Below are 57,671 nucleotides of genomic sequence, written 5' to 3'. Positions count from 1 at the left end.
TCGACGAAGCCGGATGGCCGGCAAGCACCTGTGCCCGTGCCCCGGGTGCAGGAAGCGCCGGCGGCCTCGGATTCGCCGCAATGCTGCTGGGCGCACGCATGGTCTCCGGCGCAGACTTCTTCCTTGACCTGCTCGACTTCGAGACGGCCCTTCAGGGCTGCGACCTCGTCATCACCGGCGAAGGCAAGCTCGACGAACAAACCCTGTCCGGTAAACTCCCCGTGGTGGTGGCCCGCCGCGCCGCCCCGGTCCCGGTCATTGCAGTGGTAGGCCACAACGCCCTGGGCGTCGACTCGCTCCCCGAGAACCGCATCTCCGCCATCCACTCGTTGAGCTCGATGACCGCCCTGGATAGTTCTCGTGATCCCGAGCTTTCGGAGGCGCTACTGACTGAGCTCGGAAAACAAATATCCGCCACCCTTACCCCGCACAAGGACAGCATTCACTCATGAGACGCGCCAAGATCGTTGCCACGTTCGGTCCCGCCATCGGCAGCTACGCTGCCACACTCGCCGTCCTGGAAGCGGGCGTCAATATTGCCCGGTTGAACATGAGCCACGGAGAGCACGACGTGCACGAGCAGACATACCTCAATGTGCGCAAGGCCGCAGAAGAATTGAACCGGCCCGTTGGGATCTTCGCCGACCTCCAGGGACCGAAGATCCGGCTCGGGCGGTTCGCCAAGGGACCACACCACCTCGTCGCGGGTCAGCGGTTCACCATCACCATTGACGAGATCGAAGGTACCGCCCAGATCTGTTCCACCACCTTCAAGGGATTACCCGGCGATGTGAGTCCCGGCGACATCCTGTTGGTTGACGACGGGAAGGTCGCTTTGCGCGCCCTCTCGGTCACCGACACCGAGGTGGTAACCGAGGTCGTGGTGGCGGGAACCGTCTCCAACAACAAGGGGATCAACCTTCCCGGCGTGGCCGTGAGCATCCCCGCCCTCACCCCCAAGGACGAAGAGGATCTGCGTTGGGCGCTGCGCACCGGCGTCGACATGGTCGCCCTATCCTTCGTTCGGGATGCGGCCGACATCCGCCGGGTCCACGAAATCATGGACGAGGAAGGTAGGCGCACCCCCGTCATAGCCAAGATCGAAAAGCCCCAGGCCGTGGACGCTCTGGAGGAAATCATTGACGCCTTCGACGCCATCATGGTTGCCCGCGGCGACCTTGGAGTGGAGCTACCACTGGAGGAAGTGCCCCTGGTGCAAAAACGCGCCATCGAGCTGGCACGGCGACGGGCCAAACCGGTCATCGTCGCCACCCAAGTGCTCGAGTCCATGATCGAGGCCCCCACGCCCACCCGGGCCGAGGCCTCGGACTGCGCCAACGCCGTGCTGGACGGTGCGGACGCAGTCATGCTTTCGGGTGAAACCAGCGTGGGTAAGTATCCGATCGAAACAATCCGCACCATGGCCAAAATCATTGAATCCACGGAGGACCACGGGCTCGAGCGCGTGCCCGCCCTTGGCACTATTCCGAAGACCCAAGGCGGTTCCATCACGCGGGCGGCGGTCGAGATCGCGAACCAGCTGGGCGCCACCTGCATTGCCACCTTCACCCAGACCGGCGATTCAGCACGCCGCCTCTCACGGTTGCGCCCCTCCAAGCCGGTATATGCGTTCACCCCCTCTTCCTCCACCATGAACACCATGACACTTACCTGGGGGATCCAACCGCGAAAGGTCCCGTTCGTGGAACACACCGACGACATGGTCGACCAAGTGGACCGGATGCTCCGCGAAAGCGGCCTGGCCAGGCCAGGGGACCTGGTCGTCATCGCCGCCGGATCGCCCGCAGGCACCGCCGGCTCCACCAACATGCTCAAGCTCCACCGCCTCGTCGACAGGAATGACTGACGGATCAGTCCCAGGGGAGCGCCGACTTCAACGCGGCACCCAAAAACCCAGCCAGCGGCCTGCACGCGGGCTGAGCACCGGATCTCGTTGACGCCCACCGAACTTCTTCGATGGCATCGGTCTTATCGCGGTGGCACCCTGTCGGAAGCGCGTTGTTCGAGCCATGGAATGAGCTAAGGACGACGATGCAAAGACAATAACGGCCTTGCCTCGGGCATGTTTAGCCGCCGGCTATCTGGTGGGGGAGTGTCGCGGTGAGCCATCGTTCATTGAGAACCCCGGTGGAGCCCATCAGCGCTAGAACTAGATTTGACGATCAATGCCTGTCCAAACCGATTGATCGTTCAAGAATGAGAGATGCTGGGCTGCCCCAATAGCTGCGGGACCCCTGAATAGCTACCCATTTCCAGTAGCCTGGCCATATGGATATTGCTGGAGCAAATAATCAGGTCGACTTGGGCGAAGGGATTTTTGAGCGCCTGCTGACCGACCAGCTGGCCAACCGACTGGAATCACTGGCCGGCTACAAACGATCGGTTGTGGACGTGGGGGCTGAGAACGCACCGAGCGAGCTGGCACGGTTCGTCGGCCAAGCCGTCGAGTTACGGTTGAGTGGCTTGGAACCAGAACAAATGATTACGTTGACTAACCGGCTTCTCAACATAGTTGGGCACACCGACGATGTGCTTCCAGGACCCCAGAAACTTATGGAGTTGCAACGGGACAGCGGCATTCGTCGAAGAAGATTCAAACGGCCCCAAACGTCTTTGAGTGCGGCAGCCCTGCTTACTAACAGCCGCGAAGACCCGCAGCTTGCAGCCGAATTGAGGGCAGAAATCTCGTCAGCGGATCGGGTCGATTTGTTGTGTGCATTCATAAAGTGGGAGGGCCTACGCCTACTTTCCGACTCGCTGCAAGCACTCAAGGATCAGGACATCCCGGTACGGGTCATCACAACAACCTATATGGGCGCCACTCAACGCCAAGCCATCGATGAACTGGTTCGGCGCTTCGGCGCCGAAGTCCGCATCAACTACGAGACTAATGCGACCAGGCTTCATGCAAAGGCCTGGATGTTTCACCGAAATTCAGGGTTTGATACTGCATACGTTGGAAGCTCTAACCTCAGCAGGCCTGCATTGCTTGACGGGCTCGAATGGAATGTCCGGCTCTCCGGTGTGGCAACTCCAGGTCTCCTGCAAAAGTTTTCGATGACCTTTGACAGTTATTGGGAGGACAACGCCTTCGTTCCCTACAATCCCGACACCGATGCCGAGCGCCTGGACGCGGCGTTGAAACGCGCAGGCGGCACAACTGCGGAGCGGATGCTTGGCTCCACCGGGTTGGAAGTGCTTCCGTTGTTGCACCAGAAGGAAATGCTGGAAGAACTCGATGCTGCCCGTACCAACCGTGACGAGCATCGAAATCTGGTGGTCGCCGCAACGGGTACCGGGAAGACGGTACTTGCGGCGCTGGACTACAAGCGATTGTGTGAAGCTGCGGGGAGGGAGCTCACGCTTTTGTTCGTGGCACACCGCAAGGAAATCCTTGAGCAGTCCCTCAAAACCTATCGCAAGGTCCTGGGGAAGGGGTCCTTCGGCGAGATGTTCGTGGACGGACAAAAACCGGAGGCCTGGAAGCACGTTTTCGCAAGCGTCCAGTCTCTGTCTGCCCTAGGACTCGACAAGATCGGCTCAAAGGCTTTTGACATTGTGGTGATCGACGAGTTCCACCATGCTGAGGCATCCTCATACCGCCGGCTTATCGAGCATCTGAAACCCATCGAGCTTCTCGGACTCACGGCAACGCCCGAACGCGGCGACGGCATCAATGTTGCCGACACCTACTTTGACGGCAGGATCGCCTCGGAGCTGCGTCTATGGGATGCCTTGGACGCAGACCTGCTGGTTCCCTTCCACTACTTCGGGGTGTCGGACGACGTTGACCTCACCGCAATCGAGTGGAAACGAGGGTCCTACGACCTGGAGCAGCTCAGCAACTTGTACACCGGCAACGACATGCGTGCCCTGAAGATCATCAACGAACTTCGCGACAAGGTACTGAATCCCACCCTGATGCGAGCGCTGGGATTCTGTGTCTCGGTCCAACACGCGCACTACATGGCCAAGGTCTTCAACGAGGCGGGAATCCCTTCGGTGGCGGTGTCGGGAAATTCCAGCACCGAGGAACGCGAGGGAGCGCTGGCCAAGCTGCGCGCCCGCGAACTGAACTGCATCTTTGCCGTCGACCTCTTCAACGAGGGCCTCGACGTACCGGAGATCGACACCATCCTCCTGTTGCGTCCCACACAGAGCTCGACGATCTTCCTCCAGCAACTCGGACGCGGACTGCGTCGTGCCGACGACAAGGCAGTGCTTACCGTGCTGGACTTCATCGGCCAGCAACGCAGGGAGTTCCGCTTCGATGTCAAGTACCGAGCCTTGCTGGACGTGCCGCGCAAGAAACTGGAACGCATCATCGATGAAGGTGCGCCCGGGTTGCCCTCGGGCTGCCAGCTCATGCTTGATCGAGTGGCACGCGCCATCGTGCTGGAGAACATCCGATCCCAACTCAAGCTCAACAAGCCTGCACTTGTTCGTGAAATCAAGTCCCACGGGTTGCTTGGGTTGGACGACTATCTCGAAGAATCCGGCCGAGACGTCAAAGACATCTACCGAAAAACGGGAGATTCCTGGACGGATCTGATCCGCCGGGCAGGATTGATCTCTTCGCGTTCTCCCTGGGAAGATGGCCTTGTTGCCTTCGAGGCTACCCAACAGGACGAGGAACGCGAGCTGCTCAAGCGGGTCACTCGATTTCTCCAAATTGATGATGCGGAGCGCGCCGACGCCTATTCCGAGCTGCTTTCCAAGGATGCCCCGCCCTATGCTGAGCTGGGGCAACGGAACCAGACGTTCGCCCGCATGCTGTTCTACACGTTCTGGGACAACGGCGGAGGCTACGGGTCCTACGATGCCGGGCTGGACCGCATTCGTGCAAACGGGTACCTGGTTGAGGAACTACGCGCTGCGTTTGCGCGGGGCGTGGCTCGCAGCGCGCGAGCGCCGAAGGGACTGCCGCTCGGTTTGCAACAGACTCCGCTGTACTCGCATGCCACCTACTGGCGGTCCGAAGTCCTTGCGGCACTTGACTACGGTTCCTTGGAACAAGGCAAGGGCGTAAACCATCGTGAGGGAGTGGCCTGGTGTCCGCAGGCAAACACCGATGCGCTCTTCGTGACGCTGGACAAGGATGAGACGGTCCACAACCCGAACACACTGTATAAGGACTATGCGATCAGTCCACGGCTTTTCCACTGGGAATCGCAGAACGCAACCGGCCCAACCAGCCCGACCGGGCAGCGCTACTTGAATCGGAAGGATCACGAATCCCACATCCTGCTCTTTACTCGTGATGCTGCGAAGGACGTTGACGGGTTGGTTATGCCGTTCACGTGTCTGGGCACGGTCGACTACATGAAACATGACGGATCAAAGCCGATCGCCATCACTTGGAAATTGCAACGAGATATGCCGGTTAGCGTTTTCACGTCGGCGAATGCCGTCGCCAGATGAAGCGCACGCTGAACGCTGCAAGTTTTCCACGAGTGCACCTTGCTAGGCCGACCGCTGAGAATTGCAGAAAAGATTCCAGGTACTTCGACTACCAGCGTCGGCATTGAGCCAGTGGAATGGGCGCTCGAGCAGAAATGCAGACATGTCCAAGGCGAAAGCGAGAAGCGACCGCGTGGCGGACATGGCTCCGGCCCGCCATCGCAAACGCGAAGACGGGCCGGGAACAAGTGTCAAATTGTTAGATGTCTGTCAGCTCGCGCTTCCGGCCCTCCGGTGCCATAAGCACCGCAATGGCGCAGATGGCAAGGACCGTGATCCAGCCGGCTCCCAGGATCACGCCGCCGGCGGTGACAGCCATAATGCCTGCGGCAATCATGGGCGTGAAGCCTGCACCGATGGTCGAAGAAGCCTGGTAGGCAATCGATGAACCGGTGTAACGGACCCGGGTAGGGAACATTTCGGCTATGAATGCTGCCAATGGGCCGAACATGAACCCCTGGATTCCCTGGCCCAGGATCACCGCCGTTGCGTAGCCGCCCACGGTGCCGGATTCAACCAGGTTCAAGATCGGGAAAGCCGCGGCCATGCCTGCAACGATGCCGATGAGCAGGATGTTCTTGCGGCCGAAGCGGTCGCAGAGCCGTGCGCTGATAATGGTGGCCAGCAGCATTGCAACTGCGGCAAGTGCCTTGGCGTTGAGCACGCCGGTCTTGTCCGCGCCGTTGGCCACGGCCTCGCTGACGGCCCACACGGTGACCATGCCGGCCATGGTGAATTGTGCGACGCCGGCCAAGATGCCCAGGGTCAGCTGGCGGGGGTGGCGGGTGAACACCTCGAGGATCGGCATGCGCCGGCGGTCGGCTTCGCGTTCCAGGTTCTGGAAGAGCGGGCTCTCGGAGACCTTGAGGCGGATGACCAGAGCCAGGGCGACCAACGCCGCGCTGAGCAGGAACGGGATGCGCCAGCCCCACGCAAGGAACTGCTCATCGGGCAACAACGTCGCCGCCGACATGGCCAGGGTTGCCAGCGCGGCCCCTGCAGGGGCACCCATGTTGGCAAAGCTAGCCGCGAAGCCGCGCTTTCCCTTCGGCGCCTGCTCCAGGGCGATCAGCATGGCACCGCCCCATTCGCCGCCCACGGCGATGCCCTGGATGACACGCAGGGTGATCAGCAGGACCGGTGCCATCACTCCGATGGTGGCGGTGGTGGGCAGCAGGCCCATGGCAGTGGTGGCGAGGCCCATCATCACCATGGAGAGGATCAACATTTTCTTGCGTCCCAGGCGGTCGCCGTAGTGACCGAAGATGGCCCCGCCGATCGGGCGGGCTGCATAGCCGGCGGCCAGGGTGCCGAAGGAAGCGAAGGTGGCCCAGCCCGCGTCAAGGTCGACGAAAAAGACCTTGTTGAAGACCACGGCGGCGGCCGTGGCGTAGAGCAGGAAGTCGTAGTACTCGACCGCGCTGCCGACGAAGCTGGAAGCGAGGATTCGCCGCATGTGCGGCGTGTTCAGCGAGGTCTCGGTAACGGCCGGAACGGTGGTGGTGTCGTGTGCCATGATTCCTAATCCTTCTGGGTACTGGTGGCGGAAGCAAGCGCGTCGTTGCGCGCGTGGGCAAAACTGATGGTCTCGAGGTCGTCCGGGACAAAAACCGGCCCGGCGAAGATCTCCTCGGCGGCCCGCCAGACGGCGGGTTCGGCGTTGCCCGGCACCAGGTGGTGCAGGGCAAGTGCTCGGGCTCCTGCGGCGGCGGCGAGTTCTCCGGCCTGCCTTGGGGTGGTGTGCGACTTGCGGTGGTGCTCGATGGTCGCGGTGCGTGTGGCTTCGTCAACGTCGGCGTAGGAGTTGGCGGCCCAATCCATGTCGATGGCCTCGTGCAGGAGCAGGTCTGTGTCCTGTGCGAGACGCACGAGGTTGGCGCAGGGGGCGGTGTCCCCGGAGATGGTGACCGAGCCTTCAGCGGTGTCGAAACGGAAAGCGAAGGCCGGTGCCACCGGGGGATGGGCCACGAGCGTGGCCGTGACGGTGACCAGTTCGTCCGCGTAGATGGTGAACGGTTCCATGCCCTCTGGAGTTGCGTTCTCGTTCGGGTGGTAGCCGGTCTCCGAGGGGATCGCGATGTCGCTGGCCTCGAACACCGTGTACGGCGAGGGACGCAGAGAGTCGAGCATCCGGTCGGTCAGGTCTGCCGAATAGGCGCGGAAGAGATGCTCGACCATGTCCTTGGTGCCGGCGGTCGGGGTGTCGGCGAAGAGCGGCTGGATGTCGCCGTCCGCGTGCTGGTTCACCGGGGGAAGCATGCCGCGGTCGCCCGGGCCCACGATGCGCACCGGGGCACCCTGGCGCTGGCCGGTCATCATCCAGCCGAAGAGCAGCATGCCGGCCATGTCCACGGTGTGGTCCGAGTGCAGGTGGGTCAGGAAGATTCCGCGCAACTGGTTCGGGTCCAGCCCGGCCTCGGCGAACTGGCCGCTGGCCCCGCGGCCGCAGTCGACAAGATAGATGGCCTTGCCGACGACGACAGCGGTGGCAATGCCGTTGCGCCGCCTGCCGGCAGAAGGGGCGCCCCACCAGCGGGGGCCGCCGGCGGTGCCAAGGGTGATGACGCGGGGAGAGAGGTCCATGAATGCTCCTGAAAGGGGAAGGTCTTGGGATCAACTATGACCCAGAACATATACTGTGAAAATCGAAACTAATGATCGATCTTGTTTGAAGGAGTCAACTTTGCTTGCTGTGACCCTGCGCCAGCTGGAGATCTTCCTTGTCGTGGCGGAAGAAGGCACCTTGGCTGCTGCCGCGCAACGCCTGCACATGACTGCAGGCTCGCTGTCGGTGGCCCTCAGCACGCTGGAAAAAACGCTCGGGGTCCAGCTGCTGGTTCGCCGGCGGGCCAAGGGTGCCGCACTCACCGTGGCCGGGCGCGAGCTGGTTGAGAATGCCAGGCAGGTGCTTGCGTCCGCCCACGCGCTCGAAGCCTCTGCCGGAGCCATCCGGGGTGAGCTCGTCGGCACCTTGACGATCGGCTGTTTCGACACCCTGTCCCCGTGGCTGGTGCCGCCGGTGCTTGAGTACTTCGCGGAGCATCACCCGCAGGTCGAGGTCCTCGTGTCCGAGGCCTCCTCCGACGAGCTCCAGCGCCGGCTGCAGCAAGGCGAACTGGATGCGGCCTTCATGTACCAGTTGCACGTGGACACGGACCTGGAACGCGCATTGGTCGCGGCAGTGCGCCTGCAGCTGGTGCTGCCGGCCAACCACCGGCTGGCCGATCGCGACGAGGTCCACTTTGCGGAGCTTGGGGACGAGCCGGCCGTGCTGCTGGGTCTGAAACCGGCGCCGGACCTGATCATGGCCATGACGGAGGCAGCGGGCTTCAAGCCCAATGTCCGGTGGCGCCTGCGCAACGTCGAGACGATCCGCTCGGTGGTGGGCCGCGGCCTGGGATACACCGTGATCATGGGACGCCCGAGCGGGGACAAGACCTACGACGGGCATAAATTGGTCTACAAACGCATCGCGGACAAGCTGCCGGAGAATGCCGTCCAGCTCGTATTCCAGTCCGGGTCGCTCGGCAACGCCAAGATCCGCGCGCTGCGCGACTTCGCCACGTCTCAACTGGGGGACATCGCCGATCCCATGCAGCACTGGGCTTCCGACGCCTAGGCCTGCGGAGGAGCCGCGCTGATGGCTGCCTGCGCAGACGTTCATCGCCAGCTCGTCGCCTAAAAAGTGGCAATCATGCGGATCGTGATGTGCTTGTCTGTCACCTTTGGCTACATGGGTTATCGGCAAAATGTCTGTGTCGGCCGATAGGTTCGTCTCAGCTTCGAGCATCAAGTTCGAAGCCCTACGGGAGGAACAAGTTGCGCGTTTATCCGTACCACTCCATCAATGACAGCGATCCGGATGTGCACCACGTCCACAGTGACTGCCCAACTGGGCAGCAAATCCCGGAACGCAATAAGCGCTCCGGAGACGGCGGCAAGCGTCTTTGCAGCCAATGCCGGAACATGTAGCGATTTCGGCACTTTAGGCGATGTGAGGTCCGGGGTCATAGGCCCCGGACCTCACTGCTTGCGAAATGGGGCGGCCGCGTTTTCCAATCGGGCAGTTTGGCAGGGAGAAGAGTGCCAGCATTACTTGAAGATTAAACTAAATCGTGTATCGTTGAAGGTAGAAGCAAAACGTTCTCCCTGACCACCTCTGCCCAAGGAGTCGATCCCCACATGACCACCACACTGCGCGACGTACGCTCGACCGGATGGACCACCAGCGACGTTCCCGACGCGGTCGTGCTTTTCCTGCATGGCTTCGGTTCGAACGAGCAGGATCTCAGCGGTCTGGCCCCGGCCCTCGGCCTCGACCTGCCGTGGGCCTCGCTGCGCGCACCGCTCGAACTGGGCAACGGCGGGGCGGCCTGGTTTGAGATCACCACCCCCGGCGTCCCCGATGCGGCACCGGTCGAGGCGGCGACCGAGGCGATCTGGGCCTGGATCGATCAAAACGTCGGTCCGTCCACCAAGATCATTCCCGTCGGATTCTCCCAGGGCGGGCTCATGGCCAGCCAGCTGCTGCGCACGCGCCCCGAGCGCGTGATCGCTCCGGTGATCCTCGGTGGATTCGTCCTCGGTGCCACCCAGCCGGGCGACGAGGACCTGCGCGAAAATCTTCCGGCCGTGTTCTGGGGCCGCGGCTCCGAGGACCGGGTCATTGCCCCGGTGGCGATCACCCGCACCACCGAATTCCTGCCGGTCCACTCCGCCTTGGTGGAAAAGGTCTATCCGGGACTGGCCCACGGCATCAACGCAGCCGAGCTCGATGACGTCCGTGACTTCATCACCGCCCACCTCGGCGCCGAGGTGGTCTCCGGCGCATGAGTGCCGCCAACCCGTTCGAGATCGGTATCTTCACCTTCGGCGAGCTTACCCGCGACGCCGCCGGCAAGCCGATCGACGCAGCAACCCGCATGCGCGACATCCTCGAATGGGCGCGGGTGGCCGACGAGGCAGGACTCGACGTCTTTGGCGTGGGGGAGCACCACCGCGAGGACTTCGCCGTCTCCTCACCGCCGGTCGTGCTTGCTGCCGCAGCCGCGCAAACCAAGAACATCCGCCTGACCAGCACCGTCACGGTGCTCTCCAGCGCCGATCCGGTCCGCGTCTTCGAGGACTTCGCGACGCTTGATTTGATCAGCTCCGGGCGGGCCGAGCTCACCGCGGGCCGCGGTGCCTACCTCGAGTCCTTCCCGCTCTTCGGCCAGGATCTGCAGCGCTACGACGAGTACTTCGATGACCGACTTGAGCTGCTGCTGAAGATCCGCGACGAAAACCCGGTGACCTGGAGCGGCAGCACCCGCCCGTCGCTGCACGACGCGGGTGTCTTCCCACGCCCGGTGCAGGAATCCTTGCCGATTTGGGCCGCCGTGGGCGGAACCCCCGCCTCAGCGGTGCGGGCCGGAAAACTCGGCCTGCCGCTGTATCTGGCCATCCTTGGCGATCCTCCGCGCTTCGCTCCGCTGGCCGAACTGTACCGGCGGTCCGCCGTGGCAGCGGGCCGGGAGCCCGGGCGGATCGGGGTGACCTCGCACTTCTATGTCGAGGAAACTTCCCAAGGTGCTAAGGACATGTTCTTCCCGCACTACAGCTCCTACATCGGGCAGAACATGCCCCGGGCCGGGCGCCTGGACCGGGCGGCCTTCGAGTCCTGGGCGTCACCGAGCGGCGCCCTGTTCGCCGGCAGCCCGGCGGAGATCGTGGAGAAGATCCTCTGGGAGCACGAGATCCTGGGACACACCCGCTTCCTGGCCCAGGTCGGGCTCGGCGGCCTGTCGCAGGCGCAGACGCTGCGCTCCATCGAACTGCTAGCCACCGAGGTCTTGCCCGCGGTCCGGGCGGCGTTGAAGAACTAGCGATTACATAAAAAGGCTGGCCTGCGCTCACGGGCCAGCCTTTTTACGCGTGGTCACTCCACTCGGGACGTATTCATTTCGTCGGGAACGATCTCCGGGTCGGCCTCAACCGACTTCCGCGCGCCGGGCATGAAGAACAGGCTTCCCGCGGCCAGGAAGCAGAGAACCGCGGCGGTGATCCAGGCGATCAGGTAGCTGCCCGACATCTCCCGGCCGATTCCCGCAGTCAGCGCACCCACGCCAGCGCCTACCATGTGGAACGCGAAGACCCAGCCGAAGACCACAGCCGCCCGCACCGGGCCGAAGTATTGCCGGCACAGCACGACGGTGGGCGGAACGGTGGCCACCCAGTCCAGCCCGTAGAAGAGGATGAAGATCCACAAGACCGGCTCCACCGTGGGGCCGAGCAGCGAGTGGACGGTTAGCAGCGATATTCCGCGCAGGCCGTAGTAGAACACCAGCAGTAGCCACGGGCGGACCCGGTCGGTGAGCCAGCCCGAGGCGATGGTGCCGATGATGTCAAAGACGCCGATCAATGCCAGCAGCCCGGATGCGGTGGTTGCGGGCATGCCGTGGTCGTGGGATGCCGGAATGAAGTGCGTCTGGATCAGGCCGTTGGTCGACCAGCCGCAGATCCAGAAGGTGAACGCCAAGATCCAGAAGGCACGGAACCCCATGGCATGGCGGAGCACCGCCAGGGTTTCGGTCATGGCGTTGCCGGTTGGACGGGCCTTGGCCGGTGCCGTTCCGGTGCTTGCCTCATCGGTGGCTCCATAGGCCGTGGTCTTGGCTTCCGCCGGGCTGTTGGCGAACGGCCAGAACAACAGGGGAACAATGGCCAGCGCGAAGCCCGCCACCAGCAAGGACGCTATGCGCCAGCCGTGGTGGCCGGTCAGGTGCACGATGGTGGGAAGGAAGATCAGCTGTCCGCAGGCGTTGGCCGCGGAGAAGATGCCCATCACCAGGCCGCGCCGTGCGGCGAACCAGCGGTTCGCCACCACGGCGCCGAAGACCAGGGCAATGGCGCCGGTGCCGATTCCGACCAGCCCGCCCCAGAGGAGCCAGAGCTGCCACACCTGGGACACGAAGACCGCCAGCCCGGCCCCGGCCGAGACCAAGCCCAACGCCAGGGCGGCCACGAAGCGCATCGAGAACCGTTCCAGCAGCGTCGCGGCAAAGGGAGCCACCAAGCCGTAGACCACGAGGTTGATTGTCACTGCGGTCGAAAGCTGGGACCGGGTCCACCCGAACTCGGATTCCAGTGGCTCGAAGAACGCGCCTGTGGTGGAACGGAAGGCGGCGGCCGCCACGAGGGCGAGCACGGTCACCGCGGCCACGAGCCAGGCACGGTGGATGCGTCGCGTCTTGCGCGGCACCGCGTTGCGGGCGGGATCGGCGGGCGGGGAAGGCAATGTCAAGGGCTTGGCTTTCTGGAATGGGTCTACTTATGACCCACGATTCCACATTGTAAACGGAGGCCTAAGAATGTAACGGAACCCGAGCCAGCCGGGAGACCCGCAAACGACAAGGTGCTGGGATCGGGCCGAAGCCCGATCCCAGCACCCATGGGTTGGAAGTTACTTTTCGGCCTTCTCGATCGGGTCCGGGTCTCCGATGTGGCCCTCGGCGCTGGCGTCCAGGACGCGCTCGACGAACGCCGCGTACTCGCGCATGTAGTGGGCCAGGAAGTCGGCGGTTCCGCTGTCTGTGACGGTTCCGTCATCCTCAAAGAGCCCAGGCTTAAAGGCGATGTAGGCCTCGGGGGAATTCAGCTGCGGGGCGTCCAGGAAGCTGAGAACGCTGCGCATGGAGGACTGCATGACCGCTGTGCCGATGGCGCCGACGGAGGCCCCGACGATGCCCGAGGGCTTGCGGGCGAAGGAGTTGGTGCCCCAGGGGCGCGAACCCCAGTCGATGGCGTTCTTCAGCGCGCCGGGGATGGAGCGGTTGTATTCGGGGGAGACGAACAGCAACCCGTCGGCTGCCTCGATGGACTGCTTCAGCGCCGTGCCCTCGGGAGGGTAGCTGGCGTCGAAGTCGTAGTTGTACAACGGGAGGTCCTTGATGGGGATCTCGGTGAATTGAAGGTTGTCCGGGGCCAGCTTGATCAACGCCTTGGACAGGGTGCGGTTGATGGAGTTGGAGGACAGCGAACCGACGAAATAACCAATGTTGTAGTTAGTCATGGGGACAGTCCAACATGGGAAATGCCGGCACGTCCATAGCCCCGGGGGAATTTTTCAGAAGACGCAACATGCACGTATTTGAGGCCGGTCATGGCCTGACTCCGGGTGCAAGGCCCTTGCAAACCGGGACAACTACGCCGCGACCGATTCGCCCGGAAACGGGACGAAGCCCATCCGCACGGCCGCCTGACGAGGGACGGCGATGGGGCAGATGGTGTATCGATAACCGTAGACCGAAGGAACTTCCACAACCCGGTCCGAATGCGAGCGCACACGACGTTTGGGAGGACGCCATGGTGCTGTGGCATCGCCTGACTGCGAGCGTGGGGAGAAACGGTCGTTGCTGGCCGTTCTCGCCAAACGAGTGGGCGTCCCGGTACCCGGGACGCCCACTGCCAAGATTCAGTCCCTTAGGGCATGACATCGCCGCTGTTGGGGCCCAAGATCTGGCCCATGAAGAGGTTTCCTCCCGGGGATGAGGCCAGCAGCAACGCGCTGGGGGCCACTTCTTCGGCCGTGCCGAAGCGGCCCAAGGGGAGTTCTGCCTGCTTTTCCGCGCGCCACTCATCGCTCAAGTCACCCAGCAACGGGGTGACGATCGGGCCGGGGGCGATGGCATTGACCAGGACGTTGTCGGCGGCAAGCTCGCGCGCCATCGACTTGGTCAGGCCGAGCACGCCGGCCTTGGCCGCGGCGTAGTGGGCCAGCCCGTGGCCACCCTTGAGGCCGATCTGGGAGGAGATGTTGATGATCCGCCCCCACTGCTGCTTCACCATGAACGGGGCAACCCAGCGGCTGCACAAAAAGACGCTGCGCAGGTCGACTGCGATCATCTTGTCGAAGTCCGCGGGTTCCATTTCCAGGAACGGGATTTCCGTCAGGATGCCGGCGCTGTTGACCAGGATGTCGATCCTTCCGTGGAGCGCCGCGACGTCCTCGGCCAGGGCCTTCGTGGAGTGCTCGTCGGTCACGTCCACGGCGTGGGCGCTGTGCGAGCCGCCAAGGGACCCCAGTTCCCGGGCGAGTGCTTGGCCCGCTACCAGGTTCAGGTCCGCGATGGCCACCGTGGCACCCTCGCGTGCGTAGAGTTCGGCGATGGCACGGCCGATGCCGCTGGCTCCGCCCGTGACGATGGCGATCTTGCCCTCAAGCTGTCCGCTCATGGTTCCTCGTTTCAGGAGATTGGTACGTGTAATGGTTCAAAGTGCCGGGCGGGCTCCGCAGCTTCTGCCGAGGAGACCACCCGACACCATGATGTGCAAAGGGTCAGCTGGGCCAGCGAACCGTCAGGCCGCCGTCGACAATGAGCTGCTGCCCGGTGATGTAGGCGGCGTCGTCACTGGTCAGGAACCGGATGGTGCGGGCCAACTCATCCACGGTGCCAACCCGGCCCTTGGGGATGAGCTTGCCTGCGGCCTTCAGGCCTTCCGCGCCGAGGGAGTTCTTTGCGTCGAGGGACTGCGGGCTCTCGATCAGCCCCGGAATCACGGTGTTGACGCGAATGCCCCGCGGAGCCAGCTCGGTGGCCAAGGAGCGGCACAACCCCAGTAGACCGCTCTTCGAGGCGGCGTAGTGGGCGTGATCGTCCCAGCCGTAGACGCCGCCGGCAATCGATGAAACCGCGACCATGGAGCCGCCGGAATCGCCCATGTGCCGGGCGCTGGAGCGGAACAACCGCAAGACCCCGGTGAGGTCAACGGAGAGCATGTCGTCCCAGACCCGGTCGGTCATCTCGGCCAAGGGCGCGCGACGCAGGATCCCGGCGCTGGCCACGGCAATGTCCAACGAGCCGAAGCGCTGGATGGCCTGCTCGGCCAGGGCATCGACCTGCTCGGTGCTGCGCACGTCCACCGCCACCGGATGGCATTCGCCTCCGGCCGCGCGCACGGCGTCGACGGTTTCCTGGACATCATGCGGGTCGCCGGGGTAGTAGCCTGCCACGGTCTTGGCGCCGGCACGGGCGTAGGCGACGGCAAGGGCCCGCCCGATGCCGCTGCCGGCTCCGGAAATCACTGCAACCTTGCCTTCGAGGCCGTCGTCGCGGACGAGATTGTTCATGCCGATATTCCTTCGATTGCGGGTTGGCGGTGGTCGACCTTGCGGGCGCCGAGCATGACCAGTCCCGCCAGGGCGAGCGGGAGCGATCCTGCCAGCAGTGCTGCCGCGGTCATCGGCACTCCGGCCGTCAGCAGGACGGAGACCAGGGCCGAGCCGACGATGGCGCCGACGGGAGCCATCACGTGGGCAAGGTTGCTGCCGGTGCCACGGACGTGGGCAGGGAAGGACTCACCCATGTAGAACAGCATGGCGGCAAACGGACCGGTGAGGAAGAACAACGTCAATGCGTACATGGTGATGACGAAGCCCGAGCTGTTGGGACCCAGCAGCATGGCGGCGCTGGCAATGCCGCCGAGGACGAATCCGCCCAGCACCGTGTTGCGTCGGCCCAACTTGTCGCCCACCCAGCCGTGGAACAGGTATCCGGTGAAGGCAACGGCGTTGGCCAGGATCAGGATGAACAGGGCGTTGTCGAAGGAGAGGCCCTTGGCTTCGACCAGGACGGTGGTCCCGAGCACGGAGAACACCTGGATGGCCATCCAGCTGAACAGCCATGCCAGCGAAATGCTGATGGTGTGGACCCGCAGCTCGGGGGTGAAGACGCCCCGGAGGCCACTCTTGGAATCCGTGCCGGTTTCCAGCTCGTGTTCGGCAGCCAGCGCCGCGGCGCCGGCTTCGTCGCCGGCCTTGCGCCTGCGTTCGACTTCCTTCATTGCTGCAAAGGTGGGGGATTCGGGGAGCTTGGCGGCCAGCAACACCACGACCAGCGAAACGAGGGCCGCGATGACGAAGCTGCCGCGCCATCCCACGATCGGGAGGAACAGGGCCGTCATGCCGGCGGCGAGCAGGGCGCCCACCGGCCAGCCGGACTGGACCAGGCTGAACATGAAGCCGCGGCCCTTAGCCTTCTTGTAGATCTCGTTCAGGTAGACGGCGTTGACGACCTCTTCGGAGATCGCGAAGCCGGAAAAGCCGCGGATGATGACCATGGAGAGTGCACCGGCGGCTGCGCCGGTCAGGCCGGAGCTGACCGCTCCACCGATGACCAGCAGGATCAGGGCGCGCTTGCGGCCCATCTTGTCCATGATCGTTCCGACCACCAGCGAAACCAGGAAGACTCCCACGGTTGCCCAGGTGTTCACAGACATGGACTGTGCCGCAGTCCAGCCGAAGTCTTCGGCGATGACCGGCAGGAGGGTGCCAAAGAGCGTGTAGTCGTAGACGGAGGCAACCCAGGCGATGAAGCAGACCACGGATACGTAGGCCATCTTCTTGCCGGTGATGACCACGTTCCACGGTTCGATTTTTGTAGCGGCAGTCTGGGTGCGGCGTGAAGCCGATGTTGTGGAATCCATGGACTGCTCCTTTCGGGGTGAAAGTTCCACAAACCTTTGTGTAAACGGCCGAACGAGACGGGGCCGGGGCATGCGTGGAACTTGATCGAGTGTGTGAGGGCACGTACGCAAACCTTTGTGTACGTGTCAGAAAGGGACATTACACGGGAAAGGTGTTGCTTGTCACCCCCGCGATCGAGGCGCCGGAGACTTTCAGCCTGCGGTCGAGGCGCGGACGACCAGTTCAGGGGCCAGTCGTACCGACTGGACGGGTTCGCCGCGCAGCATCGCGAGCAACAGGTTCAAGCCGGCGCGCCCCATCTCATGCATCGGCGAATGGATCGTGGTCAGTGGGATTGAAAGCTCGGCGGCCAGAGGGGTGTCGTTGTAGCCGACGATCGCCACGTCGTCGGGCACCCCGATCCCGCGATCGCGCAGGACGCCCATGGCACCGATGGCGGCGAAGTCGTTGGTGGCGAAGATGGCATCTGGGCAACCGCCCTGCTCGAGTAGGCGCTCGGTGGCCTGCCGCCCGCCCGGGGCATCGAAACCTCCATGGACAATCCGCTCGGGCCGGATCCTGATGCCGGCCTCCAGGCAAGCTTGGACCACACCGGCCGTTCGATCGTTGCCGGTGGATGCGTACTGGCGGCCCGACAGGATGCCGATGTCCCTGCGGCCGGTTGCCAGGAGATGTTCGGCAACCAGTCGTCCGCCCAGGATGTCGTCGCACGTGGCAGAGATGTGGTCGCCCGATCGGCGGGACACCAGGGTGAACTTGATGCCGCGCTTGGCCAGGGTGTCAAGAAACGGGTCCCCGGCATGGGCATCACCGAAGATCAGCCCGTCAACGCGCCGCGAGAGCATGAGCTCGGTGCGAGAGGCCTGGTTTTCCGGTCGGTCGAGCGAGTTGGTGACAAAGGTGGAGATTCCCTGCTCCGTTGCGGCTTCCTCGATGCCTTCGTAGACCGTGGCCAGGACAAAGTCCTGAAGCCGGGGGACCAGCACGCCCACCAGTCCCGAGCGGCGCGTGCGCAGGCTCGCGGCGTGGGGGTTTCGCTGGTAGCCCCGGGCGGCGACCACCGTTCGGATCCGGTCGATCATCTCACTGGACGCCCACCGCCGCGCCTCCTTGTCGGAGGAATTGATGACCCGGGAAACGGTGGAAACATTGACCCCGACCTCGTCCGCAATCATGCGCAATGTAACGGGCTCTGAACCTTTGTCCATGTCTCCTCCGAAGGTGCCGCGTGCCTCAGCCGCATGCGCGACTGGTTGTGCACTCATCAATGCCCCAGCATATTTCATCGCACCAAGGTGACGTGACGCACTTGCGGCAAACGTTTGTGTAGGGCATGCTTGCGGTATTCGTTCCCGCAGCAGCAGCTGACGCGGGAGTACTCCTGCAACGGAAGGGTCCAGGCAAAGGTGCACAGCATGCCTCAGGTTTCGGTATTGGCAACGGGAGGGACCATTGCCTCAAGCGAAAACGATCGCGGAGCCTCGGTTGCAAGTCGTGGGGCGGGCGAGCTGCTGGACGGCATCGCCGCCGGCGGGCCCAACGTGTCGTCGCGGGATGTCATGCGACTCGGGTCCTACCTGTTGGGCCACCGCGACCTCCGCCTGGTCTGCGAAGCCGTGGCCGCGGAACTGGCGGATGGCGACGTGGACGGCATTGTTGTCACGCATGGAACCGACACCATGGAGGAAACGGCATATCTCCTGGACCTGGTCCATTCCTCTTCCAAGCCCGTGGTGCTGACCGGCGCCCAACGCCCTGCCGACCACCCCTGCCCTGACGGCCCGGGAAACCTGCAGGAGGCCATCGCTGTCGCGGCAAGTTCCTCGGCCCTAGGCAAGGGCGCGATGATCAGTTTCGCCGGCAACATCTATGCAGCCAGGGGCACCCGCAAGGCCCACACCATCGCGCCCTCGCCCTTCAAGACCATGGACGGCGGCCCGATCGGACAGGTTGCAAACGGGCAGGCCCGCTTCCTCTCGGCCCCGATCCGGCCCAAGGCTCTTGCCCTGCCCCCGCCGGCGTTCGATAGCACCAGGGTCGACATCGTCACCGTCCACCCGGGTTCCGACGCCACCCTTGCCAGGGCCGCCGTTGAAGCCGGAGCCCAAGGCGTCATCATCGCCGGCAGCGGGGTGGGCAACGGCAACTCGTCCATCCTGGCCTGGGCCGAGGAAGCCGTGCAGGCAGGAATCACCGTGGGGCTGGGCACCCGGGTTCCTGAAGGCCCCGTGGTCCCGTTCTACGGCAACGGGGGCGGCGCCGACCTGCTCAGGGCGGGTGCGCTGCAGCTCGGCTCGCTGCCGCTTTTCCAGGCCCGCCTGCTTTTGGCATTGATGCTCTCACAGGGGCAGAAGCCAAACCCTGAGCTGCTCGCAGCTTACATTTGAACCGATCCGCAACAAGATAAGGAATGAAGATGGCAAAAGAAATTTCCGTGGCGTTCGGCATCGACGTTGATGCCGTTGGTGGATGGCTTGGATCGTACGGGGGAGAAGACTCCCCGGATGACATCTCGCGCGGCATGTTTGCCGGCGAGGTCGGCGTCCCGCGGCTGAACGCCCTGCTGAAGAAGTACGACCTGCCGGCAACCTGGTTCTGGCCTGGCCACTCCATCGAAACCTTCCCCGAGCAGTTCGACGAAGTCGTCGCCGCGGGCCATGAAATCGGGGTGCACGGCTACAGCCACGAAAACCCCCTCGCGATGACCCGCGAGCAGGAAACGGACATCCTGGACCACTGCATCAACCTGATCGAGCAGCGCACCGGCAAGCGGCCGACCGGCTACGTGGCACCGTGGTGGGAATTCTCCAACGTCACCAACGAGCTCTTGCTCGAACGCGGCATCACCTACGACCACTCGCTCATGCACCGCGACTTCGAACCGTACTACGTGCGTGTCGGGGACAGCTGGACCAAGATCGACTACGACAAGCCCGCCAGCACCTGGATGAAGCCCCTGGTCCGTGGCGTGGAAACCGACCTCGTGGAGATCCCGGCCAACTGGTACCTCGACGACCTGCCGCCGATGATGTTCATCAAGTCCAGCCCGAACAGCCACGGTTTCGTGAACCCCCGCCACCTGGAAGAAATGTGGCGAGACCAGTTCGACTGGGTGTACCGCGAACACGACCAGGCGGTCTTCACCATGACGATCCACCCCGACGTCTCCGGCCGCCCACAGGTGTTGCTGATGCTGGAACGCCTGATCGAGCACATCAACAGCCACGAAGGCGTGAAGTGGACCGACTTCAACACCATCGCTGAAGAGTTCAAGGCGCGGAACCCGCGCCAGAAGTAGCTGGAAGGAAGTCGGCACGCACATGTGTGGAGCCTGCGCACGCGTCGCACCGGATTGGGCCGGGCCAATGGTCTCCGGCCCAATCCGGCGTGCCTCGATTGGTCGGTTCCTCACGGGTGTGTGCCGAGGGATCAAGGTCGGCACCTTCCCCGGAGGATGGACCGTTTCCAAACAAACGGGTGCGGCTCGCACCGCTTCAACCTTCGATGAACTCCTAGACATGGTTGGGCAGCACTGCTCCGCCGCCGGCTGGGAAGCCTTGGATGCGGCTCTTCTGGAATACCTGGGATCCGCAAGAGCCGAGGAATTCAGCGACTATCTGCCTCTGCCCGCCGTTGCCGGGCGCGTACCTGCCTTGGTCCTTGTTCGATCCCGTGCTGCTCCAACGCACCTCCGCCTGACCGCGTTTGGACTCGGGCTCAGGACATTGGAAGCACCTAGCGCAGCGGTGGAATTCCCGTACCGGCTGGCGCCGTTCATCATGGTTGCAGTCGATGGGGCCATTCTGGGCTCTGTTTCGCTGCCGGCTCCGGCCTCGTGAAAACGAGACTTCGCTGCTCGTTTACAGGACGCCGGATGAAGCCCTGTGGAGGCTGGCACGTCGCGTAACCCTTGGTGGTCCAGACGGGAGCTGCCGCATGTCAAGCAGTCCCGCCTTGGGGGAGCTTCGGGCTCCTCGCGACCAATCGACGGACCTGCATCCAGTCATTCCACTTCGGACGTGGCGAGGGTCGTTTCGCTGCGGGCGGCACGAAGAACCGCTCGCAGCAACCCCGGGAACCGGGCTTCGAGGTCGGCTGCTCGTAGCGTGTTGAGGATCGTGGTGCCGCTGTAGCGCTGTTCAATCAGGCCAGCCTCACGCAGGACCCTGAAGTGATACGTGGAGGTGGACTTGCTGATTGGCAGTTGGAAAGCGCTGCAAGCCTGATCGATAGATGCGTTCGCGAGTTGGCCAACAATTTGTCGTCGCACTGGGTCGGATAGCGCGGAAAGCACCGTGTCCAGCTGCATCTCTGCTTGGGTCGGGTGGGCGAGAGCGCGCATGTGTACTTGGCCTCCTCGATTGCTGAATTGACTGAGAATCTATTGTACGATATTTCTAGTACTACGAAGAGTGTCGTACTTTGAATGCGGGTAACGGCGGCAAGGGCTTGCGTGCTGAAAATGCACAGGTCGTTGTACCCCTGTCTGCTCTGCCACCCTCGTGCGGATCCATGAACCGCCAATAATGCACTGATCCATACATACTTGGTGCGGTTGGCGACTAACGCGGTCTCCGATAGACCGAACTGGAAATCCCGAAAATTCAACAAACCGAACGTAGGGCATCTTTGCCTACACAAACGTTCGGGTAACCAATATGCGCATGCTTTCCACCGGAATAGCGTCGCCCCTGAAAATCCAAGGAGACATTCATGACAAACCCCAGCCCGTTCTGGTCGAGCCTGCAGATCGGTTCCACGCAGTTGTCCAACCGCGTGGCGTTGGCACCCATGACCCGTGTTAGTGCCACCGAGGACGGATTGGTCACGGACAAGATGGTCTCCTACTACGAGGCTTTCGCCAGGGGCGGCTTCGCGCTGCTCATCACCGAGGGCATCTATCCCGACACTTCATACAGCCAGGGCTACTTGCATCAGCCTGGTCTGGCAAATGATGAACAGGCCCGGTCCTGGGCCAGGGTTGTCGACGCCGTCCACGCATCAGGGTCCGCAATATTCGCGCAGCTCATGCACGCTGGATCCCAAGCCCAGGGAAGCCGTTTTGCGGACGCCACGGTGGGTCCCTCCGAGGTTGCGCCCAAGGGAGAGCAACTGGCCTTCTATCGCGGCGAGGGAGCTTACCGGGTGCCCGCTGAAATCACTCGGGAGCAAATGCAGGAAGTTCGCGAAGGCTTCGTGGATGCCGCATTGCGCGCCAAGGAAGCTGGGTTCGATGGCGTGGAGATTCACGGCGCCAACGGCTACCTGCTGGACCAGTTCCTCACCGATTACCTCAACCTCCGCACCGACGAGTACGGAGGCTCCGCCCAGAACCGGGTGCGTTTCCCCGCGGAGATCGCTCGCGCCGTGCGTGAGGCCGTCGGGCCGGAAATGACCGTCGGTATCCGCATCTCCCAGGCCAAAGTCAGCGACCACGACCACCGGTGGGCCGGCGGAATCGATGAGGCCGAGGTCATTTTCTCCACTCTGGGTGACACCGGCGTCGACTTCATCCACACCACCGAGTACAAAGCCTATGCTCCGGCGTTTGGCGACGGGAGTCCCTCGTTGGCCGCCCTGGCCAAGCGGTATTCCGGGTTGCCGGTGATTGCCAATGGCAACCTTGACGACCCCGAGACAGCGGAAGCGCTGCTGGCCGACGGCACAGCCGATGTCATTGCCCTGGGCAAGGCGGCTCTGGGCAACAGAGACTGGCCGGAGCGGGTTCGCCACGGACGGCCCCTCGACGAGCTGGACGCGAGCCTTTTTGCCCCGTTGGCCGACGTCAAGGACTGGGAGCTTGAGTTGCTCTCCTGAGAGAAACCTCTTCATGGGGAACAACGATTCTGCGGCTTCCACATGAGACCTCCCCTTCGGTAGTGGTGGCGGTTGCTTCGCGGGCCACACCGTTGGGGGTGGCCCGCGTCAAAGCGGATGACCACGACGATTTCCGCGTTGGGATTCCTCTTCTCATTCGCTCTGCTGCAGCGAAAGCCGGGCATGCGGTCGGTGCAGCAAATGCCTGCGGAGCGGACGCGCATTCGAGGCCGACCTGTAACTTGGACATAGAACCGCCACGAGCGGACAGCTACGGTTGGTGTAGCGCTGCTGGCACATTTCCGTAAAAGATTGCCGTTGTTCTCTGGGCAAGGCTCGATGGCCTGGCTGCCTGAACCGAATAATCCGTCGCTGTGGCCGAGGGGTTTACTTAGTGCAGCGCCGGATCCTGCCTCGGAAGCAGATGCTGGACGGCCCAGCCAAGTCCCATGTCGGCAGCCTGCAAACACGGAAACCGACAAGAGATGCATCGGCGGATTCAACGTGCACGACAGCGCTGCTGTACCGCCCGAACGATTACCTCGAGCGGACAGTGTTCGGGCATTCCCACCTTGCGGGTAGGGGATCGTACGACAATGATCCTCGCAAAGGAGGAAAACAGTGACTACTGCGTGCTGAAGACCGTCCCCGACGGCGGGGGTACATGGCGGCCCGGACCTCAAGATACGTACGATGTTCTTGCGGGCACTGGTGCCCGTTCAGGATCTCGGATCTTGTCCGTCCAACGTACTAGCATGCCTTGGCTCCGGTAATTCCTCCAGGCGCCTGAACCATCTGACGTGTGCGTGCCTAGCCTATCGCCGGGACTGCTGCACGGGTTCAGGCGACAGGACCGCGTGGTGTGGTCTTCGAGGAAATCACCGGGCCAACCGGCTGTCGAAGCAGAATACACGCATATCGTCCACCAACGCATCGGCCGAGACGTTGAAGAAGATCTTGCTGGAATAACTTCACCGGAAAGCAACGAATGTCCACGGGCAACGTCATGGAAACCGATGTGCAAATCAGCCGAGGACGAAGGTAATCACCAGCGTCACCGGCAGCGCCAGCAGCGTGCTGCACAGGATCACCTCGCGGACGACGGTGGTTTCAAGCCTGAATTGCTGGGAGAAGAGCAACACGTTTTGCGCCGTGGGCAGGGCCGCCATGATCACCACCCCTAGCAGGTCCGTTTCTTCCAGCCTGAAAACGAGCGCCGCGAAGGCCCAGGCGACCACCGGCATGAAAAGCATCTTGAAGAAGGTGGCCAGGAAGACCTCTCCGCGCAACGCCTTGTCGGCCAGCGGACGCTGCCCGAAGAGCGACATGCCAAAGGCCATCAAGAGCAGCGGAATGGAGGCCTGGCCCAGCATGTCAATGGGGATGTTGATGACTTCGGGCAAGTTCAGGTCGAATGCAGCGAACAGGGCCCCAATGAATGTGGCGATGGTGACCGGGTTGGCGATGGAACGAAGGATGGTCCTGCCCAGCGGGGACCTGTTTTCCTGGTTGCCCCTGGCCCGGGCGGCCAGGGCGAAGATGCCCAGGTAAACCGGGGCGATCAGCAGCAGCTGGGCGATGAGGACCGAGACCACGGGGTTGGTGCTGCCTACGGCGTAGAGCGCCAGTGGAACACCGATGTTCCCGGCATTGACGTAGCTGGTTGACATGGCTGCGCCGGGAAGCCGGTTGGCCGGGACCTTGAAGAACAGCTTGGCGCTCAGTGCATACAGACCACCGGTCACGGCTGCAGTGATCAGCGCAATCGGGGTGTACACGCCGATCACCGAGCGCAGGTCGGTCTCCGAAAGCAGCATGAACATCAGCGCCGGATTGGTGATGTAGTAGATCAGCGGTGTCAGCCCGGTGGCAATGGACTCGCGCTTGCGCGGCAGGACCCTTGCCGTGACCAGGCCAACGCCAATCAGGATCAGCACGATCGAGAACCCCTGGAGCACTCCTTGCACACGGCCTCCCGAATAAGCGTTAGTGATCGTCGTGGCGAACCGGTGTCCGCCAAGGACGGCAAGGGACGGTGGGGAAGTTCGCTTGAACCATCCCCGCCGTCCCTTGCCTTATTTTATTGTTCCCAAGAGCCCTCTCAGCGCACCAGCGCCGGGGACTTGGCGTCGAATTCCCACCCCGGAGTCAGGTACTGCATCGAGGCGGCGTCGTCGCGTGAGCCCAGCCCGTGCTCCAGGTAGAGCTCGTGGGCCACTGAGAGGTTCCGCAGCATTGCATGGTGCGCGGCAACCGGGACGACTTAGAGGGAGCAATGGTGGGCTGGTTTGCACTCATGCTTGTTCTCCAGCAGACCTCAAGGTGCCGTCGAAGCGGCGGGTCAGCTTCCACGGGTTTGACTGCTGCAATGGTGCCGGCAGCAGGCCATCCGGCAGGTTCTGGTAGGCGACCGGGCGCAGGAAGCGCTCAATGGCTAGCGTGCCGACCGAACTGGTCCGGGTGTCCGAGGTGGCGGGGAACGGTCCGCCGTGCACCATGGCGTGGCCGACCTCGACTCCGGTGGGCCAGCCGTTGACCAGGATGCGACCGGCCTTGCGCTCCAGGATGGGCAGCACCGCGGCGACGGCCTCGTGGTCCGAGTCGTTCAGCTGCAAGGTTGCGGTGAGCTGGCCCTCGAGCTTGGACAGTGCGACGGCCAGATCGGCGGCATCCACGTAGCGGATGACCAGGGAGGCTGCGCCGAAGATTTCCTCGTGCAGCACCGGGTTGTCCAGCAGCTGCGCAACCCCGGTGGAGAAGATGGACGGGGCCGGTGCGTTCTCGGTTTCGCCCTTGGTGCCCTGGGCCAAGAGCTTCACTCCGGGCTGCTGGCCGAGGGTTTCCACGCCCTGGACCCAGGAGTTGTAGATGCCTTCGGTGAGCATGGTCTGTCCGGCGGCGGTGGCCGTCTCGGTGCGCAGGGCCGCGGCGAACTTGTCGCCTTCCCCGCCTGCCGGGACAAAGACCAGTCCCGGGGCGGTGCAGAGCTGGCCGCTGGAGCCGGTGACCGATCCCAGGTAGGCCTTGGCGTGTCCGGCGGCGTCCTCGGCCAGCGCGCCAGCGAAGAAGATGACGGGGTTGATGGAGCTCATTTCGGCGTAGACAGGAATCGGCTCCGGACGTGCGGCGGCGGTGGCCATCAGCGCGGTGCCGCCGCCGCGGGAACCGGTGAAGCCCACGGCCTTGATGCGCGGGTCCGAGACCAGAGCCTGGCCGATGCTGGCGCCCGGCCCGTAGACCAGCGAGAAGATGCCCGGGTGCAGGCTCGCATCCGAGATGGCCTGGGTGATGGCCCGGCCCACGATTTCGCTGGTGCCCGGGTGGGCGTTGTGGGCCTTGAAGACCACGGGGCAGCCAGCGGCCAGGGCCGAGGCCGTGTCACCGCCTGCGGTGGAGAATGCCAGGGGGAAGTTGGACGCACCAAACACCGCGACCGGGCCCAGCGGGATCTTGCGCTGGCGGATGTCCACCCGCGGCATCGGCGTGCGATCCGGGAGCACCGGGTCGATCCGCACCCCGTGGTGGTCGCCCTGGCGAACCACCTGCGCAAAGAGCCGCAGCTGGTTGCAGGTGCGCCCGAGCTCGCCGATGAGCCGTGCCTGGGGAAGCCCGGTCTCCGCCATGGCCCTTTGGACCAGCTCGGTTCCCACGGCCTCGATGTTCTCGGCGATGGATTCGAGGAACCTTGCGTGGGTCTCGGGGTCAAGGGACCGGAAGGACTCGAAAGCATCTTCGGCAGCATACGTTGCCAACCTCAATTGCTCGATGCCGATCAGGCTGTAGGCCGGGTCGAGCATTTGGTTTGAGGCCGGGTTGAAGCCCCGGACCTCGCCCCCATTTCCATGTGTGCCGACCCCGGCCACGATGGACTGGCCGGTGAGCTGCTGGGTATCCGTGGACATTGCTTCTCCTGCGTTGCGCGTGGGTTTATCGGTAGTGGTGCTGGTGCGTCCCCAACCGGGGCTAGACGGTCGCCGCCACAGGCATCAGTCCGGCCGCCTGGATCAGTGCGCCCAGGTCGGCCAAGTCTGACTCGGTCATGTTCTGTAGCGGTGGGCGTACCGATCCGCCATTGCGGCCAACGGCATTCAGCCCCCCCTTGACAATCGAAACTCCGTAGCCCTGGACCCTGTCGCGGATGTCTAGGTAGGGGAGCACGAAGCGCTTGAGCTTCTCGGTGACGGCATTGTGATCCTGGTTGCGTACGTCCTTGTAGAAGTCCAAGGCGAACTCCGGCACGAAGTTGTACATGGCAGATGAATAGGTGCTCATGCCCAGCTGCAGCAGCGGCAGGGCAAAGGTCTCGGCGGTTGGGAGGCCACCGAGGTAGAAGAGGCGGTCGCCGTTCTTCGAGTACACCTTCGTCAGGTGCTCTATGTTGCCTGTGGCGTCCTTGAACCCGATGAAGTTTTCGTGGGTGTCGGCCAGGCGGGCCACGGTGTCTGCCGAGTAGATGGCGTTGGCGCGGTTATAGACAATGACACCCGTGGAGGTGGCTTTGCAGACTTCGGAGGCGAATTGGAAGAGTCCTTCCTGGTCGCATTCGGTCAGGTAGGGCGGCAGCAGCAGCAGGCCCTCGGCGCCGGCGGCCTCGGAGTCCTGGGCGTTCTGGATGGCCTGCTTGGTGGAGCCTCCGGCCGAGCCGAGCACCGGAACGCGCGAGCCGGCTTCCTCGACCGCCATGCGCACCACGCGGGCGGCTTCCTCGGGGGTGAGGGTGAAACCCTCGCCGGTGCCGCCGGCGGCAAAGAGGCCGGCAACGCCGAAGCTTGACTGCCAATCCAAGTGAGCGCGGTAAGCGGCTTCGTCGATTTCAAGATTGTCGTCAAAGGCAGTGACGGGGAACGAGAGCAGTCCATCCTTGAGCTTGTTGGCAAGTTCGTCAGGGGTGTAAGTGGCCATGATGTACTCCTAGTTTTCTATGCCGTCACGATTGGGGTTGCGGCATTGGGGGATGTTCGTTGTCACCAGCCTATGGACGAGAATGATGCATGTCCAAGCCTATATTTGTATTGATTGATGCTCGAAAGGTATTGTTCAAATCTCGTTGGATTCCCCGGAAAAATCCGTTGTGGACTGGGCGCGACATACTTCATGGACGGGCAGGGAACGCCTGGATGATGCTGGTTCCAAGCTGTCCACTGCCCGACGCTGCACCGTAGCGGTGCCTTGGTCCGGGGTCCCGGGACAATAGCGGGAGAACTTCAGGGTTGCTTCAGGGTTTAGACGGGAATGGGCCACTGCCGGCGATGGAGAGCGGGCCGAACAGAGGCAAGAAGGCCTGACTTTGGGGGCGAATCCGGGCGGGGCGAGCCAACCGACGTTGAGTTGGAGGAGCCACTGTCAGCGATCGAGACGGCGTGAAGAGACGCGCCAGTCTGGGAACGGCTACCCAAATGGAGGACAACCATCTTCAAATTCGGACACGGCCCCTTTCCGGTAGCGGAAACCCGAAGGCTCCGTGGCCTCGAACCTGCCATCGTCGGGGGAATCGCGGCGGATCGAAGTCACGGAGCGGACGCAGGGTTTGACCTCAGTGATGAGGCTGCTGGGCCTTGCCCTACAGAAGTGTCAACAAGTAGGTCTTCTCCTCGCCGAGGTACCACATGTCCTCGGTCCCGATCGCGTACCCGTTGAAACGCCACGGAATCTCCGCAGCGCCCAGGGAACCTACGTGAAGTACATGATCGTAGCCGGGGCGGAGCTCATTTGCGAAGGACTCTTGCTTGCCCATGAGATGGCCGACATTGCGCTTCTTGTATTCCTTGACGAAATCAAGATCCGGGGCGAGGAGCCCTAGCTCCTCAAGCCGGGTCCGGTTGGCCGTCAGGGCCGTCATGGTGTGCTCATGGACATCGGAGCACACCACCCCTGGCCGGAGCTGCCCAACGATGTCCTCGCGCATGATCCGGGTGAGTAGGTCGTAGCCTTCCTTGCCTTCGGGTGTCAGGAGGAGCGAACGGGCCATGTCAGAGGTCGCCACGACAATGCCATCGACAGTTACCTTGACACCCGCATCCAACTGGATGCACCGGGTCTCTTCATCGAGCGGGTAATCGGTCGGGGGACCGGGGAACAGCATGCGGGACGACGAATGGAGATTGGTGAAATATGGTTCGATGCAGAACGGAATCCCGTTCTTGGCACGGAACTCCTGGATGGCTTCGAGATACGTCCGGTATACATCGTTCTCGGTCAGCGCGTTTCCGGAGCTAATCTGAGCCTGCGCGAAATCAAGTGCATTCTCGATGCAGGTGACACTGGCACGCGCGGCTATCACCTGGAACGGAAGATCCTCGTGGTCACGGATATCGCGCCAGTGTCCGAGGGCGATCGAGGCGTTCTCCGTCTCCAACCCAGCCTGGGCGATGTCCAGGCCCAAACGGGCGCTGATCCACTGCTCCTCAACGCCGATACGGCGGGTTGGCCCTTCCAATAGTCCGGCCAGCGCGTGGGCGGCCGAGTCAAAGAGACCGATTGGCTTCCCCGGTACATCCGTCTTGCCCGCGGGGGCAATGATGATGACGGCGTCGGAACCGCGGCTCCAAAGCGCCACGCTTTCTTCGTCGGCCCGGTACCCGGTGGCTTCCGAGAAGTTCGGGGGCGAGGCAAGCAGGAATCCATCGACATCCAGGTTGGAGGCCAGCCTCTCGAGACCCGTGAATCGGGTGTCGACGCCCGAAACCAAATCGGCTTCGAGACCATCCAAGTGACCGATGCCGTTGATGAGCGTCCGGGCCGTCGAGACGCCGGATTCCCGAATCAACTCGAACTTGGCCAACACGTCTGCGGTGCCGACGGCGTAGGCACGTACCTGCTGCACAGGAGCGTCGGGGAACGTCACCGCGACCCGACCCTGCAGTGCACGGTAGTGGACCAAGGGGATGCCTTCGTCGAACTCTACCGACGTGCCCTGGGCCAGGTCTTCGACCGCATCGGCGAATTTCGGGAGGACGGGAACCCCGGCCGTGATGCTTTCGTCAATGGTTACCCAGGGCTCGTAGAACTTGAGGTCCGCATGCTGAATTCCAGCGGAGAGCAAGTTGCCCATTTCCTGCTGGCGAGCCATGAGGAAGCGGCCTGACTTGGTCTCGGCGAGGAGTGGTGTCACCATTTTTCGGGAGTCAAGTCGGATGTTGGTGAAAAGAAGCTGAGCCACCGGATCAAGCCCATAAGTTTCCCGGATCGTTTCAACTTTGCTGATGAGTCGCATTCTTGTGCCTTTCGTTTCTGCTGCTCGAAAATGCCCTGAGGGTGTGGCTGTGAAGGAGTTAGCTGATCGCTCCGGGCGTGCCAATGAGTGCCTCAATTTGGCGCTCATATGCAGTGAAGTCTTCTGAGAACCTGTGCTCGCGGGTGCGCAATCGCGGAATATCAATTTTGATGTCAGCCACGATGCGCCCGGGGCGGTCTCCAACCACGATGACGCGGTCGGCAAGCCAGATTGCTTCGGGAATACTGTGCGTGACAAAGAGGACGCTCTGCCTGGTTTCGTGCCAAATGCGCTGCAATTCAAAGTTCATGGTGTCACGAGTCATCGCGTCGAGAGCGCCAAACGGCTCATCCATCAGGAGGATGTCGGGACGGGAAACCAGCGCTCGACAAATGGCAACACGCTGTTGCATTCCGCCACTTAGCTCATAGGAGTACTTTGTTGCCTGGTCGCCCAGACCGGCAATCTCCAGGAGTTCTTTGGCATACGCTCGAACCTGCGGAGTGACTGCCTTGCGGAATTCCATGGGAAGCAACACGTTATCCAAGTTGTTCCGCCAGGGAAGAAGGACCGGAGCCTGGAACACCATGGCCAATTCCCGCAGTGAATGGGCCACGTTCTTGCCCTTGAGCAGGACCTCGCCGGAAGTATTGTTGATCAGGCCTGAGATAATTCGCAGGAGCGTGGACTTGCCGCTGCCGGATTGACCGACGACCGAGACAAATTCTCCGGGCGCAACATCGAAGTTGCATCCTTCGAGCGCCGTATGCGAACGGCCGTCTCGAGTTTTGTAAGTCATGCCCACATCTTTGACTTCAATGACTGCACTGCTGCTCATCATGATTCCTCTCGAGCATCGTTGGGACTGGTGGGGGTTTCTTGTCGGATGAACGGCACTGCTACGACTGCTTGGCAGGGAGCTCGATCTTGGCGTCCTTCTTGATCGGCTCAAGGAATTCGTTGCTGTAAACGTCTTGTGGCGTGAGCTCGTCCGGGTTCTCCAGGCCGAGGTAAGTGGCGGCAGTGTCGATCGCGTTCTTGACCCCTGCATCGCTCATGGTGCCGAAGCCGGTCTTTTCGCTTTCATCGTTCCAAAGCAGGCTGCATTGGCCATCAAGCGCGTTCTTGACGGCGCTTTCCTTGAGGCCAGTGACCTCTTCCATGATGTCTACAGCTGCTTGGTCCTGGTTCTGACAGGCCCACATGAAGCCCTTGGACATGGCACGATTGAATTTCTTGACAAGTTCCGGGTCTTTGGCGATCATGCGGTCGCTGGCAACGATGCCGTTCCCGTAGAGTTCGAAGCCCAGATCTGCCCATTTCAGGACGACTGGTTCTTTTTCCAGTCCGACGAGAACTGGCCCGTCAGAAACAAACAGGGCTAGGTTCGCGTCCCATTGTCCAGCCAAAAGTCCAGGAATCTTTGCCTCACCTGCGGCGTGAACCACTTCGATGTCGGACTCGGCAAAACCAAGCTTCTCCAAAGCCAGGGGCCACATCGATGTCATGGCGCCGGCACCCTCGGTGGCAACGGTCTTGCCCTTCAAATCGTCCCAGGTCTTGATGCCACTCTCGGCAAGGGCCACAGTCGCGTACGCATCCTTAGCCTGGACGAGGTTGATTTGTTTGACCTCGGCACCCTTACCTTGGTTTAGGACAGTCACACCGAAATCGGCCCAACCGAAATCAATCTTGCCGGTGTTCACCGCAACGACGGTGTTGTTGGAACCGGATCCGGGCAAGATCTCGAGTTCGAGCCCTTCTTCCTTGAAGAAACCTTGCTTGGCTGCGGAGAAGAATGGAGCGTGCTTTGGAAGGAATGCAACATCCGTCATCATGGTCACCTTCTGCAACCCGTCTGCGCCGCTTGCGCCCGAGCTGCACCCAGCCATTCCGAGAGTCAAACCTAGTGCTGCGGCTGTGACGATTCCTTTGCCGGCGTTTTTCTTGAGATGCTGGCTGATTTTCATGATGATGGGCCTTTCCCGTGGTGGTGCGGTGTTTACGAGTGTTTTATGGACTTGCGAGCTCGAACGGTCTATTTGCCTGCGTCTCGCCAGGGTAGAAGTTTCTTGCCGAGGCGATCGATGAACAGGAATAGAAGCAGCGAAATGCTCGCGAGAACCATGAAAGCAGCGAACATTGAGGCCAGGTTTACTTGGCTATTGGCCAGCAGAACCACATGGCCCAGACCGGAAGACCCTGCGATGAATTCCCCGACGACGGCGCCACCGACGGCCATGGAAATGGAAATTTTCATCCCGGTAAACAGGTTCGGTAGGGCGTAGATGAATTCAATCTTTGTCATTTGCATAAATCGGCTGGCCTTGTTGATCTTTGCGAGTTCCCTTAGCTCCGAAGGAACGGAGGAAAGTCCGTCAAAGGTATTGATAACCAGCGGGAAGAAGGCAATCGCCATCGAGACGAATGCCTTCGACTCGAAGCCGAAGCCGAACCATACGATGAAGAGCGGCGCGAGGGCGACTTTCGGGATGGTGTCGATGGCAATGAGAGTCGGGTAGAGAAAATGCCGGATAAAAGGAATGTAGAAAAGGATCGCACCGCAAATTATTCCGAGTGCTGCACCTAACGCGAATCCTGCCAGGGCTTCCTGGATGGTGATCCAACTGTGTTCCAGATAGAACATGGGTCGTTCGGCCAGTTCGGCAAACGCCTCAAGCGGGCCCACGAGGAGATAGCGAGGCATATCAAATATGCGTACGATGCTTTCCCAAATTGCCAGCATCAGTGCCAGCCCCGTTACAGCTTTGGCCGCTGGGCTAAGCAGGATGCTTGAAGCGGATAACCGCCTCGGTTTGTGGTGTGGAGCGACAGATGGCGACCCGGGTTTCGCTACTGGGGTCACTTCCAGATCTTCAATGACGGTTGGTTGTTTCATGGCGCCCTCTCAAGCATGTTTGGTGCATTTCCGTGGCCATCGTGGCTGAGTGTCTGAGCTTCGTTGGCCGTAATATGCCGTTCGCATTGAAAATAGTATTCGCGACATAGCGATACCTGTCTAGGACCCATTTGGTATGCAGTGAAACCCAAAAGGTATCATATTTGTGAAACGGAGGAGACGTTGGCCACAAATTAGTGACTTGGCTTGAACTTGCTTGGGAAGCCACCGGCGATCGAACGGCTGCAAAGGTCAATGAACATCTCCCTTTCTGTCCGGAAAATCATGCTTTGAGCCCAAAGACCGCTTCGATCTCGACGAGTGAATTCGCGGGGAGCATACGCACTCCGAGAGCGGTGCGTGAGTGACGGCCCGCATCGCCGAGAACGTTGAGCAACAGTTTTGAAGCTCCATCGATCACCTGGGGCTGGTCGAAATAGTTCGTTTCGCTGGAGACATATCCGTTGATCTTTAGTAGCTGGTCGATCCGCTCGAGGCCGACATTTGCTTCAACTTGTGCCAGAAGATTGAGTGCGCAAATTTCTGCGGCGTGAATTCCGTCTTCAAGTGGTCTTTCGGTAGACATGCTGCCGGTGTACTCAATGGTGCCGTTGCGTCGAGGAATCTGCCCGGAGACGAACAGTAGCTTGTCCCATTGGGTGGTCGCCTCGTAGGCATACTTGGGAGCTGTTGCGACGGGAAGTTCGAGGCCAAGGTCAGCTAGGCGAGAAGAGATTATTGCCTTCATGATGATTCTCCGGTTCAAAATTGGACGGCCCGGCACGCCGATGACTCCGTGCCAAACGAGGCAGCGGGCCGGCGGGGTTCGGAAAGGAATGTGGCAAGCGCTGCGAGAAGCGGAGCGGTGCCAAAGTGACGGAGACAGCTAAACATCTAGATTGTGACTTGTCCAACACGAAAGCTGATTTCGGCCTCGGCGTCCTTGGAATATTGACCTTCGGCAGCACTTGTCGGGTTCGGCCTTTCTCGGTTGGGGTATTTGGCAGTGGCCAGCGACAGCAAGCAGGCGGCAGTTCCGATTTGTCCATCCGCGAGCAGGTCTGCGTGGCAACGAAAGCCGCAGGCTGTTGGAAATTCCCGGGCATGGTGATTCGGCCCGATGGTAGTGTTTCGCACTATGTTCTCATTGGATCAATTGCGTGCTTTTGTGGCTGTAGCCGAAGAGCTTCACTTCGGCCGAGCAGCTGAACGCCTTAATATGACGCAACCTCCGTTGAGTCGGCAGATCCAAAAGTTGGAGAAGAGCATCAAGGTGCAGCTTTTCAAGCGGGATAATCGGCATGTGGCACTTACACCTGCGGGGAAGGCCTTTCTGACGGAAGCCCGCAGTTTGTTGGCCCATGCGCAGAGCGCCCCCGAGCTAGCACGTCGCATTTCCGATGGTTCCAGTGGGCTGATCCGCATCGGTTTCACAGCAGGGTCCAGTTTTGGTCTCTTGGGCAAGCTGCTCGCGGAGATCTCAGCGGAACTCGATGGAATTTCCATCGACTTGCGGGAAATGGTGACGACCGAACAACACAGCTCCCTTGAGCTGGGTCTGATCGACATAGGCTTGGGTCGTCCGCCAGCGGATACAAGGATGTTCGACACCATGACAGTGGGACGCGAAGACCTTGTGGTTGCGGTGCCCGTAGGCCACCATTTATGTTCGCTTGGTCGGCCCATTTCTCCACAAGATGTCGCTGCAGAGCCCATGGTCATGCATTCTCCTATCAAGGCCAGATACTTCTACGACCTTTCGGTTAGGGCAGTGCCGACGAGCAGTGACAACGTGGCTCATACAGCTAGCCAGATCTTGACGATAATTGCCTTGGTTTCCGGCGGACATGGCATTGCGTTGGTTCCGGAGTCGAGCAAAGTCATGGGATACCAGGGTGTCGATTATCTTGAGTTCAAAGGCGATATCCACACGCCAGTAGAGCTCCTAGCCGTCTGGAAAAGAGGCTTTGACAACCCCGCGCTCGAACGCGTTTTGGATTTGTTGACTCGCCGGTTCAGCACAACGATCAAAGCATAATCGAGACCAGCTATCGGCTATTAGGGCTCAGTATTCCTTTGCGATCCGCGTCTTGGAAAACCGCCCGCAGGCTTTGGCCGTTAGAGCTTGCGTTTGGACCGGGGTCTCGGCGCCGGGTGTGCCTCGGCGCGCGGATCAGGTTCCGCAGCATGACGAGGCCGCTGGTCAGGGTGATCATCGTGTCAAAGACCCGGCGCCGGTGTGCGGTGCAGACCAACAGCCTCGTGGAACCGGAGGTGTTCCTGGCGTTGATCCGCTCGACCACCAATCGGGTGCCGGCCTGAAGCGGTTCGCCTTTGGTGCCGATCACCCAGTCGGACCCGAGCCCGGTGAGCAGGGTCCTGGGCTTGGAGCTATCGTAACCGGCGTTCAGGTGCGCGGTGATCAGTGGGACAGGTGGAACCCGATGGGTGAGAGTTTCCCCGGGATGGGGCACATCAGCGCGGAGTCGTTCCGGTTGGCCGGAGTGGTCACCCAGTCCAGCGGGATGCCCCTGCTGTCGGTCAGCACGGAACACTTGGTGCCGAGTTTGACACGGTCCACCATGGATTGTCCGGCCATTTTCCCGCCGCAGGAGGCATTACGGTGCACCCGTCCACGGTGAGATGCCCGGTTCCAAGCCAATGATCAGGTCGAAAGACCCCAAACGGATCCGTTCCCGGGCGGGGAAGGACACAGAGCCGGTCCATTCATCGCGCCGCCGCCGGATCGAATGTGGCCGAGCAACCGGTGTCGCCGATCTTCCCGGAGGCGTCCTCGGGGTCGAGGACCTGGACGATCTTGCCGCAGACCACGCGATCGCCGCTCCACAGCTGGTGGCAGTCCAGGGGGTGGTGCTCCTCCACCGGCGGGATCGACACCTCCGGCGGGATCGACACCTCGAATTGGCACCAGAACGGTTCGACTATGAATGATCGAACGGCATAAGGTTCTCCCGCTCAAAAGTTTTCTTGGTCGAAAACATACTTGACAGGAGCCTTACCCGCTTTGCTTCTAAACGACGCTTGGCCGGCGATTACTGGTGCTGGTAAGCGGATCAAGGGTGCTGGAGTGGGGGCCTGTTGCCGGATTTTCTCGGCCGTTTCTTGTCTATTGCCGAGTAGTGGTAAGTGTCGGTGTGCGGACGGTGTCGCTCCATCCGCGTTGCCGAGGGCGTTCACCAGCTCTTGTCTATCTCGCTGCATCCAGCAATTCATGGGAGCGGCGTTGGGCTTCCGCGTCGCGTATGCCCAGCTTGTCCACCAGATCCTGCAACTTGTCGATCTGCAGCAGGTATTCGGTGCCGAGGCGCTGGGACAGCGGACGGGCAGCGAGGTCGTCCGCCATCCGCCAGGCCACGGCCAGGGCGCGTTCAAAGATCCGCTGGTCGGCTTCCGCGCTGGTGGCCGCCGGGCCGGCGCCAAGCACCGCAACGGTGTTGAGCCGCGAGTCATCCAAGCCGAGCGCAAGGTCGTCCAACCGGCGGCGCAGCCTGCACAGAGTCTTGGCGTTGCGCCCAAAACGGCCCAGCCGCATCGAGACGGTGCCGCCGTAGGCGATGACCTGGGTGAGGGTGGTCAGCGCGAGGGCAAAGGTCAGCGTCAGCAGCCAGTAGAGCAGCGATTCGTTGAGCGGTTGTTTCGTGAACCCGTTGCCCTGCAAGCCGCGCGCGAGTTCCTCGATGCTGTTGGCGACCTTGAGCTCGGGGTAGGTCGAGACGTAGTAGCTGCCGTACTTCCATGAGGTGTCGACCAGCCTGCTGTTGCCGCCCAGGCCCACCGCGCCGGTGATCAGGACCGGTACGGTCACTGTCCCGTCGGGGAAGGTCCACACGGGGATGATGGTTTGGTCAGGGAAAAGCTCGCCGGTGGCGGGATTGACCAGGGCCGGGAGTTCGCCCTTGATTTTCCACAAGGCATCGACCAGCACTGTCGGATCGATCTTCTGCCTGGTGGCTTCGTCGTCCGTGTCCGGCTCGGGGCGTACCTGCAGGTATTCCTCAGCATCGCGCACGGCGAGGGTGACATCAACCTGCTCGGTGAACTTGTCCTCCAGGTATTTGCGGATTCCTGCTTCGGTGATCACCGCGGACTGTCCGTCAATGGCCAAGGAGCGCAGGGGCTGGGTACCCTCAAGCGTCCACGAGGGTCGCATCGTCAGCTTGTCGTTGGCCACGCCGCCGGCGATGAGCGACGCCACCATAACCACAGCACCGATGCCGATCCACGCTCCCCGGTGGCGAATGCGCGGCAGCGACAATTTCCAGCGGCGGGGCGGGGCAGCGGGCTCCTGGTATCCCATGGCTTCCGGCAACGGGCCGAACAGTGCCTTGGCCGCGGCGTTGGCGCCGTCCAAGACATGCAGCGCCCGCAGCGAACCACGGGGAGACAGCCCCATGCCCGCACGCAATGTTGACAGGTCATCGCGAACAGCGGAGGTGCCTCGGACCCGGCCTTCACGTTTGCGGCGCAGCCACCTGTTGACGATCGTTGCGCTGCGCTCCAGCGCATGTTCGGCCTTCTCCCAGGCCCGCACGGCCGCTGCGGAATTCTGCTCCTTGGCGCCGGCGGTGAGCAGCGCGGCAAGCGCGCTTTCAAGACGGCGGATACGCTTTGGGGCCACGGCGCCCGGGGGAGCGGCGTGCAAGCGTGCGAGCAATTCACGCGTGGCAAAGGCCAGCGGCGCGGCCAGCCGGTCGAGGGTTCGTCGGCTGTTGATGGACCGTCCAAGCACCGACCCCGCACCCATTAAGGCGTCCGCGGAAGCCGTGAGGCTGCGGCCGCCCGCCTCGAATTCCGCCAGGAGCGTGGCGGTGTGTGGCCTCAATGCGTCCCGGGACGCATAGACCGCCTCGACCACGGCAGCCTCGGTGCGCGCCAAGTCCAGGGAAGACGTGCGTATCTTGTTCCAGGCGGCGTTGAACCCCGCCGGGCGTATGGCCTTCTCCGTGGCCTGGTAAGTGACTTCCAGTGCCTCGAGGTCGAGCACCACGCGGGCCAGCTGGTGCTGGGCGACGGTGAGCCGGCGATAGCGCGATTCCCGGCGCATGCGCCGGGACAGGGAAAAACCGAGGCCCAAGATGGTGAGCAGGAGCCCGAACGCCGTGCCCGCCACCCAGAACACGGGGGTGCGGATGGGACCGTCGTCGAGGACCTCCGCGGCCCGCTGAGCGGTGGCGACGACCGCCATTGGGCCGTGGCCCAGCCCCAGGTTGCCCATGTAGGCCTTGTGGATTGCGAAGCGGCTGGTCGAATGCTCCTGGCGATCGGCCAGCTCGGGGTAGATGCCGGCACCCGTGAAGCCTGCGTCCGGCCCGAAGCCCCGGTAGTCGTCGATGATGGCGGTGCTCAGGATGACGTCGGCGCCCGGATCCGTTTTTCCCTGGAGCTCGTCGTAGCTCAGCAGGCGATTGGTGACCCGGATCGTCAGCGGTCGCCACGCGAGGATCGGCTCGGTGACCACCGCGTCGACGGTGGCCTGGGAGATGTTCCAGGGATGTTCGCCGTCGACGATGATTTCCACGGGTGCCGCTGGCCGCGCGGTGACGGCCTGGAGACCGGCTCCGGCGAACACGATGGTGCCGATTCCCAGCAGCATGGACAGCCACGGAAGGCCGAAGCGTGGTTTGCGTCGGGCACGGATCAACTGGTTGGTCATTGGCTCGCGTGAATCGGGAAGTGGCACATCGACCTGATTCTAACGTCTATTGACTAACAGTGTCCCGAGGCCGCATCGGCTGCCGCCGGTTTGTGTGGCTCCCGTGTAATATTGACCGCCTCTCGGTAGCTTGCCGGCGGCAGAGCACCCTGCAGGACCATAATGCAGTCATGAGCAAATCCTTCACGCTGGTGCAGCTGCGCTACTTCGGAGCGGTGGCCCGGCTGGAGAACATGACAGCAGCGGCGGCCGAATTGAACGTCACCCAGTCAACACTTTCCTCGGCCATCGCAAGGCTCGAAGAGGAATTCGGGGCATCCTTGTTCACGCGACTCTCCAGCAAGGGGCTGCGGCTGACCCCGTCGGGCAAGCGCCTGCTGCTGGGATCCCAGGCCTTCCTGGAGGAGGCCGACCTGCTCTATCAAGCGGTCCTGGACGAAGGCGAGGCGCTCGCCGGGGAGCTGGTGGTGGGCATGTACTCGCCATTGGCGCCGTTCAAGGCCCCGGTGATCCTGCAGGCGTTCGAGGCGGCGCATCCCAACGTGAAGGTCAGCTTCCACGAGGGGGACCAGGAGTCGCTGCGCCAGGCGCTGCTCGACGGGGTCTGCGAGCTGGCACTCATGTATGACCAGGGAATCGGGGCCGAGTTTGACCGGCGGGTCCTGGAACGGATTCCACCGCACGTCTTGGTCCCGGCCGACCACCCGCGGGCTGCCACACCGAATACGCCGGTCAGCCTGCGGGACTTCGCCGACGAACCGCTGATCTTGTTGGATGCAAAACACACCAGGGAATACTATCTGGACATGTTCAGCCGGCTCGGGGTCCATCCCTCCATCCGGCACGTCGTCTCCGGCTACGAGACGGTGCGCTCCTATGTGGCCCGCGGCCACGGGTATTCGCTGTTGAACCAGCGGCTGAGCAGTGACCTGACCTATGCCGGCGGTTCGGTGGTGCCGCTGGACATTATCGAGGACCTCCCGCCGATCGAGATGTCGCTGGTGCGACCCATTGGCGCCAAGCCGACACGCAAGTCGCTGGCATTCGAGCAGGTCTGCATCGGACTCTACGGGTCTGCCTCCGATCAATCGACCTCCGCCTGACCGAGCTCCAATCGATTCACTCGATGGGTTCAACCGAAATAATCCGTTAGACCCGTGTGACTGCGGTCACCACAATGGTTCCAGGGTAAACATCAAAAGCCGCCGTTTGAGCCAATGGGTCGAACGGACCGCACATTCAGGAGCATCGATGAAGACCGAGATTAAATCCCAGTTACCGCAGACAGGAACGAAACAGGACCGCAAGGCCGCCAGCGGGATGCAGAAGCGAGTGCTCGCCGGCGGCAGCATCGGGCAGTTCATCGAGTTCTACGACTTCACGCTCTACGGGCTGTCCGCAGTTGTCCTCTCCCAACTCTTCTTCCCTGGCACCAGTGCCCTGGCCGGGCTCCTGGCGACCTTCGCGACCTTCGGAGTGGCCTTCCTGGTCCGCCCTTTGGGCGGGCTGTTCTTCGGGGCTCTGGGGGACAAGATCGGGCGCCGCAAAGTCCTGTTCATCACGCTGCTTTCCATCGGCGCGGCCACCGCGACGATCGGCCTGCTGCCCACCCACGCGGCCATCGGCGCCGCAGCCCCGGTGTTGCTGGTGCTCTGCCGCATGGTGCAGGGTTTCTCCGCCGGTGGCGAATCCGTCGGGGCCCCGGCCTTCGTTTTCGAACACGCCCCGATCAATCGGCGCGGCTTCTGGCTGAACATCACCCTGGCCGCCACCGCCCTTCCCTCGGTCTTCGGCGGCACGCTGATCCTGGTGCTCTCCAGCTCCATGTCCTCCGAATCATTCATGTCCTGGGGCTGGCGCATCCCCTTCCTGCTGGCCCTGCCCATGGCCTTCTTCGGCCTGTGGATCCGCTCCAAGACCGAGGAATCCGAGGCGTTCAAGGCCGTGCTGGCCAAGGAAACGACCAAGGAATACAGCCCGTTGCGCGAGGCCTTCGCGGAAAACAAGGTCCGCATGCTGCAGGTCATCTTCGTCATGGGCCTGACCGCCATGGGCTTCTACTTCCTCTCCGGCTATTTCGTGTCCTACGTCCAGGTCACCGGAAACCTGAGCCGCGACCAATCGCTGCTGGCCAACGCCACGGCCATGCTGCTCTATGCGATCCTGCTGCCCATCGGCGGAATCATCGGTGACAAGGTGGGCCGCAAGCCGATGCTGATCGCCGGCTCCGCGGCGCTGGCCCTGCTGTCCATCCCGTGCTTCATGCTGGTCACCTCCGGCTCGCTGCCGCTGGCCATCGCCGGACAGCTGCTCTTCGTGGTCCCGATGTGCATCTACGGAGGCGGCTGCTACACCTTCTTCGTGGAAATCTTCACCACCCGCACGCGCTTCACCTCCGCCGCCATCAGCTACAACGTCGGTTACGCAATCTTCGGTGGATCGGCACCCTTCGTCGGAACCTTCCTGGTCTCCCAGACCGGGCTGAACGCGGCGCCGGGCTACTACATGGCTGCCGCCGCCGTCATCGTGTTCCTGCTGCTGACGCTGACCAAGGTCCCGGAGACCCACCACCGCGTCGGCTGACGCACTTCCCGACACCCCACGCGAACCACAGACCCACCGCAAGGAGTACCCACCCCATGAGCGATGCAACATTCCTCACCGATTTCCACCACCTCGCCGGAATCGGTGCCACCGAGAACAACGGCGTCGAGCGCCAGGCCGCCACCGCGGCGGACAAAGCCACCCGGGACTGGTTTGCCGCCTTTGCCGGGGAACGGAACTGGGAGGTGCGCGTCGACGGGATCGGGAACATGTTCGCGCTGATCGAGCTGGTCCCCGGCGCCCCGTACATCCTGCTCGGATCCCACCTGGATTCCCAGCCGCTGGGCGGGCGCTTCGACGGGGCCTACGGGGTGCTGGCGGGCCTGCACGCCGCCGAACGCGTGGCAGGATCCCTGGCCGCCACCGGCACGACCCCGGTGTTCAACCTGGCCGTGGTCAACTGGTTCAACGAGGAAGGCGGGCGCTTCGCCCCCTCCATCATGGGTTCCTCGGTCTTCGCCGGGCTCATGGACCAGGACAAGATGCTGGCGGTCAAGGACCTGGCCGGCACCACCGTCGCGCAGGCGCTGGAAGCCATCGGCTACCTGGGCAGCGACGAACGCCCGGAACTTGCCGGCTACGCGGAGATCCACATCGAGCAGGGTCGGATCCTGGAGCGCGAGGGCATCACCCTGGGCGCCGTCGACTATTCCTGGCACACCCAGAAGCTGGACATCGAGGTGCTCGGCGAACAGTCGCACACCGGTGCAACCGCCATGGCGGATCGACACGACGCGTTGGTGGCGGCCTCCAAGGTCGTGCTGCTGGTCCACGACGTCACGCAGAAGTTCTCCGAGGAGGCCCTGGTGTCATCGGTCGGGCAGCTGACCCTGGAACCGAACTCCCCGATCGTGGTGGCCCGCCGCGTGCACCTGGTCGCCGACCTGCGCTCGGCAAGCCCGGACATCGTCGCCGAGGCCCGGGCTTCCTTGCTGGCCGACATTGCGCAGATTGCCAAGGACCACGACATCCGCATCAACGTCAACGACTTCGACGTCCGCGGGATCCAGCACTACCCCGAGGCCGGGCTGGAATTGACCGAGAAGGTCGCCGCGAACCTGGGGCTCTCGGTGCGCCGGATCCGCACCATGGCCGGGCACGACTCGGTGGCCATGAACCGCATCGTCCCCACCGTGATGATGTTCATTCCCTCGGTGGACGGGGTCAGCCACTGCGAACGCGAGTTCACCACCGATGCCGACATGGTGGCCGGGGTGAAGGCACTCGAAGCGGTGGCCCGGGAGATGGTCAGCGGGGCGCTGGCCCCCAGCGACCGGGCCGAGTCCGAGCTCTCGAAGGCGGGTGCCGCGTGAGGCCGGGCGCAGCCACCGTCGTGGACTCGCTGGCGCTGCTGCCAGCAACCGATGCGCTGGCCTTGTTCCGGTCCCTGGAAATTTCGCCCGTGGAAGTCCTCGAGGCCCAGATCCAGCGGATCGAGTCGCGCAACGGGGACCGGGAGACCGGTATCAACGCCTTCACCGAGACGCTCTTCGACTCCGCCCGCGCGCAGGCACATGTCGCGGCGGATGAGTATGCGCGCCTGGCGCGTGAGGGTGGCGAGGTCCCGGCGCTGCTCGGGCTGAGCGTGGCCACCAAGGAAAAGCACGGGATCGCCGGGCTGAAGCTCGAGCAGGGACTGGCGGCCCACCGCGGACGCGTTGCCCCGGTGGACCACCCCGTGGTGGAACGGCTGAAGACCGCGGGCGGCATCATCCACGCCCGCACCACGAGCCCCGAATTCAGCTGTGCGACCACCACGCATTCACCCATGTGGGGCATCACCCGGAACCCGTGGAACACCCAGGCCTCGCCCGGCGGATCCTCCGGCGGTTCCGGGGCCGCCCTGGCTGCAGGGTTCACCACGCTGGCCACCGCCTCGGACATTGCCGGGTCCACCCGCATCCCGGCCGGGTTCACCGGAACCGTGGGCTACAAGGCACCCTATGGCCGGATCCCGGGGGCCGGGGCGCTGGCCGCGGACTGGTACCGCGGCGACGGGCCGATGGGACGCACCGTTGCAGACACCGCGCTGCTGGCCGGCGTCATGTCAGGACGCCACCGCTCGGATCACGGCTCCTGGGGCGAAAACGGCAGCAACCCGCTTGGCGGCCGGGACGTGACAGGGCTGCGCATCGGGCTGTCGCTCACGCTGGGCAACTACCCTGTGGCCCCGGAGATCGTCGAAAACACCCTCAAGGTGGCCCGGGCACTGGAAGCCGCGGGAGCCGTGGTCGTGCCGGTTGACTTGCCTTGGACCACGGCGCGGATCACCGAAACAACCTTCGCCCACTTCGGGCACATCCTGGGCCCGGCCATGGCCGCGGAGACCGCAGGCACCGAGTCCGAGCTGGCGGCCTACACGGCCCGGTTCATCAAGGACGCAGCCGCCGCCGCAAGCCGGCACACACTCGTGGAATCCCTGGCCATGGACCATGCGCTCCAGGCCGAGCTCGCCGCGGCGATGGCGGGGCTGGATGCTCTATTGTGCCCGACCTCGGCGGTGGCCTCGCTGGCCGCTGACGGGGATTACCTGGACGGGATCGAGACCTCCGAAGGGCACTTGGGCCACTATTGGGAGGCGCACCTGACCAGCCCGTTCAATGTCGCCAACCGCTGCCCGGTCATGTCGATTCCCAGCGGGCTGTCCACCGACTCGGTGCCTACCGGAGTGCAGGTCGTGGGACACCCCTTTGACGAGGCCATGGTCTTCCGCGTCGCAGCGGCGGTGGAGTCCCTCGTGCCGGGACCGGGGTTCCCGCTCCTGGGGTAGGCCTTATTCCGTGTCCGTCCTGGAGATGCCGTGAGGGTCGGGATCCTCAATGGCCTTGATACCGACCAGCCATTCGACCACGACCTTGTTCATCGCGTCGTTCTTGAATGTGTACCAGGCCTCGCGTTCGGCCGGGAAGTCTTCCAGCACGTCCCTGAAATGTCGGAACGGCTTGCTGCGGATGAGCGCCTGCTCCAGTTTCACCCGTGCCCCGCCCTCGGGAAGGCCCACGGTGAAGTCCTCCATGTGCCGGTAGGACTCATAGGATTCGAGGGGATCGACGTAGGCGTAGTTTCCCTCGACGATCTCCTCCAGGGTGATGTCTTCGTCGAGCCCCGGCACCACGACCTCCCCGGTATCGAGGTCGAGGTAATATTCGTTGCCCATGGAGCGGTCGTCCTGCATCGCCCAGGCAATTTCTTCCAGATCCAGGTCCTCGAGTTTCAGCATCATGCTTCCCTTGGCTCGCGTCGGTGCACGGTTCCCTATCAGCCTTGCGCCTGGGCCGTGCACGTGCAAGATCGGCAAGGAACATAAACCAGCCTGGTGCCGGTGCGAACCGAGGCTTCGGCGGATAGGACGCTATTGCCGACCACTCAGGGCATCGACATCCAGATGGCCCAGTCGGCCGGGATCTGCCAGGACGTCGAGGCCGGTGATCCTGCCCTCCCGAAAAGTGAACGCCATGATGGACACGACCCGTCCATGCAGCACCGCGGCCACACCCGGACGCCCATCGACCAAGATCGGCGTCGAGTGGGCGGCAAGCCGCGCGGAGAGTACCGCCTGCTCCGCGATGGCCTGCGATCCTTCGATCACGCGGTTGCTGGTTCCGTAGTCGGCGCGCAGCACCGCGGATTCGTCCAGCAGGCCCAGCAGCGCCGTGAAGTTCCCCTGCTGCGCCGCGACCAGCCAAGCGTCCAAGAGCTCGCGCGCACGCTGCGGTCCCGGCCGGGCGGGATCGGGCGCTCCGCGCAGGTGCCGGCGGGCACGGGACGCCAGCTGCCGGGAGGCCGGAACCGATTTCTCCAGCACCTCGGCGACCTGGTCGAACGGTTGCCCGAAGACATCGTGCAGGATGAAGGCCACCCGCTCGGCGGGGCCCAGGGTCTCGAGGACAACCAACAGGGCCACGCCCAGCTGGTCGCTGCGTTCGGCTTCCTCCGCCGGATCGCCGGCGGTCGCGACAGGTTCATCGATCCACGGCTCGACCTGCCAGGAATACTCGCGCATCCGGCGGGGAGCACGCAGCATGTCCAGGCTGATCCGGGAGATCACCGTCGTCAGCCAGGCCTCAAGGTTCAGAATCGCCTCGGCATCGCTGCGCTCCAGGCGCAGCCACGATTCCTGCACCGCGTCCTGGGCGTCGGCGTCCGAGGAGAGCAGCCGGTTGGCGATGGCCAGCAGCCGCGGACGGGACCGCTCGAAGCGGGCGGCGAGATTTTCTTTCCCTGTCATGTCACGTCCTTGTCCTCTTAGCCGTCATCATACCGACGAGGCACAGGGCCTCGACGTGACAAAAGAAGAAGGAACAGGATCATGAATACACCCATCCTCGTGACAGGGGGCACCGGCAACATCGGCAGCCATGTTCTCCGGCGGCTGCGCGCCGCGGGCAAGGACGTGCGCATCCTCAGCCGCCACCCGCGCGCCGACGAGCCCGGAATCGAGCATGTCCCGGGCGACACCGTCGCGGGCACCGGACTTGCCGCGGCGCTGGACGGGGTGGACACCGTGCTGCACCTGGCCGGCGGCGCCAAGGGGGACGACATCGCCGCCCGCCATCTGGCGGACGCGGCCAGGACCGGAGGAACCGGCCACCTCATCCTCATCTCGGTCGTCGGCGCGGAAGCGATGCCGATCGGTTACTTCCGGGCCAAGGCGCGGGCCGAGGAAGCCATCGCCGGCTCCGGGGTTCCCTGGACGGTGCTGCGCGCCGCGCAGCTGCCCGACTTCGTGTGGCCGGCGGTGCGGATGCTCGCCCGGATACCGTTGGTCCCAGTTCCGGGAGGCCTGCGCTTCGAGCCGGTGCACGTCGAAGAGGTCGCTGCCCGCCTGGCCGAGCTCGCCCTCGGGGAACCGGCCGGGCGCGTGGCAGATCTCGTCGGGCCCGAGGTTCTGGACGTCCAGAAATTGCTGGAAGGCTATTGGGAGGCCTTCGGCCACCGCCACCCGAGGCTGCCGATCCGGATTCCCGGGGCGATCGGCAGGGCCTACCGGAATGGAGAGAACCTCGCCGCCTCCGGTGCGCAGCGCGCGGTGCTCAGCTGGCGCCGGTTCCTCGCCGAGCCGCGCTCGGTCGCGCAGCAGGCGTCGGTTCAGGCACGGAACCGGTCCGCCTGAGGCCCGGGAGGAACCGCGGCAACCTTGTTGGAACCCTTGGGTCTCACGCCTGTTTCCAGTGCGCCATAGGCGTCGGAATCCTGCCCCTCACGTCGCCGGGTCTACTGTGCTGTCAACGGTATCTCCGGTTCTGCGCCCTGCAGTACGGCAACGAGGCTGTGGAATGGCGTGTAGTTGTACTCCCGCAGCGAGGCATCGGACCGCTAGCCCGCATAGCCACCCGCCGTTCGGAATCCACAATTGCTGGTTGCCGAATCCGGGCTGTTCTGGCTGCGTGCAGCTACCCGGTAGCGGTTGCAGTATGAGTCGTGGCAGAGGTGGGAACCGCCCCGCATGACACGGCCCGAGCCGATGCTTGGTCCTTGAGGGTTGTCGCTTGGCGAATTCTCGTAGTAGCGGGGCAGGAACCAGTCGGCGCACCATTCCCATACATTGCCCGCCATTTCGTATAGTCCAAACCCATTTGGCGCGTAGGATTTCACCGGTGCCGTTGCAGTGAAGCCATCGTCCTGGGTGTTGAGTGTCGGGAAGGTTCCCTGCCAGATGTTGCACATATGCTGGCCACCGTTCCCGAGCAACTCGTTGCCCCAGGCATAGCGTTGGCTGTCCAGCCCGCCCCGGGCTCCGTACTCCCACTCGGCCTCGGTGGGAAGCCTGCGCCCGGCCCAGCGGCAGTACGCGAGGGCGTCATTGTGGCTGACCTGCACCACCGGGTGGTCGGGGATATCCTGCCACGCTGATTGCGGGCCCGTTGGGTGGGCCCAGTCGGCTCCGCGGATATTCAGCCACCACGGGGTGCCGGCCGCGTGCCCCAGGATGTCGGCGCGTTTTGCCTGTGCGTCCAGATGAAAAACCGCCGACGACCCGTAAATCTCCGATTCGGTGCGGTATCCGGAGGCGCCGACGAAACGTGCGAACATCCGGTTGGTCACGGTGGTGACATCAAGCGAAAAAGCTTCAAGTGACACTCCGTGTACCGGTGTTTCACCGTCTGCCCGGTAGCCTTCCCCGAATGCGTCGCCCATCTGGAAATGCCCGGCAGGAATCACCGCGACCTCGTGCAGGGGCAATCCGCCGCTGGGGGGCAGGGGCGTCTTTGCTGCCGCAGAAGAGGAATATGTTGGAGCTCGCCCCGGGGTGCAGCACGATGAAGGGGTGGCCGGTTCTTTGTTGTCTGTTTCGGAAGAGATCGCTGAGTCCAATCAATTTCAGTGGCCGAGAAATCCAGGATTTCGCAGGGGGAAGGGAACGCGGATCAGTACTACGCGTCAGGTCTGCCAAGTGCGGCCAGGATGGCATGGGCCAAAGGGGCATCGATGATGAGCGTATGGAGATATCCGGCACGGGCAGCGGCAATCGTTGCTTCGGCGCGGTGCGAGCCATAGCTGGTGGCGACAATATGCGGAACGGAGCGTAATTGCTGCGCACTGATGCCGAGCACTCGTTCATCGAACTGTTCACTAACCAGGTGGCCTGAGCGGTCGAATACCCTGCCGCTGATTTCCCCCACGGCGCCGGAGGAAGCGACTTTACTCGCGAGTTCGGGCGGAACCATGGAGTAGAGCGCGGAGCCGTCCTCGCTCCAGGTGCCCACGGAGACGACCGCATGGTCAAGGTGGTCGATCTTCTTGAGACACGAGGCTATTTCTGGTTGCTGTTCGAGAATGCTTCGGGTTTTCGGGTTGTCGACAAAAATGGGAGCGTAGATCGGGTACGCGGTGCCGTGTGCGGTCTTTGCTACGTGGCGGATGACCTCGACCGAGCCCATGCGGTCCCCGGTGAAGGTCAGTGCCCCGGCAAGCTGCACCACGTTGCAGGGTCTGAGCTCGGTCAGATGTGGAACCATGAGCTCAATGGCCCTGCTCCACGTGAAACCCACGGAGTCTCCCTCTTCAATGGTTTCGTGCAGATACGCGGCGAGGGCCGCGGCGATGCCATCCAGGGAGGGTTCAAGTCCCAAATGGCGGGAGCGCCCGACTACCACCGTATGTCTAATTTTCAGGGCATCGGTGACCGAGATTGCCAGGGCCGCGTCAAGCTCCGCAGGGTCACCGACGGAGATCTTCACCAAGCCTGTCTTGCGGGCGTCCTCGAGCATGCGGGCAACCTGCCAGCGACTTAGCCCTTCTTGCTCCGCGATGGCAACCTTGGATGTGTCGTTCAAGAAGTAGGCGCGAGCAACGCGCAGGATCTGTCCAGGATCGTTCGTGTTTTTCTTGGCTTCAGTACGGATTGCCTTTGCCTGCCTTCGCCTCGGTGGGTGAACTCTCGGTTCATCTTACCGCTCGTTTGAGCAATGTGTTAAGCGCACTTGCGCGCAACTCACCCGCTTGCTAGTGTCCACTATCACAATCACTTTCGTGCGCATCCGAGTGCACATATGAGTGCATACGGATATCCAGGAAGGCCCTCAATGTCGAGTAGCAACACCGAACAAGCGGTCAATGCGGTTGACACGACCACGAAATCGTCGCCACGAAAGGCCGTGGGCGCTGCCTTCGCAGGCGCGTTCATTGAGTGGTACGACTTCTACCTCTACGGCACTGCCGCTGCATTGGTCTTCCCCAAGATCTTCTTCCCCGAAGCCGACCCGACCGTCGCGCTGCTTCAGTCGTTTGGCAGTTTCGCGGCCGGGTTCCTGATGCGCCCGCTGGGAGCCGTGGTCTTCGGGCACTTCGGTGACAAGCTGGGCCGCAAGAAGATGTTGATCATCACGGTGTTGATGATCGGCATCTGCACCTTTGGCATTGGCCTGCTGCCGGGCTACGCGCAAATCGGTGCCTGGTCCGTCGCGTTGCTGTTGCTGGCCCGCCTGATCCAAGGCTTTGGAATTGGAGGCGAATTCGGTGGCGGTTCCTTGATCGCCCTGGAAAATGCGCCGGTGGGCAAGCGCGGGCTGATGGGCAGCTTCCACCAGATGGGCACCCCGGCAGGCTTGCTGGTTTCCACCGGTGTATTCAGCCTGGTGCAGATGCTCCCCGAGGACGAATTCCTCAGCTGGGGCTGGCGCATTCCGTTCCTGCTCAGTGGGCTCTTTGTGATCGCGGCCTTTGCCATCCGGCGTGCCTTGCCAGAGACCCCCGCCTTCGAAGCAGACAAGGATGAAGTTCGGTCGGTTCCCTTCTTCGCGCTGCTGCGCGAAGGCCGCAAGAATCTTCTGCTGGGCATCGGTGCCCGCATGGCTGACGCGGTAACCTACAACATCATTAATGTGTTCGCGATTTCGTTCGTCACCACCTACCTCGGCATGCCGAGCAGCATGATCCTGGTCGGCTTCACCATTTCCGCCGCGGTCCAGATGTTCCTGCTTCCATTCTTTGGGATGTGGTCGGACAAGATCGGACGCCGTCCGGTGTACCTGACCGGCATCGCCATCTGCGGCGTCGGCGGCCTCTTCTACTTCCCGGTTCTGCAACTTGGCCAGCCAATTACCACCTGGCTCGTCATCGTGCTCGTCCACGCGCTGGGCACCGGGATGATGTTCTCCATCCAGGGGGCCTTCTTCGCCGAAATGTTCGGCACGCGCATGCGCTACACAGGACTCGGTGTTGTCTACCAGGGTTCCGCACTGCTTGGCGGGGCACCCACCCCGGCAATCGCCGTGGCCCTGGTCTCCGTATTCTCCGGTTCCTATTGGCCGGCCGTGGCCTACCTGGTATTAATGTGCGTCATCAGTGGAGTGTGTGTCTGGTTCGCCTCCGAAAACTCCAAGCTTGAACTCTCGGACACCGAAGGAATTCTGGGACAACCAGCAGAACAGGTTCGCAACTAATGTCCGCATCGGGCAACCACCGCAGTTTAGAAAGCAGTACACCGAGCATGTCGAACCAAAACACCCGGCCAAACATCGTGCTGATCATGACCGACCAACAGCGCTTCGACTCCATCTCGGCGCTGGGGCACACCCACGTGGACACCCCCAACCTGGACCGGCTGGTGAAGGAAGGCACGGCATTCACGAATACCTACGTGGCATCCCCATCTTGTGCACCGTCGCGCGCCAGCCTGTTCACCGGCCTGTACCCGCATAGCTCCGGGGTGCTGCGCAACGATGACAAATGGTCCCATTCCTGGGTGGAATTGCTGGCCGGTGCCGGGTACCGCTGCACCAGCGTGGGCAAGATGCACACCTACCCCTACGAGGCATCAGTTGGCTTCCACGAACGCCACGTGGTTGAGAACAAGGATCGTGCCCACCCGAACCTTCCGTATTTCCTGGACCAATGGGACAAAGCAATATGGATTCGCGGACACGAAAAACCCAGCCGGGTGACCTACCGCCGGCGCGAGGACTACGCCGAACGCCTTGGGGCCTTTGAATGGTCGCTGCCCGATGACCTCCACGCCGACAACTTCGTTGGCAATCTTTCACGCCATTGGCTGGATACCTATCCTGACCACGATTCCCCGTTCTTCCTTCAGATAGGTTTCCCGGGCCCCCACCCGCCGTACGATCCAACCAGCAAGCACCTCGAGCCCTACCTTGACCGGCAGATGCCTGAGGCCAAGCGCACGGCTGCAGACCTCGACTCCCAACCGACGCCCCTGCAGGCGCTGCGCAAACACCACCAGGCCAATGACCACGATGCCATCGTGCAATTGGAGAACCCCACCGAGGAGCAGCTCCAGCTGCAACGCCGGCACTACTTCGCCAATGTCTCGTTGATTGACGAACAGGTCGGAGGCATCATCGAGGCCCTCGAGCAGCGCGGGGTCCTGGACAACACGGTCATCATGTTCACCTCCGACCACGGGGACGCCTTGAACGACCACGGCCATTCGCAGAAATGGACGATGTACGAACCCAGTGTCCACGTGCCCGGAATCATCTGGGGCCCGGGACGAGTCACTGCCGACCAGCAGCTCGACGGGCTAGTCTCATTGATGGACCTGGCCCCAACCATCCTCGAACTTGCAGGGCTCACACCGCCCGAATGGATGGAAGCGGAAACGCTCATGCCTGCTCTTCGCGGCGAGGACTGGGAAGGACGTCGCTACGTCTTCTCGGAACACGCCAGGGACTTCATCCTGACCGACACGGCCTTGATGACCATGGTCAGGGACGAGCGGTTCAAGCTCGTTGACTTCATCGACTTCGACGAGGGGCAGCTCTTCGACCTCGTTGAGGACCCCCACGAAGAAACCAACCTATGGGGCGTTCCCGAATGCGCCGACGTTCGCAGCCGCCTGGAGAAGGCGATTGCCCACTGGCGAGCTTCAAGCTCGATGACCACCGCAACATGGGGCGCCCAATGGCGCTAGCAACCGGAGCACAGCAGCAAAGCAAGGAATTACGCCGCATGGAAAACCCAAAATCCGAAAACCCGATGATGCGGGTCTCGCTGCTTGACGCCGCTGGCAGCGTACGGCTGGCCGAATGTCCCATTCCCGTCCCGGGCCATGGCGAGGTGTTGGTCCGGGTTGCCGCCGTGGGGATCTGCGGCAGCGACACCCACTATTTCGAACACGGACGCATTGGTCCCTTCATTGTTGAGGAACCACTGGTGCTGGGCCATGAGGCTTCGGGCCGAATCGTCGCGGTGGGGGCGGGCGTTTCCGATCACCGGATTGGTGAACGCATTTCGATCGAGCCGCAGGCGCCCTGCCGGCGATGCCGCCAATGCAAGTCCGGCCAGTACAACCTCTGCCCAGAGATGGCCTTCTTTGCCACCCCTCCCGTGGACGGAGCCTTCGCTGAATACGTGGTCATTGGCGAAGACTTTGCCCACACCGTTCCGGAATCAATCAGCGATGCCGCAGCGGCGCTGATCGAGCCCCTGTCAGTGGGAATCTGGGCTTGCCAAAAGGGAGAAGTCCAGGCCGGTTCGCGGGTGCTCGTCACCGGAGCGGGCCCCATCGGGGTCATTGCCGCCCAGGTGGCCCGCGCATTTGGAGCCAGCGAAGTGCACATCACGGATGTGTCTGCCGAGCGACTCGACGTCGCCTTGTTACACGGGGCCACGCATGCCCACCACGCCGGCGACCGGCTAGAGGGGCTCGACGTAGATGTCTTCATCGACGCCGCCGGGGCCGAAGCCGCAATCCGCAGCGGTATCAGCGCCGTTAGGCCCGCTGGGACGGTCGTCCTGGTCGGGTTGGGAAGCGACGATGTATCGATCCCTGTGGGACTGATCAGGAACCGAGAGATCAAGATGACCGGTGTGTTCCGCTACGCGAACACCTGGCCGTTGGCGATTCGGTTGCTGGCCGAAGATCGCATTGACCTCGATTCTTTGGTCACGGACTCCTTCGGGCTTGAGGACGTGGAGAAGGCCCTGCTGAGCAGCCGTGGTGCGGGGAAGATGAAGACCATCGTGCTTCCGGGCCAGTAGGTCCCGAGGCATCGGGTCGGGTGGCCCATCGTGACCGATGGGCCACCCGACCCGATGCCGAATTCTCACCAGCACCTTCCCCGGAGCGACTCGGAATTTCCGATTGTTTCGCCCCACCCGACGCATCGACACAAGTGGGCCAAGCGCCCGAGAACCATGGATCAGCGAGGCCGCCCCCATCATGAATCACAACTTCCTGGAGCACCAAGAGTTCCACCACGACGTCCTGGTAATTGGCGAGGCACTCATCGACGTGATCGCTTCGGTTGCCGGAGCCAGCGAACATCCCGGCGGTTCACCGGCAAATGTTGCCTATGGATTGGGGAAACTTGGCATCCCCACCGCATTGTTGACCTCGATCGGCAGTGATGCGCGTGGTGCCGCCATCGAGAGGCATCTGGCTGGCGCGGGCGTCGTAGTACTTCCCGAGTCGCTTCGCTTCGGACCCACAGGAACGGCCCAAGCCACCCTCTCACCCGACGGCTCGGCGCGCTATACCTTCGATATTCATTGGGACATCCCTGAGTGGGTTCCCGAGTTTCGACCCAGGCTTGTCCACACCGGATCGATTGCCGCGTTCCTCAGCCCCGGAGCGGATGTCGTCAAATCCATGCTCGAACGGTTCGCGGGCGACTGCGTGGTTACCTTTGACCCGAACATCCGCCCGGCGCTCCTAGGCAGCCACACCCATACGCTTGCCGCGTTTGAAGAACTTGTCCCCTTGGCGGATGTGGTCAAGCTCAGCGACGAAGACGCCGAGTGGCTGTACCCGGGAGAAGAACCCCAACGAGTTGCAGGAAATATCATCGGGTTGGGTGCGAAGCTTGCCATTGTCACCTTTGGCGGTCAGGGCTCTTATCTCGCCACCAGCGAGGTGAAACTAGCAGTTCCCCCGCAGGTCACCGCCGTGGCTGACACGGTGGGAGCCGGAGATTCCTACATGGCTGCCTTGATATATGGAATCTTGGCCCACCCGGACGAAGCCTGGTCAAAGGACGACCTGTTCCGCCTGGCGCACAGGGCATCGATCGCCGCGTCGATTACGGTCGGCCGAGCCGGCGCCAACCCGCCGACCGAAGCCGAAGTCCTGTCCCACCCGGGGTGTGGCAACCTCGTGAACATACGCTCGGGAATGGGGCCAACCGTGGAGTAACCGGCTTCTCGACGAAGCACCACGGAGGCTCCTCCGTTGACCCCGGCGAAAATCTGAGGGGGTCGTTTGCGCGCAAGCTGCAGACGACCCCTCAGCTGTTTCTGGACCAGTGGTTCACCGTTCCACGCTGGACCTCAGGCTGTAGCCGCAGCCAGCCGTAGGGGCGTTTCCGGGGCCTTTCCCGCCAGCACGGCAATGACGTTGCGGGCCGGCAGGGCCATGTATTCGTGCAGCGAGGCGGTGGAGCGGTAGGCGGTGTGCGGGGTGATGATCGCCGAGGGGTGGGCCAGCAGCGTGTGGTTCGCCGGTGCCGGTTCCTGGGCCAGCACATCGAGCATGGCCCCTGCCAGGTGGCCGGAATCCAGCGCTTCGAGCAGCGCGGATTCGTCGACCAGCCCGCCGCGGGCGACATTGACCAGGTAGGAGCCTGTCGGCATGGCCTCAAGCGCCTTGGCATCGATGAGGTTTTCGGTTTCGCCGGTGAGCGGGGTGTGCAGGCTGAGCACGTTCGATCCTGCCAGCAGCTCGTCCAGCTCGACCCGGCGCACGCCGTCGGGCCAGCACTCGTCGGGGGGGAACGGGTCGTAGGCGATGACTTCCTTGAACACCGGTCCGGCAATGTTCGCCAGGAACTGGGCGATCCTCCCGAAGCCCACCAATCCCAGCGTGAGGCTTTCAAGCCGCGGGGGCACCGGCAGCCCGGCACCGGTCCAGTCGCCGGCCCGCGCCAGGGTCTGGGAACGGGGAAGCTGGCGAACCAGGGCCAGCATCCCGGCGAACGCGTGGGTTGCCACATCTGCCGTCGCGGCGGAGGGCACGGTGCACACCGTGATGCCCGCGTCGGTCGCCGCCTGCACATCGACCATGTCGAATCCCGCGGACATGGTGGCCACGACTTTCAGCTTCGGCAACGCAGAAATCATATGTGCATCCAGCGAGGCGTAGCCAAGGATAAGCCCGGCGCAACCTTGTGCGGCGGCAAGGATCTCCCCGCGGTCGCGGGAGTCCAGGTAGGTGGCTTCGATGCCCGCCTCGGCGAGCAGGTTCAGTGCGATGGTGTGGTCCAGGTCGGCGGCGTCGGTGATCAGCACGCGGGGTGTGGCTGGCAAAGGGGGATACTCCTGGTTCGGGGGAGGGGATGGTGGCCGATATGCCGGTGGGGTTGGGCAGGGACGCTGACGCGCGCCCTGCCCAACCCCACCGGATCAGGGATGTTTAGCTGAACAGCGCCATGGGCACGTGGATCAGCTGCACGCCTCCGGCATCCAGCGCCGTGCGGATGGCCGGGGCCAGCTCGGAGGAGTCGGCGAGCTTCGTTCCGGTGCCGCCGAACGCGGTGGCCAGGGCCGCCCAGTCGGGCTGCACCAGGTCCACGCCCACCGGGGTGATGGCGCGGTCCAGCTCGTTCTGCTTGATCTCGCCGTAGCCGCCGTTGTCCGCGCAGACGACCACGAGATCCAGGCGCTGTTCCACCGCGGTGGCCAGTTCCTGGATGGCGAACATCAGGGCGCCGTCGCCGATCACGCAGACCACCGGGCGCTCCGGTGCGCCGATGCGCGCCCCGATGGATGCGGGCAGGCCGTAACCGAGCGTCGCGTAGGCGGGGGTGTAGAGCAGCGAGTGCGGCGCATCCTGCGGGATGAAGCTTGCCGTGCCCAGGTAGGTGGCCTGGGAGGAGTCCCCGCCGATGATGGTGTTGGCCGGGACCGCGGAGGCAACCTGTTCTGCCAGTGCGGCGAATGCGGGGGACAGGGCCCTGGCATCGGCGCGCATCGTTGAGCGCAGGGCTTCCAGCCGCGGAGCCGCCGGTGCCTGGTGTTCGGACAGGGCTTCGAGCAGCTGCGGCACGATGGCCGTGGAGTCTCCCACCAGGCCGATGTCCGCGGCGAGGTTCTTGTTCAGCTGGGTGTCCAGGATGTCCACGCGCACCACGGTGCCCGAGGGGTTCAACGCATTGAACCAGAGCTCGGCATCTCCCACCTTGGAACCGAGCACCAGCAGCACGTCGGCGTCCTCGCAGAACTTCTGCGCAACATCCAGGCGGATGTCCGAGCCCAGGGACAGCGGATGCGATTCGGAGATCGCGCCCTTGCCGTTCAGCGTGGTCACCACCGGGGCGGCCAGCTTCTCGGCAAGCGCCAACACATCGGCGCCGGCACGCAGCGAACCGCCGCCGGCCAGGATGACCGGGTTGGTGGCGGTGCGCAGCGCCTCGGCCGCCTTTGCGAGCGCAGCAGCGTCTGCCTGCTGCGGGGCACGTTTCGCCACCGCTTCAAGCAGCTGCAAAGGCGCGTCCGAGGGGCCCTCGAGGATGTTCAGCGGGATCTCGATGTGGATCGGGCGCGGGCGGGAGTAGCGGAACAGCTCGAAGGCGTCGTGGATCGCCTGGACCGCCTCGGTGCCGGAGGCCACGCGGCGGGACCACTCGACGATGGCGCCCACGGCGCCGGTGGCGTCCTTGGTCTCGTGCAGCGAGCCGATGTCCGCGAATTCCTCGCCCACCGGCACACCGGGGGAGAGGATGACCAGCGGGCGGGACTCGCAGTAGGCCGTGCCCGCCGCGGAGAGCGCGTTGAGCAGGCCTGGCCCCGAGGTGGTGATGACAACACCGGGCAGGCCGGTTTGCTGGGCCCAGCCGTCGGCGCCGTAGCCGGCGCCCTGCTCGTGGCGGTTGGTGACCGGGCGGATGCCCAGCGGGGCCAGGTGGCGGTAGAATTCCAGGTTGTGGGTTCCGGGGATCCCGAAGATGGTGTCGATTCCGTAGTTGCGCAGCACCGTCATCACGTCCAAGCCGGCGTTGTTGGCCACGACGCCCTCGGGCAGTGCGATGGTGGAGGTGGTTTCCGGGTTAGACATGTTCGAGTTCCTTTTCCACGGAGGTTGTGCGGTCGGCGGTGAAGTGGCAGATGCCGCCCACCCAGGTTTCCAGCACACGGATTTCGGCGATCGCGCCGGCTTGGACGGCCAGCGGGTCGGCAGCCAGCACGGCGAAGTCGGCGCGCTTGCCGGCCACCAGGGAGCCCAGGTCATCCTCGCGGCCCATCGAGAAGGCCGCGTTGATGGTGTGGGCCTCCAAGGCCTGGCGTGCGGTGATGAGCAGTTCGTCGCCGCCGAGCTTGTGCCCCTGGCGGGTCACACGGGTGGTGGCGGCCTGGATGGCCTCCAACGGCAGCGGCTCGGCCACCGGGGCATCGGAGGAGATGGTCACCTTCACCCCGGCGTCGATGAATTCGCCCAGTGGGTTGAAGCGCTCGCCGGGGGTGCCGATCGCGTCGGTGACGCCCTCGCCCCAGTTGTAGTAGTGCTGCGGCTGGTTCACCGGGTGGATGCCTGCCGCGGCCATGCGGGTGATCTGCTCCGCGGTTGGGAGGCCGCAGTGCTCGATCCGGTGGCGGGCGTCGGTGTCAGGGCGTTCGGCCTGGGCGGCCTCGATCGCGGAGATGACCATTTCCAGAGCGGTGGGGGACTGGGCATGGGTGGCTGTCTGCAGGCCCAAACGGTGGGCCTTCGCGATCAGCTCGGTGTACTCGGCGGGCTCGTGGTAGAGCTGGCCGGTGCGGCAGGGGTCGCCCACGTAGCCGTCCGGGAAGTAGGCGGTCCAACCGCCCAGGGTGCCGTCGGCATAGAACTTGAAGCCGGCGAAGCTCAGCTGAGCGTTTCCGAAGGCCCCGTGCATGCCCATCTCGGAAGCCTCGTCCAACAGGTGCGAGAGCAGGTACATGCCCACGCGGATCTTGAGCTGGTTGGCGCTTGCCATGCGCAGGTACATGTCGAATTCGCGGCGGGAGACCTGGGCGTCGCCCACGGTGGTGACCCCTCCTGCCAGGAAGCCCTCCTGTGCGATCTGCAACTGGCGCAGGTGTTCCTCGGGGGCGTCTGCGAGGTGGAAGTTGGGCCCGTGGTGCCCGATCTTCACGCCTT

General features: G+C 63.2%; 47 protein-coding genes (2 of these 47 cut by a window edge). 20 read left to right on the top strand and 27 right to left on the bottom strand.

The features are described 5' to 3' along the window. The 3 genes from BLJ79_RS09090 to BLJ79_RS09080 all read left to right on the top strand — a co-directional run. A protein-coding gene (locus BLJ79_RS09090; RefSeq protein ID WP_217641856.1) for a glycerate kinase crosses the window boundary here: on the top strand, nucleotides 1-452 show its end. 700 nt of this gene lie to the left of the window's left edge; the window shows 452 of its 1,152 coding nt (coding positions 701-1,152); the start codon falls outside the window, past its left edge; its stop codon occupies nucleotides 450-452. After that, complete coding sequence (gene pyk, locus BLJ79_RS09085; protein WP_071214372.1) at nucleotides 449-1,867, top strand: pyruvate kinase; 1,419 nt, start codon at nucleotides 449-451, stop codon at nucleotides 1,865-1,867. The genes BLJ79_RS09090 and pyk overlap by 4 nt, the downstream gene beginning before the upstream one ends. A gap of 422 nt (nucleotides 1,868-2,289) precedes the next feature. Next, the gene (locus BLJ79_RS09080; RefSeq protein ID WP_071214371.1) at nucleotides 2,290-5,442 is read left to right on the top strand and encodes a DEAD/DEAH box helicase; all 3,153 of its coding nucleotides are present in this window, start codon (nucleotides 2,290-2,292) and stop codon (nucleotides 5,440-5,442) included. 238 nt (nucleotides 5,443-5,680) lie between these two features. Here the strand turns inward: BLJ79_RS09080 and BLJ79_RS09075 are convergent, their stop codons facing one another. Then, the gene (locus BLJ79_RS09075) at nucleotides 5,681-6,997 is read right to left on the bottom strand and encodes an MFS transporter (protein ID WP_071214370.1); all 1,317 of its coding nucleotides are present in this window, start codon (nucleotides 6,995-6,997) and stop codon (nucleotides 5,681-5,683) included. A gap of 5 nt (nucleotides 6,998-7,002) precedes the next feature. Further along, entirely contained in the window at nucleotides 7,003-8,064 is a 1,062-nt protein-coding gene (locus BLJ79_RS09070) for an MBL fold metallo-hydrolase (RefSeq protein WP_071214369.1), read from the bottom strand. 109 nt (nucleotides 8,065-8,173) lie between these two features. Between BLJ79_RS09070 and BLJ79_RS09065 the strand changes: the two genes are divergently transcribed. The 3 genes from BLJ79_RS09065 to BLJ79_RS09055 all read left to right on the top strand — a co-directional run bounded on the left by BLJ79_RS09065 (nucleotide 8,174) and on the right by BLJ79_RS09055 (nucleotide 11,345). Continuing rightward, complete coding sequence (locus BLJ79_RS09065) at nucleotides 8,174-9,100, top strand: LysR family transcriptional regulator (RefSeq protein ID WP_286135330.1); 927 nt, start codon at nucleotides 8,174-8,176, stop codon at nucleotides 9,098-9,100. A gap of 563 nt (nucleotides 9,101-9,663) precedes the next feature. Next, complete coding sequence (locus BLJ79_RS09060; RefSeq protein ID WP_071214367.1) at nucleotides 9,664-10,314, top strand: alpha/beta hydrolase; 651 nt, start codon at nucleotides 9,664-9,666, stop codon at nucleotides 10,312-10,314. Then, a complete protein-coding gene (locus BLJ79_RS09055) occupies nucleotides 10,311-11,345 on the top strand; it encodes an LLM class flavin-dependent oxidoreductase (RefSeq protein ID WP_071214366.1) in 1,035 nt (344 codons plus the stop codon). Before BLJ79_RS09060 ends, BLJ79_RS09055 begins: the two co-directional genes overlap by 4 nt. 53 nt (nucleotides 11,346-11,398) lie before the next feature. Here BLJ79_RS09055 and BLJ79_RS09050 read toward each other — a convergent pair whose 3' ends face one another. From BLJ79_RS09050 to BLJ79_RS09025, 6 genes are all read right to left on the bottom strand, one after another. Further along, complete coding sequence (locus BLJ79_RS09050) at nucleotides 11,399-12,763, bottom strand: MFS transporter (RefSeq protein WP_286135318.1); 1,365 nt, start codon at nucleotides 12,761-12,763, stop codon at nucleotides 11,399-11,401. Between the two features lie 159 nt (nucleotides 12,764-12,922). Beyond that, the gene (locus tag BLJ79_RS09045; RefSeq protein ID WP_071214364.1) at nucleotides 12,923-13,531 is read right to left on the bottom strand and encodes an NADPH-dependent FMN reductase; all 609 of its coding nucleotides are present in this window, start codon (nucleotides 13,529-13,531) and stop codon (nucleotides 12,923-12,925) included. A 410-nt stretch (nucleotides 13,532-13,941) separates the two neighbouring features. Further along, a complete protein-coding gene (locus tag BLJ79_RS09040; protein WP_071214363.1) occupies nucleotides 13,942-14,694 on the bottom strand; it encodes an SDR family NAD(P)-dependent oxidoreductase in 753 nt (250 codons plus the stop codon). 103 nt (nucleotides 14,695-14,797) lie between these two features. Next, a complete protein-coding gene (locus BLJ79_RS09035) occupies nucleotides 14,798-15,589 on the bottom strand; it encodes an SDR family NAD(P)-dependent oxidoreductase (protein ID WP_071214362.1) in 792 nt (263 codons plus the stop codon). Beyond that, nucleotides 15,586-16,944: an MFS transporter gene (locus tag BLJ79_RS09030; RefSeq protein ID WP_071214361.1), complete on the bottom strand. Its 1,359-nt coding sequence runs from the start codon at nucleotides 16,942-16,944 to the stop codon at nucleotides 15,586-15,588. The genes BLJ79_RS09035 and BLJ79_RS09030 overlap by 4 nt, the downstream gene beginning before the upstream one ends. Before the next feature lie 192 nt (nucleotides 16,945-17,136). Next, nucleotides 17,137-18,153, bottom strand: a complete 1,017-nt coding sequence (locus BLJ79_RS09025; protein WP_071214360.1) for a LacI family DNA-binding transcriptional regulator — start codon at nucleotides 18,151-18,153, stop codon at nucleotides 17,137-17,139. A gap of 207 nt (nucleotides 18,154-18,360) precedes the next feature. Between BLJ79_RS09025 and BLJ79_RS09020 the strand changes: the two genes are divergently transcribed. Continuing rightward, nucleotides 18,361-19,332, top strand: coding sequence for an asparaginase (locus BLJ79_RS09020; RefSeq protein WP_071214359.1), 972 nt, complete (start codon nucleotides 18,361-18,363; stop codon nucleotides 19,330-19,332). Nucleotides 19,333-19,361: 29 nt separating this feature from the next. Then, nucleotides 19,362-20,243: a polysaccharide deacetylase family protein gene (locus BLJ79_RS09015; RefSeq protein WP_071214358.1), complete on the top strand. Its 882-nt coding sequence runs from the start codon at nucleotides 19,362-19,364 to the stop codon at nucleotides 20,241-20,243. Between the two features lie 705 nt (nucleotides 20,244-20,948). Here BLJ79_RS09015 and BLJ79_RS09010 read toward each other — a convergent pair. Then, on the bottom strand, nucleotides 20,949-21,287 hold the full coding sequence (locus BLJ79_RS09010; RefSeq protein ID WP_071214357.1) for an ArsR/SmtB family transcription factor: 339 nt from the start codon (nucleotides 21,285-21,287) through the stop codon (nucleotides 20,949-20,951). A gap of 371 nt (nucleotides 21,288-21,658) precedes the next feature. Between BLJ79_RS09010 and BLJ79_RS09005 the strand changes: the two genes are divergently transcribed. Beyond that, nucleotides 21,659-22,762 carry an oxidoreductase gene (locus tag BLJ79_RS09005; RefSeq protein WP_071214356.1) on the top strand — a complete coding sequence of 368 codons (1,104 nt, stop codon included), beginning with the start codon at nucleotides 21,659-21,661 and terminating at the stop codon, nucleotides 22,760-22,762. Between the two features lie 1,025 nt (nucleotides 22,763-23,787). Here the strand turns inward: BLJ79_RS09005 and BLJ79_RS09000 are convergent. The 8 genes from BLJ79_RS09000 to BLJ79_RS08965 form a co-directional block, all read right to left on the bottom strand. Next, nucleotides 23,788-24,699 carry an AEC family transporter gene (locus BLJ79_RS09000; RefSeq protein WP_286135317.1) on the bottom strand — a complete coding sequence of 304 codons (912 nt, stop codon included), beginning with the start codon at nucleotides 24,697-24,699 and terminating at the stop codon, nucleotides 23,788-23,790. A gap of 357 nt (nucleotides 24,700-25,056) precedes the next feature. Continuing rightward, nucleotides 25,057-26,664 (bottom strand): aldehyde dehydrogenase (NADP(+)), encoded by a 1,608-nt coding sequence (locus tag BLJ79_RS08995; RefSeq protein ID WP_071214354.1) that lies wholly within the window; start codon nucleotides 26,662-26,664, stop codon nucleotides 25,057-25,059. 61 nt (nucleotides 26,665-26,725) lie between these two features. Further along, complete coding sequence (locus BLJ79_RS08990) at nucleotides 26,726-27,664, bottom strand: 5-dehydro-4-deoxyglucarate dehydratase (protein WP_071214353.1); 939 nt, start codon at nucleotides 27,662-27,664, stop codon at nucleotides 26,726-26,728. Nucleotides 27,665-28,322: 658 nt separating this feature from the next. Beyond that, nucleotides 28,323-29,975, bottom strand: coding sequence for a M24 family metallopeptidase (locus BLJ79_RS08985; protein ID WP_071214352.1), 1,653 nt, complete (start codon nucleotides 29,973-29,975; stop codon nucleotides 28,323-28,325). Between the two features lie 58 nt (nucleotides 29,976-30,033). Beyond that, nucleotides 30,034-30,816 carry an ABC transporter ATP-binding protein gene (locus BLJ79_RS08980; RefSeq protein ID WP_217641854.1) on the bottom strand — a complete coding sequence of 261 codons (783 nt, stop codon included), beginning with the start codon at nucleotides 30,814-30,816 and terminating at the stop codon, nucleotides 30,034-30,036. A gap of 58 nt (nucleotides 30,817-30,874) precedes the next feature. After that, nucleotides 30,875-31,945 (bottom strand): ABC transporter substrate-binding protein, encoded by a 1,071-nt coding sequence (locus tag BLJ79_RS08975; RefSeq protein WP_071214351.1) that lies wholly within the window; start codon nucleotides 31,943-31,945, stop codon nucleotides 30,875-30,877. A 68-nt stretch (nucleotides 31,946-32,013) separates the two neighbouring features. Continuing rightward, a complete protein-coding gene (locus BLJ79_RS08970) occupies nucleotides 32,014-32,874 on the bottom strand; it encodes an ABC transporter permease (protein ID WP_083411132.1) in 861 nt (286 codons plus the stop codon). Between the two features lie 283 nt (nucleotides 32,875-33,157). After that, nucleotides 33,158-33,622 carry a RidA family protein gene (locus tag BLJ79_RS08965; RefSeq protein ID WP_071214349.1) on the bottom strand — a complete coding sequence of 155 codons (465 nt, stop codon included), beginning with the start codon at nucleotides 33,620-33,622 and terminating at the stop codon, nucleotides 33,158-33,160. 390 nt (nucleotides 33,623-34,012) lie between these two features. Here BLJ79_RS08965 and BLJ79_RS08960 point away from each other — a divergent pair, with 390 nt between their 5' ends. Together BLJ79_RS08960 and BLJ79_RS24050 are read left to right on the top strand one after the other, a co-directional pair. Beyond that, the gene (locus BLJ79_RS08960) at nucleotides 34,013-34,912 is read left to right on the top strand and encodes a LysR family transcriptional regulator (RefSeq protein ID WP_071214531.1); all 900 of its coding nucleotides are present in this window, start codon (nucleotides 34,013-34,015) and stop codon (nucleotides 34,910-34,912) included. Nucleotides 34,913-35,061: 149 nt separating this feature from the next. After that, nucleotides 35,062-35,196: a hypothetical protein gene (locus tag BLJ79_RS24050; protein ID WP_498681210.1), complete on the top strand. Its 135-nt coding sequence runs from the start codon at nucleotides 35,062-35,064 to the stop codon at nucleotides 35,194-35,196. Between the two features lie 100 nt (nucleotides 35,197-35,296). Here the strand turns inward: BLJ79_RS24050 and BLJ79_RS24045 are convergent, their stop codons facing one another. From BLJ79_RS24045 to BLJ79_RS08950, 3 genes are all read right to left on the bottom strand, one after another. Beyond that, the gene (locus BLJ79_RS24045; protein ID WP_502686094.1) at nucleotides 35,297-35,473 is read right to left on the bottom strand and encodes a hypothetical protein; all 177 of its coding nucleotides are present in this window, start codon (nucleotides 35,471-35,473) and stop codon (nucleotides 35,297-35,299) included. Between the two features lie 128 nt (nucleotides 35,474-35,601). Further along, a complete protein-coding gene (locus BLJ79_RS24040; protein WP_071214348.1) occupies nucleotides 35,602-35,790 on the bottom strand; it encodes a hypothetical protein in 189 nt (62 codons plus the stop codon). A gap of 292 nt (nucleotides 35,791-36,082) precedes the next feature. Then, nucleotides 36,083-38,548 (bottom strand): DUF5129 domain-containing protein, encoded by a 2,466-nt coding sequence (locus BLJ79_RS08950; protein WP_071214347.1) that lies wholly within the window; start codon nucleotides 38,546-38,548, stop codon nucleotides 36,083-36,085. A 170-nt stretch (nucleotides 38,549-38,718) separates the two neighbouring features. Here BLJ79_RS08950 and BLJ79_RS08945 point away from each other — a divergent pair, with 170 nt between their 5' ends. The 4 genes from BLJ79_RS08945 to BLJ79_RS08930 all read left to right on the top strand — a co-directional run bounded on the left by BLJ79_RS08945 (nucleotide 38,719) and on the right by BLJ79_RS08930 (nucleotide 43,922). Next, nucleotides 38,719-39,651: a LysR family transcriptional regulator gene (locus BLJ79_RS08945; protein WP_071214346.1), complete on the top strand. Its 933-nt coding sequence runs from the start codon at nucleotides 38,719-38,721 to the stop codon at nucleotides 39,649-39,651. 148 nt (nucleotides 39,652-39,799) lie between these two features. After that, entirely contained in the window at nucleotides 39,800-41,131 is a 1,332-nt protein-coding gene (locus BLJ79_RS08940) for an MFS transporter (RefSeq protein WP_071214345.1), read from the top strand. Nucleotides 41,132-41,187: 56 nt separating this feature from the next. After that, nucleotides 41,188-42,465 carry a M20 family metallo-hydrolase gene (locus tag BLJ79_RS08935; protein ID WP_071214344.1) on the top strand — a complete coding sequence of 426 codons (1,278 nt, stop codon included), beginning with the start codon at nucleotides 41,188-41,190 and terminating at the stop codon, nucleotides 42,463-42,465. Next, entirely contained in the window at nucleotides 42,462-43,922 is a 1,461-nt protein-coding gene (locus tag BLJ79_RS08930; RefSeq protein WP_071214343.1) for an amidase, read from the top strand. Before BLJ79_RS08935 ends, BLJ79_RS08930 begins: the two co-directional genes overlap by 4 nt. A gap of 3 nt (nucleotides 43,923-43,925) precedes the next feature. Here BLJ79_RS08930 and BLJ79_RS08925 read toward each other — a convergent pair whose 3' ends face one another. Beyond that, nucleotides 43,926-44,375: a UPF0158 family protein gene (locus BLJ79_RS08925; RefSeq protein WP_071214342.1), complete on the bottom strand. Its 450-nt coding sequence runs from the start codon at nucleotides 44,373-44,375 to the stop codon at nucleotides 43,926-43,928. 129 nt (nucleotides 44,376-44,504) lie between these two features. Further along, nucleotides 44,505-45,380, bottom strand: a complete 876-nt coding sequence (locus tag BLJ79_RS08920) for a sigma-70 family RNA polymerase sigma factor (protein ID WP_071214341.1) — start codon at nucleotides 45,378-45,380, stop codon at nucleotides 44,505-44,507. 81 nt (nucleotides 45,381-45,461) lie between these two features. Here BLJ79_RS08920 and BLJ79_RS08915 point away from each other — a divergent pair, with 81 nt between their 5' ends. Next, nucleotides 45,462-46,265 (top strand): SDR family oxidoreductase, encoded by an 804-nt coding sequence (locus BLJ79_RS08915; RefSeq protein ID WP_071214340.1) that lies wholly within the window; start codon nucleotides 45,462-45,464, stop codon nucleotides 46,263-46,265. Nucleotides 46,266-46,468: 203 nt separating this feature from the next. Here BLJ79_RS08915 and BLJ79_RS08910 read toward each other — a convergent pair whose 3' ends face one another. Both BLJ79_RS08910 and BLJ79_RS08905 read right to left on the bottom strand, forming a co-directional pair. Then, entirely contained in the window at nucleotides 46,469-47,353 is an 885-nt protein-coding gene (locus tag BLJ79_RS08910) for a formylglycine-generating enzyme family protein (protein ID WP_502686097.1), read from the bottom strand. Nucleotides 47,354-47,526: 173 nt separating this feature from the next. Continuing rightward, nucleotides 47,527-48,363, bottom strand: coding sequence for a sugar-binding transcriptional regulator (locus BLJ79_RS08905; RefSeq protein ID WP_071214339.1), 837 nt, complete (start codon nucleotides 48,361-48,363; stop codon nucleotides 47,527-47,529). A 315-nt stretch (nucleotides 48,364-48,678) separates the two neighbouring features. Here BLJ79_RS08905 and BLJ79_RS08900 point away from each other — a divergent pair, with 315 nt between their 5' ends. The 4 genes from BLJ79_RS08900 (at nucleotide 48,679) to BLJ79_RS08885 (ending at nucleotide 53,750) form a co-directional block, all read left to right on the top strand. Further along, the gene (locus BLJ79_RS08900; RefSeq protein WP_071214338.1) at nucleotides 48,679-50,037 is read left to right on the top strand and encodes an MFS transporter; all 1,359 of its coding nucleotides are present in this window, start codon (nucleotides 48,679-48,681) and stop codon (nucleotides 50,035-50,037) included. A gap of 47 nt (nucleotides 50,038-50,084) precedes the next feature. Further along, nucleotides 50,085-51,527: a sulfatase family protein gene (locus tag BLJ79_RS08895; RefSeq protein WP_071214337.1), complete on the top strand. Its 1,443-nt coding sequence runs from the start codon at nucleotides 50,085-50,087 to the stop codon at nucleotides 51,525-51,527. Nucleotides 51,528-51,565: 38 nt separating this feature from the next. Continuing rightward, nucleotides 51,566-52,597, top strand: coding sequence for an NAD(P)-dependent alcohol dehydrogenase (locus BLJ79_RS08890; protein WP_071214336.1), 1,032 nt, complete (start codon nucleotides 51,566-51,568; stop codon nucleotides 52,595-52,597). A gap of 181 nt (nucleotides 52,598-52,778) precedes the next feature. After that, the gene (locus BLJ79_RS08885) at nucleotides 52,779-53,750 is read left to right on the top strand and encodes a carbohydrate kinase family protein (RefSeq protein WP_071214335.1); all 972 of its coding nucleotides are present in this window, start codon (nucleotides 52,779-52,781) and stop codon (nucleotides 53,748-53,750) included. Between the two features lie 134 nt (nucleotides 53,751-53,884). Here the strand turns inward: BLJ79_RS08885 and BLJ79_RS08880 are convergent, their stop codons facing one another. From BLJ79_RS08880 to BLJ79_RS08870, 3 genes are all read right to left on the bottom strand, one after another. Continuing rightward, complete coding sequence (locus BLJ79_RS08880) at nucleotides 53,885-54,859, bottom strand: C-terminal binding protein (RefSeq protein WP_139194786.1); 975 nt, start codon at nucleotides 54,857-54,859, stop codon at nucleotides 53,885-53,887. 106 nt (nucleotides 54,860-54,965) lie between these two features. Next, complete coding sequence (locus tag BLJ79_RS08875; protein WP_286135314.1) at nucleotides 54,966-56,606, bottom strand: thiamine pyrophosphate-binding protein; 1,641 nt, start codon at nucleotides 56,604-56,606, stop codon at nucleotides 54,966-54,968. Then, nucleotides 56,599-57,671: the 3' portion of an amidohydrolase gene (locus tag BLJ79_RS08870; protein ID WP_071214334.1), read on the bottom strand. 640 nt of this gene lie beyond the right edge of the window; 1,073 of the gene's 1,713 nt are visible here — the last part of the coding sequence; its start codon lies off the right edge, out of view; the stop codon is at nucleotides 56,599-56,601. The genes BLJ79_RS08875 and BLJ79_RS08870 overlap by 8 nt, the downstream gene beginning before the upstream one ends.

Source organism: Arthrobacter sp. UCD-GKA, from assembly GCF_001863355.1.
Lineage (GTDB): Bacteria > Actinomycetota > Actinomycetes > Actinomycetales > Micrococcaceae > Paeniglutamicibacter.
Note: the sequence above shows the minus strand (reverse complement) of the source record. Positions and strands in the feature narration are given on the sequence as shown.

Excerpts from the sequence above, each read along its gene's own strand:
- BLJ79_RS08920 (WP_071214341.1), bottom strand. The coding sequence starts at position 45,380 with ATGACAGGGAAAGAAAATCTCGCCGCCCGCTTCGAGCGGTCCCGTCCG.
- BLJ79_RS09035 (WP_071214362.1), bottom strand. The coding sequence starts at position 15,589 with ATGAACAATCTCGTCCGCGACGACGGCCTCGAAGGCAAGGTTGCAGTG.
- BLJ79_RS08975 (WP_071214351.1), bottom strand. The coding sequence starts at position 31,945 with ATGAAAATCAGCCAGCATCTCAAGAAAAACGCCGGCAAAGGAATCGTC.
- BLJ79_RS08875 (WP_286135314.1), bottom strand. The coding sequence starts at position 56,606 with ATGTCTAACCCGGAAACCACCTCCACCATCGCACTGCCCGAGGGCGTC.
- BLJ79_RS08960 (WP_071214531.1), top strand. The coding sequence starts at position 34,013 with ATGTTCTCATTGGATCAATTGCGTGCTTTTGTGGCTGTAGCCGAAGAG.
- BLJ79_RS09025 (WP_071214360.1), bottom strand. The coding sequence starts at position 18,153 with ATGGACAAAGGTTCAGAGCCCGTTACATTGCGCATGATTGCGGACGAG.
- BLJ79_RS09005 (WP_071214356.1), top strand. The coding sequence starts at position 21,659 with ATGACAAACCCCAGCCCGTTCTGGTCGAGCCTGCAGATCGGTTCCACG.
- BLJ79_RS08940 (WP_071214345.1), top strand. The coding sequence starts at position 39,800 with ATGAAGACCGAGATTAAATCCCAGTTACCGCAGACAGGAACGAAACAG.
- BLJ79_RS08900 (WP_071214338.1), top strand. The coding sequence starts at position 48,679 with ATGTCGAGTAGCAACACCGAACAAGCGGTCAATGCGGTTGACACGACC.
- BLJ79_RS09060 (WP_071214367.1), top strand. The coding sequence starts at position 9,664 with ATGACCACCACACTGCGCGACGTACGCTCGACCGGATGGACCACCAGC.
- BLJ79_RS09080 (WP_071214371.1), top strand. The coding sequence starts at position 2,290 with ATGGATATTGCTGGAGCAAATAATCAGGTCGACTTGGGCGAAGGGATT.
- BLJ79_RS08895 (WP_071214337.1), top strand. The coding sequence starts at position 50,085 with ATGTCGAACCAAAACACCCGGCCAAACATCGTGCTGATCATGACCGAC.
- BLJ79_RS08950 (WP_071214347.1), bottom strand. The coding sequence starts at position 38,548 with ATGACCAACCAGTTGATCCGTGCCCGACGCAAACCACGCTTCGGCCTT.
- BLJ79_RS08985 (WP_071214352.1), bottom strand. The coding sequence starts at position 29,975 with ATGCGACTCATCAGCAAAGTTGAAACGATCCGGGAAACTTATGGGCTT.
- BLJ79_RS08965 (WP_071214349.1), bottom strand. The coding sequence starts at position 33,622 with ATGAAGGCAATAATCTCTTCTCGCCTAGCTGACCTTGGCCTCGAACTT.
- BLJ79_RS09045 (WP_071214364.1), bottom strand. The coding sequence starts at position 13,531 with ATGACTAACTACAACATTGGTTATTTCGTCGGTTCGCTGTCCTCCAAC.
- BLJ79_RS09020 (WP_071214359.1), top strand. The coding sequence starts at position 18,361 with ATGCCTCAGGTTTCGGTATTGGCAACGGGAGGGACCATTGCCTCAAGC.
- pyk (WP_071214372.1), top strand. The coding sequence starts at position 449 with ATGAGACGCGCCAAGATCGTTGCCACGTTCGGTCCCGCCATCGGCAGC.
- BLJ79_RS09070 (WP_071214369.1), bottom strand. The coding sequence starts at position 8,064 with ATGGACCTCTCTCCCCGCGTCATCACCCTTGGCACCGCCGGCGGCCCC.
- BLJ79_RS08935 (WP_071214344.1), top strand. The coding sequence starts at position 41,188 with ATGAGCGATGCAACATTCCTCACCGATTTCCACCACCTCGCCGGAATC.
- BLJ79_RS24050 (WP_498681210.1), top strand. The coding sequence starts at position 35,062 with ATGACGAGGCCGCTGGTCAGGGTGATCATCGTGTCAAAGACCCGGCGC.
- BLJ79_RS08945 (WP_071214346.1), top strand. The coding sequence starts at position 38,719 with ATGAGCAAATCCTTCACGCTGGTGCAGCTGCGCTACTTCGGAGCGGTG.
- BLJ79_RS08885 (WP_071214335.1), top strand. The coding sequence starts at position 52,779 with ATGAATCACAACTTCCTGGAGCACCAAGAGTTCCACCACGACGTCCTG.
- BLJ79_RS09010 (WP_071214357.1), bottom strand. The coding sequence starts at position 21,287 with ATGCGCGCTCTCGCCCACCCGACCCAAGCAGAGATGCAGCTGGACACG.
- BLJ79_RS08905 (WP_071214339.1), bottom strand. The coding sequence starts at position 48,363 with ATGCTCGAGGACGCCCGCAAGACAGGCTTGGTGAAGATCTCCGTCGGT.
- BLJ79_RS09040 (WP_071214363.1), bottom strand. The coding sequence starts at position 14,694 with ATGAGCGGACAGCTTGAGGGCAAGATCGCCATCGTCACGGGCGGAGCC.
- BLJ79_RS08995 (WP_071214354.1), bottom strand. The coding sequence starts at position 26,664 with ATGTCCACGGATACCCAGCAGCTCACCGGCCAGTCCATCGTGGCCGGG.
- BLJ79_RS24045 (WP_502686094.1), bottom strand. The coding sequence starts at position 35,473 with ATGGCCGGACAATCCATGGTGGACCGTGTCAAACTCGGCACCAAGTGT.
- BLJ79_RS08915 (WP_071214340.1), top strand. The coding sequence starts at position 45,462 with ATGAATACACCCATCCTCGTGACAGGGGGCACCGGCAACATCGGCAGC.
- BLJ79_RS09055 (WP_071214366.1), top strand. The coding sequence starts at position 10,311 with ATGAGTGCCGCCAACCCGTTCGAGATCGGTATCTTCACCTTCGGCGAG.
- BLJ79_RS08890 (WP_071214336.1), top strand. The coding sequence starts at position 51,566 with ATGGAAAACCCAAAATCCGAAAACCCGATGATGCGGGTCTCGCTGCTT.
- BLJ79_RS08980 (WP_217641854.1), bottom strand. The coding sequence starts at position 30,816 with ATGATGAGCAGCAGTGCAGTCATTGAAGTCAAAGATGTGGGCATGACT.
- BLJ79_RS08970 (WP_083411132.1), bottom strand. The coding sequence starts at position 32,874 with ATGAAACAACCAACCGTCATTGAAGATCTGGAAGTGACCCCAGTAGCG.
- BLJ79_RS08990 (WP_071214353.1), bottom strand. The coding sequence starts at position 27,664 with ATGGCCACTTACACCCCTGACGAACTTGCCAACAAGCTCAAGGATGGA.
- BLJ79_RS08925 (WP_071214342.1), bottom strand. The coding sequence starts at position 44,375 with ATGATGCTGAAACTCGAGGACCTGGATCTGGAAGAAATTGCCTGGGCG.
- BLJ79_RS09015 (WP_071214358.1), top strand. The coding sequence starts at position 19,362 with ATGGCAAAAGAAATTTCCGTGGCGTTCGGCATCGACGTTGATGCCGTT.
- BLJ79_RS09030 (WP_071214361.1), bottom strand. The coding sequence starts at position 16,944 with ATGGATTCCACAACATCGGCTTCACGCCGCACCCAGACTGCCGCTACA.
- BLJ79_RS09075 (WP_071214370.1), bottom strand. The coding sequence starts at position 6,997 with ATGGCACACGACACCACCACCGTTCCGGCCGTTACCGAGACCTCGCTG.